The 54,188-nt window shown below is 59.5% G+C and carries 63 protein-coding genes, 2 tRNA genes, 1 pseudogene and 1 riboswitch (2 of these 67 only partly in view); of the genes and pseudogenes, 39 read left to right on the forward strand and 27 right to left on the reverse strand.

The genetic code is table 11. The annotated features are described in order from the left end of the window. Positions 1-10: the beginning of a KpsF/GutQ family sugar-phosphate isomerase gene (locus EO087_RS01490; protein WP_128897322.1), read on the reverse strand. It extends 1,001 nt beyond the left edge of the window; only the first 10 of its 1,011 coding nucleotides appear in the window; its start codon is at positions 8-10; its stop codon lies off the left edge, out of view. A gap of 167 nt (positions 11-177) precedes the next feature. Here EO087_RS01490 and EO087_RS01495 point away from each other — a divergent pair, with 167 nt between their 5' ends. Together EO087_RS01495 and murA are read left to right on the forward strand one after the other, a co-directional pair. Beyond that, positions 178-417, forward strand: coding sequence for a BolA/IbaG family iron-sulfur metabolism protein (locus EO087_RS01495; RefSeq protein WP_128897323.1), 240 nt, complete (start codon positions 178-180; stop codon positions 415-417). A gap of 48 nt (positions 418-465) precedes the next feature. Beyond that, complete coding sequence (gene murA, locus EO087_RS01500; protein ID WP_128897324.1) at positions 466-1,725, forward strand: UDP-N-acetylglucosamine 1-carboxyvinyltransferase; 1,260 nt, start codon at positions 466-468, stop codon at positions 1,723-1,725. Between the two features lie 75 nt (positions 1,726-1,800). On the opposite strand, the gene EO087_RS01505 is transcribed toward murA, so the two are convergent. The 3 genes from EO087_RS01505 to purM are packed head-to-tail and all read right to left on the reverse strand — an operon-like array spanning position 1,801 to position 4,291. After that, positions 1,801-2,508 (reverse strand): DUF3108 domain-containing protein, encoded by a 708-nt coding sequence (locus EO087_RS01505; RefSeq protein ID WP_128897325.1) that lies wholly within the window; start codon positions 2,506-2,508, stop codon positions 1,801-1,803. Positions 2,509-2,552: 44 nt separating this feature from the next. After that, positions 2,553-3,215, reverse strand: coding sequence for a phosphoribosylglycinamide formyltransferase (gene purN / locus EO087_RS01510; protein WP_205744411.1), 663 nt, complete (start codon positions 3,213-3,215; stop codon positions 2,553-2,555). Between the two features lie 47 nt (positions 3,216-3,262). Continuing rightward, entirely contained in the window at positions 3,263-4,291 is a 1,029-nt protein-coding gene (purM, locus tag EO087_RS01515; RefSeq protein WP_128897326.1) for a phosphoribosylformylglycinamidine cyclo-ligase, read from the reverse strand. 155 nt (positions 4,292-4,446) lie between these two features. Here purM and EO087_RS01520 point away from each other — a divergent pair, with 155 nt between their 5' ends. From EO087_RS01520 to EO087_RS01550, 7 genes are all read left to right on the forward strand, one after another. Then, entirely contained in the window at positions 4,447-5,439 is a 993-nt protein-coding gene (locus tag EO087_RS01520; protein WP_128897327.1) for a DUF2066 domain-containing protein, read from the forward strand. 71 nt (positions 5,440-5,510) lie between these two features. Continuing rightward, a complete protein-coding gene (locus EO087_RS01525; protein WP_164931729.1) occupies positions 5,511-6,026 on the forward strand; it encodes a CDP-alcohol phosphatidyltransferase family protein in 516 nt (171 codons plus the stop codon). A gap of 88 nt (positions 6,027-6,114) precedes the next feature. Then, the gene (locus EO087_RS01530) at positions 6,115-7,275 is read left to right on the forward strand and encodes an AI-2E family transporter (RefSeq protein ID WP_128897329.1); all 1,161 of its coding nucleotides are present in this window, start codon (positions 6,115-6,117) and stop codon (positions 7,273-7,275) included. After that, positions 7,272-7,982 (forward strand): DnaA regulatory inactivator Hda, encoded by a 711-nt coding sequence (gene hda, locus EO087_RS01535; RefSeq protein WP_128897330.1) that lies wholly within the window; start codon positions 7,272-7,274, stop codon positions 7,980-7,982. The genes EO087_RS01530 and hda overlap by 4 nt, the downstream gene beginning before the upstream one ends. A 334-nt stretch (positions 7,983-8,316) precedes the next feature. Beyond that, positions 8,317-10,308 carry a hypothetical protein gene (locus EO087_RS01540; protein WP_128897331.1) on the forward strand — a complete coding sequence of 664 codons (1,992 nt, stop codon included), beginning with the start codon at positions 8,317-8,319 and terminating at the stop codon, positions 10,306-10,308. Between the two features lie 180 nt (positions 10,309-10,488). Continuing rightward, positions 10,489-10,857: a hypothetical protein gene (locus EO087_RS01545; protein ID WP_128897332.1), complete on the forward strand. Its 369-nt coding sequence runs from the start codon at positions 10,489-10,491 to the stop codon at positions 10,855-10,857. Then, the gene (locus EO087_RS01550; RefSeq protein ID WP_128897333.1) at positions 10,854-11,045 is read left to right on the forward strand and encodes a hypothetical protein; all 192 of its coding nucleotides are present in this window, start codon (positions 10,854-10,856) and stop codon (positions 11,043-11,045) included. The genes EO087_RS01545 and EO087_RS01550 overlap by 4 nt, the downstream gene beginning before the upstream one ends. Positions 11,046-11,153: 108 nt before the next feature. Here EO087_RS01550 and gcvP read toward each other — a convergent pair whose 3' ends face one another. Continuing rightward, positions 11,154-14,054 carry an aminomethyl-transferring glycine dehydrogenase gene (gcvP, locus tag EO087_RS01555; RefSeq protein ID WP_128897334.1) on the reverse strand — a complete coding sequence of 967 codons (2,901 nt, stop codon included), beginning with the start codon at positions 14,052-14,054 and terminating at the stop codon, positions 11,154-11,156. Positions 14,055-14,093: 39 nt separating this feature from the next. Beyond that, positions 14,094-14,193, reverse strand: a riboswitch (glycine riboswitch). Positions 14,194-14,413: 220 nt separating this feature from the next. Here gcvP and EO087_RS01560 point away from each other — a divergent pair. From EO087_RS01560 to EO087_RS01570, 3 genes are all read left to right on the forward strand, one after another. After that, positions 14,414-14,833, forward strand: a complete 420-nt coding sequence (locus EO087_RS01560; RefSeq protein WP_128897335.1) for a VOC family protein — start codon at positions 14,414-14,416, stop codon at positions 14,831-14,833. 291 nt (positions 14,834-15,124) lie between these two features. Further along, positions 15,125-15,895, forward strand: coding sequence for an ATP-binding cassette domain-containing protein (locus EO087_RS01565; RefSeq protein WP_128897336.1), 771 nt, complete (start codon positions 15,125-15,127; stop codon positions 15,893-15,895). Then, on the forward strand, positions 15,892-17,373 hold the full coding sequence (locus tag EO087_RS01570) for a glycine betaine ABC transporter substrate-binding protein (RefSeq protein WP_128897337.1): 1,482 nt from the start codon (positions 15,892-15,894) through the stop codon (positions 17,371-17,373). The genes EO087_RS01565 and EO087_RS01570 overlap by 4 nt, the downstream gene beginning before the upstream one ends. An 18-nt stretch (positions 17,374-17,391) precedes the next feature. Here EO087_RS01570 and EO087_RS01575 read toward each other — a convergent pair whose 3' ends face one another. The 3 genes from EO087_RS01575 to EO087_RS01585 form a co-directional block, all read right to left on the reverse strand. Beyond that, entirely contained in the window at positions 17,392-17,592 is a 201-nt protein-coding gene (locus tag EO087_RS01575; RefSeq protein WP_128897338.1) for a hypothetical protein, read from the reverse strand. 532 nt (positions 17,593-18,124) lie between these two features. Beyond that, complete coding sequence (locus EO087_RS01580; RefSeq protein WP_128897339.1) at positions 18,125-18,367, reverse strand: hypothetical protein; 243 nt, start codon at positions 18,365-18,367, stop codon at positions 18,125-18,127. 227 nt (positions 18,368-18,594) lie between these two features. Continuing rightward, positions 18,595-18,669, reverse strand: a tRNA-Val gene (locus EO087_RS01585). Between the two features lie 130 nt (positions 18,670-18,799). Between EO087_RS01585 and EO087_RS01590 the strand changes: the two genes are divergently transcribed. After that, on the forward strand, positions 18,800-19,132 hold the full coding sequence (locus EO087_RS01590) for a lipid-A-disaccharide synthase N-terminal domain-containing protein (RefSeq protein WP_128897340.1): 333 nt from the start codon (positions 18,800-18,802) through the stop codon (positions 19,130-19,132). A 32-nt stretch (positions 19,133-19,164) separates the two neighbouring features. Here the strand turns inward: EO087_RS01590 and metH are convergent, their stop codons facing one another. The 3 genes from metH to EO087_RS01605 are packed head-to-tail and all read right to left on the reverse strand — an operon-like array spanning position 19,165 to position 23,875. After that, positions 19,165-21,855, reverse strand: coding sequence for a methionine synthase (gene metH, locus EO087_RS01595; protein ID WP_128897341.1), 2,691 nt, complete (start codon positions 21,853-21,855; stop codon positions 19,165-19,167). After that, positions 21,852-22,937, reverse strand: coding sequence for a homocysteine S-methyltransferase family protein (locus EO087_RS01600; protein ID WP_128897342.1), 1,086 nt, complete (start codon positions 22,935-22,937; stop codon positions 21,852-21,854). Before EO087_RS01600 ends, metH begins: the two co-directional genes overlap by 4 nt. An 11-nt stretch (positions 22,938-22,948) precedes the next feature. Next, positions 22,949-23,875, reverse strand: coding sequence for a metalloregulator ArsR/SmtB family transcription factor (locus EO087_RS01605; RefSeq protein WP_128897343.1), 927 nt, complete (start codon positions 23,873-23,875; stop codon positions 22,949-22,951). Between the two features lie 327 nt (positions 23,876-24,202). On the opposite strand from EO087_RS01605, the gene EO087_RS01615 reads away from it, so the two are divergent. Next, a complete protein-coding gene (locus tag EO087_RS01615) occupies positions 24,203-25,363 on the forward strand; it encodes an acyl-CoA dehydrogenase family protein (RefSeq protein ID WP_128897344.1) in 1,161 nt (386 codons plus the stop codon). Between the two features lie 228 nt (positions 25,364-25,591). Here the strand turns inward: EO087_RS01615 and phoR are convergent, their stop codons facing one another. The 3 genes from phoR to EO087_RS01630 all read right to left on the reverse strand — a co-directional run bounded on the left by phoR (position 25,592) and on the right by EO087_RS01630 (position 29,514). Beyond that, positions 25,592-26,653, reverse strand: a complete 1,062-nt coding sequence (gene phoR, locus EO087_RS01620) for a phosphate regulon sensor histidine kinase PhoR (RefSeq protein ID WP_240669166.1) — start codon at positions 26,651-26,653, stop codon at positions 25,592-25,594. Between the two features lie 358 nt (positions 26,654-27,011). Then, entirely contained in the window at positions 27,012-27,701 is a 690-nt protein-coding gene (gene phoB / locus EO087_RS01625) for a phosphate regulon transcriptional regulator PhoB (protein WP_128897346.1), read from the reverse strand. Between the two features lie 109 nt (positions 27,702-27,810). Then, complete coding sequence (locus EO087_RS01630) at positions 27,811-29,514, reverse strand: M48 family metalloprotease (RefSeq protein WP_128897347.1); 1,704 nt, start codon at positions 29,512-29,514, stop codon at positions 27,811-27,813. A gap of 116 nt (positions 29,515-29,630) precedes the next feature. On the opposite strand from EO087_RS01630, the gene grxC reads away from it, so the two are divergent. The 7 genes from grxC (at position 29,631) to EO087_RS01665 (ending at position 34,363) form a co-directional block, all read left to right on the forward strand. After that, positions 29,631-29,894: a glutaredoxin 3 gene (gene grxC, locus EO087_RS01635; RefSeq protein WP_128897348.1), complete on the forward strand. Its 264-nt coding sequence runs from the start codon at positions 29,631-29,633 to the stop codon at positions 29,892-29,894. After that, positions 29,891-30,283 (forward strand): carboxymuconolactone decarboxylase family protein, encoded by a 393-nt coding sequence (locus EO087_RS01640; RefSeq protein WP_128897349.1) that lies wholly within the window; start codon positions 29,891-29,893, stop codon positions 30,281-30,283. Before grxC ends, EO087_RS01640 begins: the two co-directional genes overlap by 4 nt. A gap of 225 nt (positions 30,284-30,508) precedes the next feature. Continuing rightward, positions 30,509-31,522, forward strand: a complete 1,014-nt coding sequence (locus EO087_RS01645) for an isocitrate dehydrogenase (protein WP_128897350.1) — start codon at positions 30,509-30,511, stop codon at positions 31,520-31,522. Between the two features lie 182 nt (positions 31,523-31,704). Next, positions 31,705-32,676: a biotin--[acetyl-CoA-carboxylase] ligase gene (locus EO087_RS01650; RefSeq protein ID WP_128897351.1), complete on the forward strand. Its 972-nt coding sequence runs from the start codon at positions 31,705-31,707 to the stop codon at positions 32,674-32,676. Beyond that, positions 32,673-33,431: a type III pantothenate kinase gene (locus EO087_RS01655; RefSeq protein WP_128897352.1), complete on the forward strand. Its 759-nt coding sequence runs from the start codon at positions 32,673-32,675 to the stop codon at positions 33,429-33,431. Before EO087_RS01650 ends, EO087_RS01655 begins: the two co-directional genes overlap by 4 nt. A gap of 30 nt (positions 33,432-33,461) precedes the next feature. Further along, entirely contained in the window at positions 33,462-34,154 is a 693-nt protein-coding gene (locus EO087_RS01660) for an SPOR domain-containing protein (protein ID WP_128897353.1), read from the forward strand. Positions 34,155-34,287: 133 nt separating this feature from the next. After that, positions 34,288-34,363, forward strand: a tRNA-Thr gene (locus tag EO087_RS01665). Between the two features lie 69 nt (positions 34,364-34,432). Here EO087_RS01665 and EO087_RS01670 read toward each other — a convergent pair. Beyond that, the gene (locus EO087_RS01670) at positions 34,433-35,569 is read right to left on the reverse strand and encodes an integrase (protein ID WP_128897354.1); all 1,137 of its coding nucleotides are present in this window, start codon (positions 35,567-35,569) and stop codon (positions 34,433-34,435) included. After that, on the reverse strand, positions 35,566-35,778 hold the full coding sequence (locus EO087_RS01675) for a hypothetical protein (protein ID WP_205744498.1): 213 nt from the start codon (positions 35,776-35,778) through the stop codon (positions 35,566-35,568). Before EO087_RS01675 ends, EO087_RS01670 begins: the two co-directional genes overlap by 4 nt. A gap of 395 nt (positions 35,779-36,173) precedes the next feature. On the opposite strand from EO087_RS01675, the gene EO087_RS01685 reads away from it, so the two are divergent. Next, positions 36,174-36,458, forward strand: a complete 285-nt coding sequence (locus EO087_RS01685; RefSeq protein ID WP_128897356.1) for a hypothetical protein — start codon at positions 36,174-36,176, stop codon at positions 36,456-36,458. 11 nt (positions 36,459-36,469) lie between these two features. Here EO087_RS01685 and EO087_RS01690 read toward each other — a convergent pair whose 3' ends face one another. From EO087_RS01690 to EO087_RS01730, 9 genes are all read right to left on the reverse strand, one after another. After that, positions 36,470-38,191 (reverse strand): DNA cytosine methyltransferase, encoded by a 1,722-nt coding sequence (locus EO087_RS01690; RefSeq protein ID WP_128897357.1) that lies wholly within the window; start codon positions 38,189-38,191, stop codon positions 36,470-36,472. A 220-nt stretch (positions 38,192-38,411) separates the two neighbouring features. Next, entirely contained in the window at positions 38,412-38,747 is a 336-nt protein-coding gene (locus EO087_RS01695) for a hypothetical protein (protein WP_128897358.1), read from the reverse strand. Between the two features lie 213 nt (positions 38,748-38,960). After that, positions 38,961-39,752 carry a DUF2303 family protein gene (locus EO087_RS01700; protein ID WP_128897359.1) on the reverse strand — a complete coding sequence of 264 codons (792 nt, stop codon included), beginning with the start codon at positions 39,750-39,752 and terminating at the stop codon, positions 38,961-38,963. Positions 39,753-39,766: 14 nt separating this feature from the next. Then, positions 39,767-40,129: a hypothetical protein gene (locus EO087_RS01705; RefSeq protein ID WP_240669098.1), complete on the reverse strand. Its 363-nt coding sequence runs from the start codon at positions 40,127-40,129 to the stop codon at positions 39,767-39,769. Then, the gene (locus tag EO087_RS01710; protein WP_128897361.1) at positions 40,122-40,352 is read right to left on the reverse strand and encodes a hypothetical protein; all 231 of its coding nucleotides are present in this window, start codon (positions 40,350-40,352) and stop codon (positions 40,122-40,124) included. Before EO087_RS01710 ends, EO087_RS01705 begins: the two co-directional genes overlap by 8 nt. Before the next feature lie 220 nt (positions 40,353-40,572). After that, positions 40,573-40,779, reverse strand: coding sequence for a hypothetical protein (locus EO087_RS01715; RefSeq protein WP_128897362.1), 207 nt, complete (start codon positions 40,777-40,779; stop codon positions 40,573-40,575). Continuing rightward, the gene (locus EO087_RS01720; protein ID WP_128897363.1) at positions 40,776-41,072 is read right to left on the reverse strand and encodes a hypothetical protein; all 297 of its coding nucleotides are present in this window, start codon (positions 41,070-41,072) and stop codon (positions 40,776-40,778) included. Before EO087_RS01720 ends, EO087_RS01715 begins: the two co-directional genes overlap by 4 nt. Continuing rightward, on the reverse strand, positions 41,069-41,470 hold the full coding sequence (locus EO087_RS01725; protein ID WP_304988488.1) for a VVA0879 family protein: 402 nt from the start codon (positions 41,468-41,470) through the stop codon (positions 41,069-41,071). The genes EO087_RS01720 and EO087_RS01725 overlap by 4 nt, the downstream gene beginning before the upstream one ends. Continuing rightward, positions 41,467-41,742, reverse strand: coding sequence for a hypothetical protein (locus tag EO087_RS01730; RefSeq protein ID WP_128897365.1), 276 nt, complete (start codon positions 41,740-41,742; stop codon positions 41,467-41,469). The genes EO087_RS01725 and EO087_RS01730 overlap by 4 nt, the downstream gene beginning before the upstream one ends. A 308-nt stretch (positions 41,743-42,050) precedes the next feature. Here EO087_RS01730 and EO087_RS01735 point away from each other — a divergent pair, with 308 nt between their 5' ends. Together EO087_RS01735 and EO087_RS01740 are read left to right on the forward strand one after the other, a co-directional pair. Continuing rightward, positions 42,051-43,178, forward strand: a complete 1,128-nt coding sequence (locus EO087_RS01735; protein ID WP_128897366.1) for a hypothetical protein — start codon at positions 42,051-42,053, stop codon at positions 43,176-43,178. A gap of 127 nt (positions 43,179-43,305) precedes the next feature. Then, entirely contained in the window at positions 43,306-43,740 is a 435-nt protein-coding gene (locus tag EO087_RS01740) for a hypothetical protein (RefSeq protein WP_128897367.1), read from the forward strand. On the opposite strand, the gene EO087_RS01745 is transcribed toward EO087_RS01740, so the two are convergent. Beyond that, positions 43,711-45,270 (reverse strand): MASE1 domain-containing protein, encoded by a 1,560-nt coding sequence (locus EO087_RS01745; RefSeq protein ID WP_128897368.1) that lies wholly within the window; start codon positions 45,268-45,270, stop codon positions 43,711-43,713. The two genes, EO087_RS01740 and EO087_RS01745, sit on opposite strands and share 30 nt — an antisense overlap. 33 nt (positions 45,271-45,303) lie before the next feature. Beyond that, on the reverse strand, positions 45,304-46,020 hold the full coding sequence (locus EO087_RS01750) for a hypothetical protein (RefSeq protein ID WP_128897369.1): 717 nt from the start codon (positions 46,018-46,020) through the stop codon (positions 45,304-45,306). Between the two features lie 92 nt (positions 46,021-46,112). Here EO087_RS01750 and EO087_RS01755 point away from each other — a divergent pair, with 92 nt between their 5' ends. The 15 genes and pseudogenes from EO087_RS01755 to EO087_RS01820 all read left to right on the forward strand — a co-directional run. After that, positions 46,113-46,394 carry a helix-turn-helix domain-containing protein gene (locus tag EO087_RS01755; RefSeq protein ID WP_128897370.1) on the forward strand — a complete coding sequence of 94 codons (282 nt, stop codon included), beginning with the start codon at positions 46,113-46,115 and terminating at the stop codon, positions 46,392-46,394. Positions 46,395-46,497: 103 nt separating this feature from the next. Continuing rightward, positions 46,498-46,698 carry a hypothetical protein gene (locus tag EO087_RS01760; protein ID WP_128897371.1) on the forward strand — a complete coding sequence of 67 codons (201 nt, stop codon included), beginning with the start codon at positions 46,498-46,500 and terminating at the stop codon, positions 46,696-46,698. Positions 46,699-46,956: 258 nt separating this feature from the next. Then, positions 46,957-47,043 (forward strand): annotated as a pseudogene (locus tag EO087_RS16550) (helix-turn-helix domain-containing protein); the annotation flags it as partial. Positions 47,044-47,358: 315 nt separating this feature from the next. Further along, positions 47,359-47,658, forward strand: coding sequence for a hypothetical protein (locus tag EO087_RS16555; protein ID WP_240669225.1), 300 nt, complete (start codon positions 47,359-47,361; stop codon positions 47,656-47,658). Further along, positions 47,655-49,076 (forward strand): replicative DNA helicase, encoded by a 1,422-nt coding sequence (locus EO087_RS01770; RefSeq protein ID WP_164931730.1) that lies wholly within the window; start codon positions 47,655-47,657, stop codon positions 49,074-49,076. The genes EO087_RS16555 and EO087_RS01770 overlap by 4 nt, the downstream gene beginning before the upstream one ends. Continuing rightward, the gene (locus EO087_RS01775; protein ID WP_128897374.1) at positions 49,073-49,285 is read left to right on the forward strand and encodes a hypothetical protein; all 213 of its coding nucleotides are present in this window, start codon (positions 49,073-49,075) and stop codon (positions 49,283-49,285) included. The genes EO087_RS01770 and EO087_RS01775 overlap by 4 nt, the downstream gene beginning before the upstream one ends. Before the next feature lie 223 nt (positions 49,286-49,508). Next, positions 49,509-49,811, forward strand: a complete 303-nt coding sequence (locus EO087_RS01780; protein ID WP_128897375.1) for a hypothetical protein — start codon at positions 49,509-49,511, stop codon at positions 49,809-49,811. Beyond that, on the forward strand, positions 49,811-50,203 hold the full coding sequence (locus tag EO087_RS01785) for a VRR-NUC domain-containing protein (protein WP_128897376.1): 393 nt from the start codon (positions 49,811-49,813) through the stop codon (positions 50,201-50,203). Before EO087_RS01780 ends, EO087_RS01785 begins: the two co-directional genes overlap by 1 nt. Positions 50,204-50,289: 86 nt before the next feature. Then, positions 50,290-50,727 (forward strand): hypothetical protein, encoded by a 438-nt coding sequence (locus EO087_RS01790; RefSeq protein WP_128897377.1) that lies wholly within the window; start codon positions 50,290-50,292, stop codon positions 50,725-50,727. A 39-nt stretch (positions 50,728-50,766) separates the two neighbouring features. Continuing rightward, entirely contained in the window at positions 50,767-51,213 is a 447-nt protein-coding gene (locus tag EO087_RS01795; protein ID WP_128897378.1) for a lysozyme, read from the forward strand. Next, positions 51,210-51,512: a holin gene (locus tag EO087_RS01800; protein ID WP_205744412.1), complete on the forward strand. Its 303-nt coding sequence runs from the start codon at positions 51,210-51,212 to the stop codon at positions 51,510-51,512. Before EO087_RS01795 ends, EO087_RS01800 begins: the two co-directional genes overlap by 4 nt. Further along, the gene (locus tag EO087_RS01805; RefSeq protein ID WP_128897380.1) at positions 51,509-51,871 is read left to right on the forward strand and encodes a hypothetical protein; all 363 of its coding nucleotides are present in this window, start codon (positions 51,509-51,511) and stop codon (positions 51,869-51,871) included. The genes EO087_RS01800 and EO087_RS01805 overlap by 4 nt, the downstream gene beginning before the upstream one ends. Further along, positions 51,847-52,128, forward strand: coding sequence for a hypothetical protein (locus tag EO087_RS01810; RefSeq protein ID WP_128897381.1), 282 nt, complete (start codon positions 51,847-51,849; stop codon positions 52,126-52,128). Before EO087_RS01805 ends, EO087_RS01810 begins: the two co-directional genes overlap by 25 nt. Positions 52,129-52,131: 3 nt before the next feature. Then, entirely contained in the window at positions 52,132-52,656 is a 525-nt protein-coding gene (locus EO087_RS01815; protein WP_128897382.1) for a terminase small subunit, read from the forward strand. Continuing rightward, on the forward strand, positions 52,634-54,188 hold the 5' portion of the coding sequence (locus EO087_RS01820) for a phage terminase large subunit family protein (RefSeq protein ID WP_128897383.1). It continues 431 nt past the right edge of the window; only the first 1,555 of its 1,986 coding nucleotides appear in the window; the start codon lies at positions 52,634-52,636; the stop codon falls past the right edge of the window. The genes EO087_RS01815 and EO087_RS01820 overlap by 23 nt, the downstream gene beginning before the upstream one ends.

Raw genomic sequence — 54,188 nt, forward strand, 5'->3', positions numbered from 1 at the left:
GTGCGTTCATGCATCCTCGGAGGCAATGTAGGTAGGGAGCCAGGCTTATGTCGTTTCTGCGGCAGCAGATTTCCATTAACATGGCATATTCGCATTCTATCTTGATGCCTGACGCCATAGCCTCGCTCTTCGATGTCCAGCGGGTGGTGTTCAGGATCCCAGTGATTTGGAAGATTAATGGACGCAGCCAGCATCCAGGCAATGATTGAAGCCGGCCTGCCCGGCGCACAAGCAAACGTGCAGGGGGACGACGGCGTGCACTTCGAGGCCGAAGTGGTTGCCGCGCAGTTCGCAGGAAAGCTGCCTTTGGCTCGTCACCGGTTGGTCTACGCCACACTGGGCGACCTGATGGGGGGCGCGATCCATGCGCTCGCGCTCAAGACCCTGACCCCGGAAGAAGCCGCTGCGCGCCGTTGACCGCCTGCTGCAGCCGCTCTCCGGGTTTCGCTTTCCCAAGGATTCCCGATGGCCAAAATCCTGATCAGCGGCGGTGAGCCGCTACGTGGCGAGGTTGGTATTTCCGGCGCCAAGAACGCCGTGCTGCCGATTCTCGCCTCTTGCTTGCTGGCTGACGAACCCGTCACCATCAGCAACGTCCCACATCTGCATGACGTGACCACCACGATGGAATTGCTCGGCCAGATGGGCGTGCAGTTGGTGTTGGATGACCGCATGAAGATCGAGGTGGACCCGCGTTCCACCGACCGCTACTTCGCGCCGTACGAGCTGGTGAAAACCATGCGCGCGTCGATCCTAGTGCTCGGTCCGCTGGTGGCGCGCTTCGGGCAGGCGGAAGTTTCGTTGCCTGGTGGCTGCCAGATCGGTTCGCGTCCGGTGGATCAGCACATCCGCGGGCTGCAGGCCCTGGGTGCGGATATCACTGTCGAAAACGGCTACATCCGTGCTCGTGCCAGTCGTCTGAAGGGCGCGCGCATCATCATGGACATGGTCACCGTTACCGGGACCGAGAACGTGATGATGGCGGCGGTGCTCGCTTCCGGCACCAGCATCATCGACAACGCAGCGCAGGAACCCGAAGTGGTCGACCTTGCCAACTGCCTCAACGCGATGGGTGCGCAGATCGAAGGCGCGGGCACGTCCACCATGGTGATCCATGGTGTGGAGCGGCTGCACGGTTGCTCATACGAAGTGCTGCCCGATCGCATCGAAACCGGTACTTTTCTGGTGGGCGCGGCGATGACCGGCGGCAAGGTGCGCGCCCGCAATGCGCGCGCCAATACGCTGGATGCCGTGCTCGCGAAGCTGGAAGAGGCCGGGGCGCATATCTCCACCGGTCCGGACTGGATCGAGTTGGATATGCAGGGCCGTCGCCCAAAGGCCGTGAACATCACCACCTCGCCGTATCCAGCCTTTCCCACCGATATGCAGGCGCAGTTCACCGCGCTCAACTGCGTGGCTGAAGGCGTTGGCATCATCACCGAAACCGTGTTCGAAAACCGCTTCATGCACGCGCATGAATTGCAGCGGCTGGGTGCGGATATTCGTCTGGAGGGCAACACTGCCATCATTCAGGGTGTGGACAAGATGAGCGGTGCGCCGATCATGGCGACCGACCTGCGCGCATCGGCATGTCTGGTACTGGCAGGATTGGTTGCCGAAGGCGATACCACCGTCGATCGCGTGTACCACATCGATCGCGGCTACGAGAACATCGAAGAAAAGCTCGGCACGCTCGGCGCGAAGATTCGTCGCCTGCCCACGTGATGTGCTCGTAGGGGCGGACCCCTGTAGCCGCCCAGGACAGGCATGGGGCGGCTCGATGGGGCTGCATCCAGGTGGTTACGGTGAACTGTAGTGAACTAACTGCAAAGTGAGGTCGCCACCATCACTCTGCGCTAACTTCACCGGCACCGCGAATTGCTTCGGCACATACCAAGCTTCATAGCGCTTGTCTGAATCGGCCCGCGACACGCGTTCGGCGTGGAAGCTGCCGGCAGGCACTTGCACGCTTTCCGTGCCTTGTACCTTGAATCGCTGCTGCTCTATCTGCTGCTTTACGCCAACCGGCATGGTCATGCTTTGGCTGCCATTGCGCAGCGACAGGCCAATGGCGAGTGGTAGGGTATTGCGGTCGACCATGCCCGGTTGTGCCGCGTACGTAGACGGATTTTTGCCATCGTCCACGCTTACTTGTTTGGTCGCCCAATTCACCCGCATCGCGCGTTGCTTCACCTTGAACGCTTTGACTTCGGATGTGTAGCTTTCGGTTTCCGGCGCGTTGTTGTTCCAGCGGAAGCGGGTGACGTCACTGGAGTTGGCACCCAGCGCGGCGGCCAGGCCAGAGGTGCCCTGAATCTGGTTGCTGTATTCGTACTCGCCATTGCCCAGCGACTTGAGCGTAATGGTGGCGTTGCCCATCGCTTCACCGTCGCGTGATACCTGATAGATAGCGGTAAAAGGCGTTGGCGGCGTAGCAAAGGAGGCAGTAGTGAAGACGGCCAGTGCGAAACCGGCGACGAGTGGGAGCGGACGTTTGAGTGTAAGCATGGATCGGCAGTGTACGCATCGATCCTGAACAACTCGTTGCGGTACTAACGCACGAGCGTTCCGCCCTGCATCCGCAAAGGCTTGTGAAGGAGGGCGTTGTCAAAGGTGACGCTGTTTTGGTCCAGGGTTAATCGGCCTGCGGTGATCAGGGTCACCACAGCGAGCAGCAGTTGATGCTCCAGCGGAAGCAGACGCTCGGCGAGGGTTTTCTCGTTATCGCCGGCTTTGATGCGTAATACGGTCTGGGCAATCACTGGGCCGCCATCGAGTTCGGCGGTGACGTAGTGGACACTGGCGCCGTGTTCGGCATCGCCCGCTTTGATCGCGCGGCGATGAGTGTGCAGGCCCCGATACTTGGGCAACAGGGATGGATGGATATTGATCATCCGACCCACCCATGGTTTCAGCGCATCGCCGTCGATAATGCGCATGAAGCCGGCAAGGACCAGCAGGTCGGGTTTGCTCGCGGCAACACGTTCGAACAGGGCGAAGTCGTAATCGCGGCGTTCGGCATAATCGCGAGGATCAAGCACGAGGGTTGGAATGCCTGCCATCTGTGCGAGCTGCACGGCACCTGCATCGGCCTTGTCACTGGCGACTAGTACAAACTCCACGGACAATTCACCGCGATCGCGTGCTGCCAATAACGTGGCGAAATTGCTGCCGCGACCGGAGGCTAGGACAGCGATGCGCAGTGGTGAGGGCATGATGTTCTTTTTGCTCCCTCTCCCGGAGGGGAGAGGGAGCAAAGCGCTTAGCCGATGTGCACGCGCTCTTCATCCCGTGTCTTAACTACTTCGCCAATCACTAAGCTGGTCAGGCCATGCTTGCTCAGTAAGGCAGAAGCAGCAGCAACCGCATCACGCGGCAACAAAATGGTAAAGCCCACACCACAGTTGAACGTGCGCCACATCTCCTCGCGTGCGACCTTGCCTTCGTGCATCAGCCAATCAAACACGGGTGGCAGCACGATTGCGGTGGCGTCGATCTTCAAACCAAGCCCTTCCGGCACCACGCGGATGATGTTTTCCTTGAGCCCGCCTCCTGTGATGTGCGCCATGCCGTGCACGGATACTGACTTGAGTAGTTCCAGCATTGGCTTCACGTAGATGGTGGTCGGCGCCATCAGCGCATCGGCAAGCTTCGCGCCGCCCACCTCCAGATCCAGCGGGCTGCCGGCGCGTTCGACGATCTTGCGGATCAGCGAGTAACCATTGGAGTGTGGGCCGGATGAGTTGACGCCAAGAACGACGTCGCCCACGACGATGTTGTCGCCACTCAGCAATGTGCTCTTTTCCACTGCGCCGACGGTAAAACCGGCTAGATCGTATTCACCTGGTGGGTACATGTCCGGCATTTCTGCTGTTTCGCCACCAATCAGCGCGCAGCCGGCCAGTTCGCAGCCCTTGGCGATGCCGCCGACCACGGCAACCGTGGTGTCCACGTCCAGCTTGCCGGTGGCGAAGTAATCGAGGAAAAACAGTGGTTCGGCGCCTTGCACCAACACATCGTTCACGCACATGCCCACCAGATCGATGCCGATGGTGTCGTGGCGGCGGAGCTGCTGGGCCAGCTTAAGCTTGGTGCCCACACCGTCCGTGCCGGAAACAAGCACCGGTTCTTTGAAGCGCGTGCCGAGGTTGAACAGGCCGCCGAAACCGCCCAGGCCACCCATCACTTCGGGGCGGAAAGTGCGTTTGACCAGTGGCTTGATGCGTTCGACCACGGCATTGCCGGCATCGATATCCACGCCGGCGGCGCGGTAGGTGAGGGCGTCGGACATGGCGGAGCTCAAGCCTTGGGAAAACGGAGGGAAGGCTCTAATCCATTTCTGTAGTTGGCGCCAACACAGAATGGATCAGAGCGTTCCTATGATAGACGTTAAGCGCTGGATTAGGCAGACTTCCGGTCAAATTCCCACCCGAATTCGGCCCGCCCATGCGTCTTTTCTGCCTACTGATTGCCACCTTGCTGCTCGGTCTTGTCGTCGGCCTGCCGCGGACGGCTGCCAGCCAGACAACGTCGCCCTACAACGTGGTGGTGCCGGTCACGGATGTCAGCGATGCGCAGCGTAGCCAGGCTTTCTCCACCGCGCTAGGGCAGGTGCTCGCACGGGTGTCAGGGGGGCAGGATTTGAGCGGCAAGGCCGGTTATGCCAATGCGATGCAGAACGCAGGTGGCATCGTCAAACAGTTCCAGTACCAGCGTGGCGAGGGCAATCCGCCCAGCCTTACTTTGTCGGTCACCTTCGACCAAGGCGCCGTGCAGCGTCTGGTTACCCAGATGGGTGCGACCACGGCGGGTGTGAAGCCGCCATTGTTGCTGGTGGTGAAGGGGGTGGATGGCAACATCCTCGGCAAGGAAGATCTCGGTGCGCTTGGTGATGCGGTGAATAAGCACGGCTATCAGGTCAGTTACGCCGACCCGTCCCAGTTGCCCGACCTGGGCAAGCTTGAATCGGCCGATCCTGCAGCTATGTCCGCGATTGCCCGGCTCTACCAAACCGGGTTGGTGCTGGTGGGGGAGCTGCACGCTAATGGCGCGGACTGGACGCTTATCAGCAGTGGCCAGGCCCAGCATTGGAACGCCCAGGGGAACAGCGAAGACAGTATGTTTGCCGATGCCGGTAAAGGTGCGACGGATCGCTTGAGCCAGGCGCTCAATGTGATCGGTGCCGGTACGGTGGACGGCAAGTTGTGGGTAAGCGGTCTGCATTCGGCCATGGATTACGCCGACCTGCTCGCGACCTTGCGCGCTGATCCGTCGGTGCAAAAGGTCAGCACGCTGGGTGGGCAGGATGATGGTGTGTTGCTAGCGATCAAGGCCGGTGCACCGCTCGATGGCGTGGCCGCCAACCTCGCGGCAGGTGGACGTCTGATGCAGGGCAGCTCGCACGATGGTGCCGATGTAAGCCTGCGCTGGCTCCACTGAAGTTTATGGTAGCCGTGATGCCTTCCACGTCGCCCCCGTCGCCTTGGCGACATCTGCCTAATGTTATCTCGATGCTGCGCGTTGTGCTCGTGGCGCCGATCTGCTGGCTGCTGATGCATAGACAATGGCCATCCGCGCTGGCGCTGGTTGCGGTGGCCGGCGTTTCCGATGGTGTCGATGGCTTTCTGGCGCGCCGTTACGGCTGGCAGAGTCGATGGGGCGGCATCCTCGACGCGACCGCGGACAAGCTGTTGCTGGTGTGCTGCTTCGTGATTCTGGCCTGGTTGAGTGAGATCCCAATGTGGCTTGCGGTGATCGTATGCGGGCGTGATGCCGTGATTACCCTTGGAGCCCTGCTGTGGCGTTTACTGATCGGCCGCATCGATCCTCATCCCAGCCTACTGTCGAAAGCCTGCACCCTGATGCAGATCGTGTATCTGCTGGCAGTGCTGCTGACTTTGATCCACTGGCCCATGCCCGCGATTAGCCTGTTTGTTTGGCCGGTGGCGGTGTTGTGCGTGCTCAGCGGGCTGGATTACGTTATTCGCTGGTCGCAACGCGCGTGGCGGTTTCGCCACACTGCATGATGCATTTCCGTCTCACCGTAAGACTTTGAACAACCGGCCACATCAGCCACACTTGCGTCCCACGCCCGTCCCAACCGATGAGCCTCTCGTGTCCATAAGCCAAGAGATATCCCACCGCTGGCAGATGCTGGCCATCACCGTTGTCATCGGTCTGCTGATCTGGCTGCTGGCACCTGTGTTGATGCCTTTCGCAGTTGCCGCCATGCTGGCGTATCTTGGCGATCCACTCGCCAACCGGCTGGAGAAGTTGGGACTTGGGCGTACGTTGGCGGTGAGCATTGTGTTCGTGGTGCTGATCCTGGCGATTGCTGCCGCGTTGCTGCTGCTCGTGCCGCTGATTGCGCGCCAGATCGAAAATCTGGCGGAGAATTTCCCCCGCTATGTCGAATGGGGCAGGGACACGGCACTGCCCTGGCTGCAAGCAAAGCTGCATCTAGATCCCAAGGCTTTCGATACGGATCGCCTGGTGGCGGAGTTCAAGGAACATCTCGGCTCGATTGGCACTGTGCTGGGCAAAATCTCGCGTTCTGGCTTAGGCGTGGTGATGTGGCTCACCAACCTGGTGCTGATCCCGGTGGTGTGGTTCTACCTGCTGCGTGACTGGGATCGCTTGGTTGCATGGATTGATCGCATATTGCCGCGCTCGATCGAGCCTACCATTGCGCATTTGGCACGCGAATCCGATGCGGTGTTGGGCGCCTTCGTGCGTGGACAGTTGCTAGTGATGCTGGCGCTGGCGATTTACTACGGTGTGGCACTTACGTTGGTCGGGATTTCAGTTGGCCCACTGATCGGCATGGTTGCCGGCCTGCTCAGCTTCGTGCCCTATCTGGGGTTCATCACTGGCTTTGGTGCGGCCATCATCGCTTCACTGGTGCTGCATGGCGACTGGACGCATCTGTTGCTGGTGATCGGCGTATTCGTGATTGGCCAGTTGCTGGAAGGCTACGTGCTGGTGCCGCGGTTGGTCGGCGAGAAGATCGGGCTGCATCCGGTGGCAGTGATCTTCGCGGTACTGGCTGGCGGCTATCTGTTCGGTTTTCTCGGCGTGCTGCTCGCGTTGCCGGCTGCATCGGTCATCCTGGTGCTGCTGCGCTATTTGGCCGAACGCTACAGGATGAGCGATTTGTATACCGAACAGAGGCAGCCCGATTCCTTGATCACTGAAGTTATTGTCAAGGAAACTTCGGATGGCCATCTGCACGCCGAAACGCATGCTGTTCAAGGCGACGAACTGCACAAATCATGATCACGCAGTTGCCTTTGAGTCTCCGTTGGCCGCGTCGCCAACGCTTTGAACATTTTTTTGTGAGTGCCAATGCGGCCGCGATGGCTGCCGTACAGGAGCTTGCTCAGCAACCGGGTGCCCCGTGGCTGTACCTGAGCGGAACCTCTGGCAGCGGTAAGAGTCATTTGTTGCTTGCGGCCTGCCAGGCAGCTCATGAAGCCGGGCGCACCGTGCAATATCTGCCATTGAAAGTATTGCGCGATCATGCCGGCGCGATTCGCGGCGTGGCTGGCAGCCAGTTCATTGCGCTGGATAACCTCAATATGTTCGCGGGAGACCGCGAAGCCGAACACGCTTTGTTCGACCTCTACAACCTTGCCCGGGCGGAAGGTACGGCACTTATTTTTGCGGCTGAAACCGTTCCTGCGCAGTTGCCGCTGACACTGCCTGATCTACGCTCGCGGCTTGGGGCCTGCACCCAATTTACTCTGAAGTCACTGGATGACCTTGAGCGTCGCGAGGTTTTGAAAAAACAGGCAGCGGCGCGCGGTATCGAACTGGATGATGTTGTGCTCGATTGGCTGTTTGCGCGTTATGCACGAGATCTCGGTACCTTGCTCGATCTGCTTGATCGGCTGGATCAGGCATCGCTTGCCGCCCAGAGGCGCGTCACTGTTCCGTTCTTGCGTACCTTTTTGCGCGAGGTAAATCAGACATCTGACTCTTGATAGACGGAATGGGTGTCATCGTTATAAGGGCTACTATCTGCTGGACCTGATGAAGAAAATCCTGCCGCTCGACCCAACGATAGATTTCGCTTTCAGATCAGCCGCTTAAAGCGGTTTTTCTAAAAATTAACGAATTACGATCAACCCTCTTTTTCATACGATCGCCCTGGCATCAACTACAACAGGAAAAAAACCTAATTTTTGCCTAACTCACCTTTCAGAAAATGCTTATACTTGTTGCAAAATGGGGTCGTCGCTTAAGCAACGGAGATAATTTATCTTACTAAAATCCTTGCTCTCCAGCTGCTCCGCGGCGTTCTTTTCGATCGTCTGCGTGACATCCTTAGCCTACGCCGCCCCGCCACGAGCACTGTCTTTTGACATCGGAAACGCCAATGCGCTTTCCAGGTCGTTGTCAGACAACGTAATCGCCCCAGCCACTGCGAATATTGCCGCGAGTTTAATACAGCACTTAGCCACTCTCGGTGGCAATTTTGCCACGCCAATCAAGGTGGGCAGCTATCTCTACGTGCCAAGTGGGGCGATTGTAACAGCATGGAACTATGACACACCAAAGCAGCCGCAAGAGAGCGGTGATACTCGCACACAACCTGCCAATGGTGTGATTACCAATATCGTTGCCTATAAGTCATATCTTTATGCTGGTTGGAACAATGGGGTCTCTAGTGGCATTGCTGTTTACTCCTTAGCCAATCCGGCGCAGCCGGGGCTAGTCAAACAGCTTGCGAATACCGGTGGCGCAAATTTTAGTACCGTTACAGGCGTTGGAGCTGCGGGTGGCTATCTCTACGTGTTCGATGATAGCGGGATGTCTGTCAACGCACTAAATGACCCAGTCAATCCGCGATATGTGGGCATGAGTATGGGTGAAAATAGCATCGGCAGCGTGGTGAGTACAGCGGCCAATCACATGATGACCTCTGGTCTTACTTTCAGCATGTCGAATCTTCTGTCCGTGTATGACGTTAGTCATATGGACACGCCAACGGAGATAACGCATGAGTCGCTGGATGGGCTTGCTAACTATCTCGTTCAGTTTGCATGGCCTCGCGCGGTCGGATTCGGCCAGGACGGTAGCGTTAACTCCTATCGACTGTCCGCCACCGGTGGGCCGGTCGTTGCTGACGGCACTGGGCATTCGTCGAATATCATGCGCAGCGGCTTTGTGACAAACGTCACTGCCTATCAGGTTGGCGATAAAGGCGTTGACGTATGGGACTTGGGTCCCCCTGTTCAACAGGCCGGTCATGTTGAGTTTGATAATGGGTGGGCCGCTTTGACAAGCTACGCGCAGGGCCAGATCGCATGGGTGGTTGGTTCTGACGACCATATTTCAGCCTTGACATTGGAGAGCCCCAATGCCCCCAGGCTGATGAGCAGCGCGAATATCACGGGTGGTTACGCTCCGGCCGATGCCGCGATTTTCGGCAATTCGCTTCTGCTTCTGCAGCAAAACTATGGCGTTGGGGTCGCGCGAACCGATAACTTCCTCCCCCTGGCGCGTTTTGATGCGGATCTTCCGAAGGCCGGGGCTGAACGTGATTTCGAAGAGATGTCCGTCAAGGGGCATCGCGCCTATCTCGACGCGTGGGGATACGGCCTCATCATTGTGGACTTCTCTGATCCGATCCATCCACGCGAGCTTGGCCGCTTTTCCGCGCCTTTTTTCGGCCGCCTCACAGTGCAAGGACGCTATGCGTATCTCGGTAGAAACACAAACGGTGGAGCAATTCTGTCGGTGGATGTTAGCAACCCGGCGAAACCGCTCCAACTCGACTCAATTCCCGTAGACGCGGGTGTCTTGCGCCTGCAATCGCAAGGAACACGACTCTTTGTCGCGACTGCGAGGCAGTCCGGTGCATCTGGCGGTGGACTACTCGTGTTTGATGTCAGCAATCCGGCAAAGCTTATCCAGCTCGGGGCATACAGTGAAAACTGTAATAACGCTACCGATTTGGCTCTCAGTGACGATGGAAACATCGCTTACCTGCGATGCAATACGGGTTTGCACATTATTGACGTTAGCCACCCGGACAAACCGGTTCTCGTCGGTTTCTACCCTTCAAAAGCCTCGGCTATCACAGCGAGCATTGCGTTGTCAGCGGGGCGCGTGTACATGAGTGGGGATGCGCAACTTGAAGAGATCGATGTGCGCAATCAACGCGTTCCGGTCCTCATATCCACTCGTCGCTTACCTTCCAATGCGTCTCGCTTAAGGGTAACTGCTGACGGTCGCCTATATGCCTTTGTGGGGTTCGGAGGCATGCAGGTATTCACATTAAAGCCGCATTTTCGTGAACATTAGCCGTGCGGAATCCGGCCCTGCGCGAAAATGGGGCGCAAGGCCGCCGGCGGCCGCGAGCTGACAGCTTGGCTCGGTGATTTTGAACGGTGTTTGGCGTGAGCCTCACGGCATCCCGACTTCCAGGGTGCGTGACGGCACGATTCGCTGGTTTTATGATCCTATATCGTATACGATCACGGCATGAACACGAATGCCATCAACGCGAAATTGACGGTCCTGGTCAAGCCGGATGTGAAACGCCGGCTGGAAGCTGAGGCTCTGGCTAAGAAAACCACCGTTGGCGACCTGGTGCGCCGCCGGCTCGACGACGATTTGAACGGCGAGGAACGACTGTTTTTGGATGCACTGGTCGATCTTGGTCAGCGGGCTAAGTCGGTGATCGCTGAGTTGGACACTACCCGTGCCGAACTGGAGCGCGACGGTATAAAGTGGGCCGAGCGCGAAGTCGAGATACGTAAGGCCACGCTCGCCGGACTCACTGAGCGAGACCGCGCGGCGTTAACGGCCATGCTTCCCCATGCCGGCATGGCACAAGGACAGGTGAAATGAGCCTCATCAAGGAAGCATGGGAGTCGCTGCGCATCGTTGCTACGCTGATCGACAAGATGGAAGGGTATAACGACGAACTGAAAGCGTTGCGAACCGACGTGCGCGACGTGCGGGAACGTCTCGTGGCAGTGGAAACGATCATCGCCTTTGCGCGCGGTACGACGCCGAAGCTGCCGTCAGGGGCTTGATCACACGGCGGACCTTGCTGCCAGGGGAGAGTTGCCTTCAAAGGCACCACCCGCTCTCCGGTGAATTTCGCAAGAGCCTCTTGTTTTTTCAAATGATACGGTGCCGGCTTACACCTCAGCCTCTTCCTTATACGCATCCACTGGAATACACGCGCACATCACGTTCTTGTCGCCGTAGACATTGTCCACGCGCGCTACTGGCGACCAGTACTTCTGCAGGTGCAGGCTGGGCAGCGGGAATGCAGCAAGTTCGCGCGGATAAGCATGTTTCCACTCCGTGCCGGTCACCATGGTGGCGGTGTGTGGTGCGTTCTTGAGCGGGTTGTCTTCGCGATCCAGGCGACCGTCTTCGATGGCGCGGATTTCGTCGCGGATCTGAATCATCGCGTCGATAAAGCGATCCAGTTCGTGCATCGATTCGCTTTCGGTCGGTTCGACCATCAGCGTGCCGGCGACCGGGAAGCTGAGCGTCGGCGCGTGAAAGCCGAAGTCGATCAGTCGCTTGGCCACGTCTTCGGCGCTGATGCCGGTGCTGTCTTTGAGCGGACGCAGGTCAAGAATGCACTCATGTGCCACCAGATCGTTGCGGCCAGTGTAGAGCGTCTTGAAGTGCGGGGCGAGGCGTCTGGCGATGTAGTTGGCATTGAGCAGCGCAACTTGCGTGGCCTTGCGCAGGCCCTGCTGACCCATCAGCGTGATGTACATCCAACTGATCGGCAGGATGCTGGCACTACCGAATGGCGCGGCAGACACCATGCCTCCAACGGTACGGCCGTCCTTGGTCGCTTCGTCGGCGCGGATGCCGACATAAGTTTTGGGAAGGAATGGAGCTAAGTGCGACTTCACCGCGCACGGGCCCACACCTGGGCCACCACCGCCGTGTGGAATGCAGAAGGTCTTGTGCAGGTTGAGGTGCGAGACGTCCGAGCCCCACTTGCCCGGCTTGGCCAGGCCGATCAGCGCATTCATGTTGGCACCATCGGTATACACCTGGCCGCCGTGCTGGTGCACGATTTCGCAGATGCGCACGATGTCTTCTTCGAACACGCCGTGCGTGGACGGGTAGGTGATCATCAGCGCGGCGAGGCGGTTGGAATACTTCTCGGCCTTGGCGCGGATGTCTTCCACATCGACGTTGCCGTTGTTGTCGCACTTCGTGACGACCACGGTCATGCCGCACATCTGCGCGGATGCGGGGTTGGTGCCGTGTGCGGATTCGGGAATCAGGCAAATGTCGCGCTGGCCTTCGCCGCGCGAGCGGTGATAGGCACGAATCGCGAGCAGGCCGGCGTATTCGCCTTGCGCGCCGGAGTTCGGCTGCAGGCTTACGGCGTCATAGCCAGTGCATTCCACCAGCATCGCTTCTAGTTCGTCGATGAGCTGCTTGTAGCCCTGGATCTGATCGGCCGGCGCCAGCGGATGGATCTGGCCAAACTCCGGCCACGTCACTGGAATCATCTCGGCCGTGGCATTGAGTTTCATGGTGCAACTGCCCAGCGGGATCATGGTGCGATCCATCGCCAAGTCCTTGTCGGCCAGCGAGCGCATGTAGCGCAGCAGTTCGTGTTCGCTGTGATGAGTATTGAATACCGGATGCTGCAGGAAGGGCGTCTTGCGCAGCAAGGTGGCGGGCAGTTCGTCCGGCGTGTTCGCATTCGCTTCGTCGATGTCGCCGATCTCGGCGCCGAACAGCTTGGCGAGCGCGAGCACATCCGCGCGCGTGGTGGTTTCGTCCAGACTGATGCCGATGCTCTGGCCGTGGATCTGGCGCAGGTTGATGCCCTGGCTGACGGCCCTTGTGTGGATCGCGTCGGCATCGACGTTGGTGATGTGCAACGTGTCGAAGAATTCACCGTCCACCGTCATGCCGGCGCGGCGCAGCGCGGCGGCGAGAATGGCGGCAAGGCGATGCGTGCGGCGCGCGATGCGCTGCAGTCCCTCGGGGCCGTGATACACCACGTACATGCTTGCCATCACGGCCAGTAGTACTTGCGCGGTGCAGATGTTGGAGGTCGCCTTTTCGCGGCGGATATGCTGCTCGCGCGTCTGCAGGGTAAGGCGATAAGCCGGCTTGCCCTCCGTATCCACCGACACGCCGATCAGGCGGCCCGGCATCGAGCGCTTGTAGGCATCGCGGCAGGCGAGATAGGCGGCGTGCGGACCACCGAAGCCGAACGGCACGCCGAAGCGTTGGCTGTTGCCGATCACGATATCCGCACCCCACGAACCGGGCGAGGCGATCAGGGTGAGTGCGAGCAGGTCGGTGGCGACGGCGACGATGCCGCCACGCGCATGCACCGCGTCGGCCACGGCAGCGTAGTCCTGGATCTGGCCATAGGTGTTGGGGTATTGCAGCAGCACGCCGAAGCTGTCCACGTGGGAAGCTTCAGCAGCGTTGCCAATGTGCAGCTCGATGCCCACGCCACCCGCGCGGGTATGCAGCACTTCCAACGTCTGCGGATGCACGTCGTTGGCGACGAAGAACACGTTGGATTTCGACTTGGCCGAACGTTTGGCCAGCGTCATTGCTTCACCAGCGGCGGTGGCTTCGTCCAGCAGCGAGGCATTGGAGATATCCATGCCAGTGAGATCGACCACCATGGTCTGGAAGTTGATCAGCGCTTCCATGCGGCCTTGCGAGATTTCCGCTTGATAAGGCGTGTACGCGGTATACCAGGCAGGATTTTCCAGGATGTTGCGCAGGATGACGTTCGGCGTGAGTGTGCCGTGGTAACCCTGGCCGACGAAGTTTTTGAACACTTTGTTCTTGCGCGCGATGCCGCGGATCTTCGCTAGCGCTTCTTCCTCGGTGATGCTGGGCGGCAGCGCCAGCGGCTGCTGCGACTTGATCTGGCCTGGCACGATGGCATCGGTCATCGTTTCCAGCGAATCGTGGCCGATCACCTGCAGCATCTGCGAGATTTCGGCATCGTTGGGGCCGATGTGGCGCTCGATAAAAGCGTGGTGGTGTTCGAGTTCGCGCAGCGAGGGGGTGTTGTTCTGACTCATGGGCAAGGGCGTCCAAAAATCGCGTGCAGGCCACACGCGGGGCGCCCCTCTGTCCTTTTGCCTGAGAGTTTGGAGGCGGGAAATTCCGCTTCGTGCCCCTTCGGCGCCGGATTCAACCGGTCTCTCCAGAGTCTTGGGTAGATGGCGGTATGGGGCCTGAGCGATTACGGGCGTTGCGCCTTCGGCAGCGGGTTAGGGCCGCTTCTCCCACCATGTACGTCAAGCTGCAAATTATACCCTGCACGACCGTTTGTGGTGCCTTCTTCCTTTGGGGGCGTGGGGGTGACTGGCCATCTTGCCTTGAAATTCTTACGGAGAGCACAACAGTTAGCGGCAACCGCCGACTAGGGCTGAATATCATGAACAAGCCACCTTTCCGCATTGAACAACTCGACCATCTGGTGCTGCGCGTCTACGACGCCCCCAACATGCTGGCGTTCTACTGCGATGTATTGGGCTGCAGCGTCGAGCGCCGCCAGGACGATATTGGCCTGGTGCAACTGCGTGCCGGCAATTCCCTGATCGACCTAGTCAGCATCGACAGCAAGTTGGGCCGTCATGGTGGGGCCGGACCCGGAACGGAAGGGCACAACATGGACCACCTGTGCTTGAGCGTGGACGGGTATGACGAGGCGGCGATCATCGCCCACCTGAAAGCGCATGGTGTGCATGTAGGCGATGTTGGCAATCGCTATGGCGCCAAGGGCGAAGGTCCGTCGATTTATCTGTTTGATCCGCAAGGCAACATGGTGGAGCTTAAAGGGCCGCCAGCGCATTGAGGATGTTCCATGCCTCTCGCGCCAGATTTGTTCGATGTTGCAGTTGATCAGTTGCGCTGCTTCAGGCGTACGAAGAGCAGCGGTCTGCATCCGTTCGATAAAGCGTACGCTGACACGATGCTCGCGCGGGTAGTCCAATCATGCAGGCGGGTGTTGCGGGAAAATATGGTGCAAGCATGCGATACCGCGACGCACAATGCTGCTTGTTTTTCCTTCTCGAAGGGGCAAAGGGCGGACACGCCACACCGTATCAGCTAGATTCAATGCTCTCTCGTCACCGCGCATCCCCACATGTCCACGACCGGCAACGCCTCGCCCGAAGCGTTCGAACTGCACGGCGTCAGCAAGCGCTATGGCAGCGTTGTGTCGCTGGATCAGGTAAGCCTCCGTTTTCCGGCAGGCAGCACCACGGCCTTGATCGGCAGCAGCGGTTCCGGCAAATCGACGCTGCTGCGGCTGTTGCTTGGCCTGGAGTGGCCTGATCAGGGTTGGGTGCAGGTGGATGGTCATAAGCTTGAGCCCGCGCATGTGCTGGAGCTGCGTCGCAGGGTGGGCTACGTCATCCAAGAAGGCGGCCTGTTTCCGCATCTCACGGTGTTGGGCAATCTGGCCTTGCTGCCGGATCACCTGGGATGGAGCAAGGCGCGGATTCGCGCGCGTGCCGAAGAACTGGCGGCGCTGGCGCATCTGCCGCACAGCGCACTCGAACGGTATCCCGCGGAGTTGTCGGGCGGACAACGTCAGCGTGTGGCGCTGATGCGCGGCCTGATGCTCAATCCCGGTGCTCTGCTGCTGGACGAACCGTTGGGGGCGCTCGATCCGATCGTCCGGCACGAATTGCAGGATGAGCTCAAGCACATCTTCGATCAGCTCGGCAAAACCGTGATCGTGGTGACGCACGATATCACCGAAGCCGCATGGTTTGCGGATCGCATGGTGCTGATGCGGCAGGGTAAGGTGGTGCAGGATGGTCGATGGGAGGATCTGCGCTTGCGGCCGGCCGATTCGTTCGTGACGCGTTTTGTCGAGGCGCAACGCATTTTGCGGGAGCCCACGGCATGATGCGCTGGCTGATCATTCTCTTGGCATCGATGGCGATGACGCCGACGCTGTCGGCAACACCGATTCGCATTGGCTCCAAGCAATTCACCGAGTCGGTGATCCTGGGCGAGGTGGCCCGGTTGTCAGCCCGCCAAGCTGGCTTGGAGGTAGCGCATCTGCATGAACTGGGCGGCACCAGCATTCTCTGGCGCGCTTTGCAGCATGGCGATATCGATGCTTATCCCGAATACACGGGTACCCTGACGCAGGAATTGTTGAAGAACGTAGCCCCTGATGCCGATATCGCTACCTTGCGTGCGGCGCTTAAACCGCTGGGCTTCGGTATGACTGATGCCTTGGGGTTCGACGACACCTACGCCATCGGCATGCGCGAAGATCGAGCGGCGCAACTGGGTATTGCGCGTATTTCCGATCTGGTGGTTCATCCCGAGTTGCGCTTCGGTTTCTCGAGCGAGTTCATGGATCGTGCGGATGGCTGGCCGGGCCTGCGTCAGCGGTATGGATTGCCGCAAACCCAGGTGCGCGGCCTCGATCACGTGCTGTCGTATCGTGCCGTGTCCAGCCAGGCCGTGGACGCCATCGATCTCTACAGCACGGATGCGGAGATTCCTTACTACCACCTGCGCGTACTCGATGATGACAGGCATTACTTCCCGCGTTACCAGGCGGTGTTTCTGTATCGACTTTCGTTGCAGCAGAGCGCCCCGGCTTTTGTCGACGTATTGCAGAAACTGGCCGGACGGATCCATGAGGATGCCATGCGGCGGATGAATGCGATGGTGAAGCTGCAAGACAAAAAAGAAACCGCCGTTGCGGCCGGCTTTCTTGGCGTGCAACCCAATATGGATGGCATGGGTTTCTGGTCGCGCTTGCTGCAGCGGACGGCGGAGCATTTGCGGCTGGTGCTGATATCGCTGACGGCGTCGGTGTTGTTGGCGGTTCCACTGGGTGTTTTCTCGGCGCGCTCCAAGCGGCTTGGTCATCTGATCATGGCAGCCAGTGGTGTGTTGCAGACCATTCCATCGTTGGCGATGTTTGTCTTCATGATTCCGTTTTTCGGCATCGGCACCTGGCCCGCGATCGCGGCATTGTTCCTCTATAGCCTGCTGCCCATCGTGCGCAATACCTATGCGGGCCTGGCGGATATTCCGCCGGATCTGCGCGAATCGGCCGCCGCCCTGGGTTTACCGCGTGGTGTGCGACTGCGCCGAGTGGAGCTGCCGATGGCGATTCGCTCCATCCTCGCCGGTGTGAAAACAGCCGCAGTGATCAATGTGGGAACGGCGACACTGGGAGCACTGATTGGCGCGGGAGGCTACGGCCAGCCGATCGTCACCGGTATTCGGCTCGATGACACCAGGCTCATTCTTGAGGGCGCCATTCCCGCAGCCTTGATGGCACTGATGGTGCAGGGCCTGTTTGAAGGGGTAGAGCGTTGGCTTACGCCGCGCGGCATGCGCATCGAAGCGCGGCAGTAAGCGCTTTTGCCCCGGATCTCAGGCGTGGAAGACGGCAGGCATGGATTCGGGTGAACCCACTAGCGTTGGGTCATTCTTGATCAGATCAGCCCATCGGACTTCCATCCCGTTGCGATGGGCCTTTTTGGTGATCTTGATGCCGGTGGGATCCAGCGTCACGGTGAAGGGTTGTCCTTCTACGTCGATCTGGCGCTTCAGTGGCTTGTCCAGTGGTGTCATGTAAATCTCCTGGGAAACATAAGCAACGCATCGCGGCTGCGTTTGTCTATGTGTTCATTATGAGAGGCTGGTGTGGCGTTGCAGTGGGAGCGTTCGGGCAGACTCTGCACGAAACGCGCAACAACTCCCTGCGCAATCCACAGCGTGACCATGCAACGACGTTCGTCAAGAACAAGGCAAGAAGTTGTGAGCGTTATGCGTACAAGGTGTTCGTTTGCATGTAATGATTCATGTTGGCCACGCATTCTGCGGCCGGCGCTCCCGCCACATCTGGACTTCGACACGGCATGAAAACCACGTTTCGCCAGGTTGTGTCGCCCGTTTATGAATCTGCCCTGAGCAAAAGCAGTGCCGCTGCTGACGGGTGTTTGACTTTGAAGGGTGCGTTTACACTTAATACACAAACGCTTGCATACAAGGGGCTGCGTGAGGCTGCCACCGTTAGGCAAACCTGCCTGGCAGGAATGGTAAAGTAGGCATGCAGCTTGATAGCGGTTACAGTCCACACGGCACGACGCAAAAAATCATGTCGTCACTTCAGGAGAAATTTCATGAATCGCATGGTATTTGGCATTGCAGTCGCCTGTATCGGATTGGCCATCGGCGGATGCAACAACCCCAACGGTAACAGCGGTGCGGCCCCTTCCGCCGGTGGAGAAGGGAATTCCCAGCCGTCAACACCGCCGCCAGCGGCACCCGTAGCCCCGGCGACGGTTAACGCACCAGCGACATCGCATAGTGCCATGATGCCGCCGGCCAGCAGTGGTACTGCCAAGGAGATGCCGGCTTCACCGTCGACTTCTTCAGGCCATTAAATCGGAGGGAGCTAGTTTGTCGTCGGCCGTCACGCTGACGACAAACTAGCAGTAGTCGTATTCACGACTGCTGAAACTTTTTGATCTGATATTCACGCTATCGGGTGCTATCGGGTGCTATCGGGCCCAGTGTCCGATCACCTAACGAAAAGGCCACCTGAGGGGTGGCCTAAGTCTTTGACTAAGTTGGTGGGCGGTACAAGGATCGAACTTGTGACACCTGCCGTGTGAAGGCAGTGCTCTACCGCTGAGCTAACCGCCCGCCGTAAACGCGAAACTATACGGATTACGACAAGTCGGGTCAATCGTCGGGATGCTTTTGGCGTTCCAGGGCCAGTCCTAAGCATTGGGTAGCTAAAATATCCCGTTACCCTTGCCAAGCAGCCCGCACCATGCATGTTGATCTTTCGCATATCCTGCAATCCCTAGAGAACTTCCACCTGACTCCGTGGAAAGTAGTGGGATACCTGGGTACCTTGATGTTCACCGGTCGCTGGTTCGTGCAGCTTTACTACACCCGCAAACATAAGCGGGTGATGATGCCGCTTTCGTTCTGGTGGATGTCGGTAACGGGCAGTGCCTTATTGCTGGCTTATTTTGTGTTCGGCAAGAACGACTCGGTGGGCATTCTTTCCAACTTCTTTCCGGTGTTTGTGTCGGTCTACAATCTAGTTGTGCATCTGCGGCACCAGAAGAACAACGTTACCGGTGACGACACAGTCTGAGTCGTGTGGTGTGATGACGTGATGGTATCGATTTATTCGGGGTCGTAATCGAGATTGGGTGCAAGCCAGCGTTCGGTTTCTTCGCGTGTCCAACCTTTGCGCTTGGCGTAATCGTTAACCTGTTCGCGGGTGATGCGCCCCACCACAAAGTACTGGCTGTCGGGATGCGAGAAATACCAGCCCGACACGGCCGCCGTCGGATACATCGCGAAACTGTCGGTCAGCTCGATGCCTGTGTTGTGAGGTGCGTTGAGCAACTTGAATAGGGTGGCTTTTTCCGTGTGGTCCGGGCAGGCCGGATAGCCAGGGGCTGGGCGAATGCCACGGTATTTTTCGTCGATCAGCGCTTCGTTATCGAGCGTTTCGTTCGGCTGATATCCCCAGAATTCACGGCGCACGCGCTCATGCATGCGCTCGGCAAATGCTTCAGCCAGTCGATCGGCCAGCGCTTTGAGCAGAATGGCGGAGTAATCATCGTGAGCTGCTTCAAAGCGTGCAACGTGTTGTTCGATACCGATGCCTGCGGTGACGGCAAAGCCGCCGAGCCAATCCTGTTTGTTTGCTTCTTTGGGGGCGATGAAGTCGGACAGACAGAAGTCGGGGCGTTCGACGGGTTTTTCGGCTTGTTGGCGAAGGTGATGCAGGTCATGCGTTTTCTTGCCATCGTGTGAGGACAAGACGATGTCATCACCAACACGGTGTGCCGGCCAGAAGCCGATCACGGCACGTGCGGTTAGCCAGCGCTCGGCGATGATCTTGTCGAGCATGGCTTGTGCATCGGCAAACAGTTCGATGGCCTGCGTGCCAACCATCGCGTCGCCGAGAATTGCCGGATAGCGGCCAGCCAGTTCCCACGTTTGGAAGAAGGGGGTCCAGTCGATGTATTCGCGCAGTTCGGCAAGGTCGTAGTGGTCGAAAGCGGTCAGGCCGGGCTTGTTGGGCTGTGGCGGCGTGTAGTTGGCCCAGTCGCCCTGGAAGCGTTGGTTGCGCGCATGTTCCAGCGGCACCAAGGTCTTGGCTGTGCCACGATGCTTGTGGCGTTCGCGAATGTCGGCGTACTCGGCGCGGATCTTCGTCATGAAGTTGTCGAGCAGATCCTGGCTCACCAGCGATTGCGCCACGCCCACGGCGCGTGATGCGTCCTTCACCCATACCGTGGGCGCCTTGTAGTGGGGCTCAATTTTCAGCGCGGTATGCGCGCGCGAGGTGGTGGCGCCGCCAATCAACAAGGGAATCTTGAAGTCTTGGCGCTGCATCTCGCGCGCGACCTGGCTCATTTCTTCCAGCGACGGCGTGATCAGACCAGACAAGCCGATGATGTCTGCGTTGTGTTCACGCGCTGTGTCCAGGATTTTTTGCGCTGGTACCATCACGCCAAGATCGATCACCTCGAAGTTGTTGCAGCGGAGTACCACCCCGACAATGTTCTTGCCGATGTCGTGCACATCGCCCTTCACGGTGGCCATCACGATGGTGCCGTTGTTCTTGCCAGCGTCGCCGGTGCGCAGTTTTTCCTCTTCGATATATGGCAGCAGGTAGGCCACGGCCTTTTTCATCACGCGGGCGGATTTCACCACCTGCGGCAGGAACATCTTGCCGGCGCCAAACAGATCGCCCACGATGTTCATGCCGTCCATGAGTGGGCCTTCGATCACATCCAGCGGACGGCTGGCCTGCTGGCGTGCTTCTTCGGCGTCTTCATCGACGAACTGGTCGATGCCGTGCACGAGTGCATGCGCAAGCCGGTTCTGTACCGACTTTTCGCGCCAGGCTAGGTTCTCGACAACGACTTCGCCTTTCTTGGCTTTGTACTGATCGGCAATGTCCAGCAAGCGTTCGGTAGCATCGGAACGTCGATTGAGCACCACGTCTTCGACGTGTTCGCGCAATTGTGCGGGTACGTCGTCGTAGATCATCAAGGCGCCGGCGTTGACGATGCCCATGTCCATGCCCGCCTTGATGGCGTGGTACAGGAACACGGAGTGGATCGCCTCGCGCACCGTGTTGTTGCCGCGAAACGAGAATGAGACGTTGGATACACCGCCGGAGATGTGACTAAGCGGGAAGCGTTTCTTCAACTCGCGGGTAGCTTCGATGAAATCCACAGCGTAGTTGTTGTGTTCCTCGATGCCGGTGGCGATGGCGAAGATGTTGGGGTCGAAGATAATGTCTTCCGGTGGGAAATCGAGCTTTTCAGTCAACAGTTGGTAGGCGCGGGAACAGATCTCCACCTTGCGCGCGCAGGTATCGGCCTGGCCCTGTTCGTCGAACGCCATCACGACGACGGCGGCGCCGTATTCCAGCACCTTGCGAGCGTGCTCCAGGAAGATGTCCTCGCCTTCCTTCATCGAGATCGAATTGACCACGCCTTTGCCTTGCAGGCAGCGCAGGCCTGCTTCGATCACCGTCCATTTGGACGAGTCGACCATCACTGGCACGCGTGCGATATCGGGTTCGGCGGCGATCAGATTGAGGAAGCGCGTCATTGCCGCCTCGGAATCGATCAGGCCTTCGTCCATGTTCACGTCGATGATTTGGGCGCCATTGGCAACCTGCTGGCGCGCGACGTCGATCGCTTCTTCGTAGCGCTCTTCTTTGATCAGCTTCTTGAATTGGGCTGAGCCGGTGACGTTGGTGCGCTCGCCGACGTTGACAAACAGCAGGTCGGGGGTGATGACCAGTGGTTCCAGGCCGGAGAGGCAGGTGTGGCGTGAGGTGTTCATACCGCATCTTTCTCTTTGGACGGCATGGCGCGAGGCGCGTATGGGCGCACCGCTTCCGCAATAGCTTTGATATGCGCGGGCGTCGTACCGCAACAGCCGCCCACCATATTGAGCAGCCCATCGCGCGCAAAACCGCCGATCACCGAGGCCATTTGCGCTGGTGTTTCATCGTATTCGCCAAAGGCATTGGGTAAACCGGCGTTCGGATGTGTGCTGACAAAGCACTCAGCCACATTGGCCAGTGTCTGCAGATGTGGGCGCAGGTCGGCCGCGCCCAGCGCGCAATTCAAGCCCACCGACAACGGACGGATATGTTTGATGGAGTAGTAGAACGCTTCGGCCGTCTGGCCAGACAGTGTGCGGCCGGAGCGATCGGTGATGGTGCCGGAGATCATCACTGGCAGGCGGCGACCGCGTGCACGGAACAGTTCGCTCAGTGCGAACAGGGCCGCTTTGGCATTGAGCGTGTCGAAGATGGTCTCGACCATGATCATGTCGGCGCCACCATCGACCAGTCCGCAGGCCGCCTCGTTGTAGTTGCTGACCAACTCTTCGAAGGTGACGTTACGAAAGCCTGGATCATTGACGTCCGGTGAAAGTGAAGCGGTGCGGCTGGTGGGGCCGAGGATGCCAATGACGAAGCGCGGCTTGGCCGGTGTTTTGGCGGTAAAGGCATCGCAGGCTGCGCGCGCCAGCTTTGCACCTTCGCGATTTAATTCGTAGGCGAGATGTTCCAGGTGGTAATCCGCTTGACTGATACGCGTAGAGTTGAAGGTGTTGGTTTCGACCAGGTCCGCGCCGGCTTCCAGATATGCCTCGTGCACATCGCGGATGATGTCCGGCTGGGTCAGCGTCAGCAGATCGTTGTTGCCTTTCAGGTCGCAAGCACCGGGATGATCGTGATGGTGCATGTGGTCGCTGTCGCGTCCATCCACGAAACGCGCACCGCGAAAACCATCTTCGTCCAAGCGATGGCCTTGCAGCATAGTGCCCATGCCGCCGTCGAGGATCAGGATACGTTCGCGCAAAACGGCTTCGAGCGATGCAACACGGTCAGGATGGAGCCAGGAGAGGGTGCTCATGAGGAAACTCCTTACGGCTTGCGCGCAAGCAGGCTGATCACTTCAAAATGCGGCGCCTTGCGTTCGCGGCTGAGTCGATTGCAATGGATGACATCAAGCTTGGCCTGGGTGGCAAGCTTGGTCAGATCCTGCTGGGTAAAGCCCAGGTTGCGATGATCGAACGGCGCCACGACGGCGGGGTGATCATGCTTGCCGAGCGTCACGGCCAGCAACCTTCCACCGGGGCGCAGCACGCGTGCAGCTTCGGTGAGTGCCTTGCTGGGATGCTCGGAATAGGTGAGTGCGTGCAGCATCAGCACGAGGTCGAAGTGATGGGTTTCCAGTGACAGTGCATGCATGTCGCCGTGTCGGACTTCGACGTTGTCGAAATGGGCGAGCCGCTTGGATGCCGCCTCCACCACGCGTTCGCTCGCGTCCACGCAGACAATGGAACGTGCATGCGGTGCGAGCAATTCCGCCGTGATGCCGTCGCCGGATGCGATGTCCAGCACATCGCCGGTTTCGAGCAGTTGCAGCAGCGAGCGGGTCAGGGTTTCCCAGGTGCGGCCGGGCGAGTAATGGCGTTCCATGTCACCAGCGACAGTGTCGGCCCAGCCCTCTTCACGTGCACGTTGGACCAGCACGATGGGCAGGCGTGCGGCGTCTTCGCGCAACAGGGCATCGTCGATGCTTTCGCGCAGCGAGCGGATCAGCGCATGCTGGTGCTCATCGCTTTCACTATTGGCGCGGTAATAAGCCGAAACGCCTGCCCGGCGATCACGCACCAACTCGGCTTCCTTGAGCTTGGCAAGATGGGTCGATACGCGTGGCTGTGCAAGGTGCAGGACCGCGGCCAGTTCCGCCACGGTCAATTCCTCGCGTTCCAGCAGGGCCAGCAGCCTTACGCGAGTGGGGTCGGCCAGCAGGCGCAACACGCTGGAGGCAGTCGCCAGATCCATCGTGCATCCTTATATCGCGATATAGAGATGAGAAAGGGTAGGCGGGGACGCGAGGGGAGTCAAGGAAGAGTAAGGAGGGCAGTTACACATATCCGTTTTCGGGGCTGTTGCATTTACTGTGAATGAAGATGCCATGATCTCCGCTGCAGCAATCATTCATAAGCTGACAGTCGTTACACGCAACACGCGGGATTTCGAGCGTTTTCAAGTTCCCTTGTGCATGTCTTTCAGGACTACCGCCACAGTTTCTGCTGCCCCGCAACAAGGCTTGGTTATCCCTCACGCTAAAATAAGGGGCTTTCCCCGTCTTGTTCCCCGGAGCCGCTCATGGATTTCCGTTTCACCGAAGACCAGCTTTCCATCCAGGCCATTGCCCGCGATTTTGCGCAGAAGCGCATCGTGCCGGTGGCGGCGGAGTTCGATGCCAAGGGCGAGTTTCCGCTGGACAACATCCGGGAGATGGGTCAGCTCGGCCTGATGGGCATTGAAGTGCCGCATGGGTATGGTGGTGCTGGCATGGATCCGATCAGCTATGTGCTGGCAATGATCGAGATTGCCGCGGCCGATGCGGCCACTTCCACTGTCATGTCGGTCAACAACTCGCTGTTCTGCAACGGCATCCTCAAGCATGGGACGGAAGAACAGAAGCAGAGATACGTGCGTGCGATCGCGCAGGGCGAGGCGATCGGTGCGTATGCGTTGACGGAATCGCAATCGGGTTCGGATGCCTCGGCTATGCACACACGCGCGTCGAAGAATGCCGATGGTAACTGGGTAATCAACGGCAAGAAGAGCTGGATCACTTCCGGTCCGGTCGCACGCTACATGGTGTTGTTTGCCATCACCACGCCAGGCATCGGCGCCAAAGGTGTGTCGGCCTTCATTATCGATACGCAGAAGCCGGGCTTTCATGCCGGCAAGATTGAGCCCAAGCTCGGTATTCGCGCATCGGCTACCTGCGAAATCGAGTTCAGCGAATACGTCTGCTCGAAAGACGACCTGTTGGGTGCCCAGGGCAAGGGTTTCTCCATCGCCATGGGGGTACTCGACGCCGGCCGCATCGGTATTGCGTCGCAGGCCGTGGGTATTGCGCGCGCCGCATACGAAGCCACGCTGCAGTGGTCGCGCGACCGCAAAGCCTTCGGCCATCCGATCGGCACCTTCCAGATGACGCAGACAAAGATCGCCGATATGAAGTGCAAGCTCGATGCGGCCACCTTGCTGACCTTGCGCGCCGCCTGGGCCAAGGACGAGGCGGAAAAGAACGGTGGTCGTTTTGGTACCGAGGCGTCGGTGGCCAAGCTGGTGGCGTCGGAAGCCGCGATGTGGATCGCGCACCAGGCGGTGCAAATTCATGGCGGCATGGGTTATTCCAAGGAAATGCCGTTGGAGCGCTACTTCCGCGACGCGAAGATCACCGAAATCTACGAAGGTACCAGCGAGATCCAGCGCATGGTGATTGCGCGTGCCGAGACCGGTCTGCGTTGATGGCTCGCAGGTTCTGCGGCCATAGGGCCGCAGAACCTCAGATCCTAGTTTGGACGTTTTAGGTAGTCACCCATCTACCCAAGTTAACACATAGCCAAATAAGCCGACTACGAGCTCTTCGCCTTCTTGGCACTCTTGCTCAGAAGATCGTAAGCACGTCTGCTTCGCCCAATGATTGAAGATAACGAAAAGATTGCAAACAGGTTCTTAGCCCCGGTTCTCTACGCCTCAAGCGCTTTCCAGCGACTTGTTTTCGTGCACTTCAGGCGTCAGCAGCCGTTCACGGCCAAAGCAACAGGTGAAGGTGGAGCCTTGGCCCGGGGTGCTGCGGATGTCCAGGCGCGCCTGATGCAGACCCAGCACATGCTTGACAATGGACAGGCCCAGGCCCGTGCCGCCGCTGTCGCGCGAACGGCTGGACGAGACACGGTAGAAGCGTTCGGTGAGCCGTGACAGATGATCGGCGGGAATGCCATAACCGGTATCGATCACCGAGTAATTGGCGCCTTCCGCGGTGCGTTCCCAGCGGATGGTAATGCGGCCACCGGTGGGCGTATAGCGCACGGCGTTGCTGACCAGGTTGGATAGCGCGCTGTGCAGGTCTTTCTGCGAACCCAGCAGATCGAGCTCGGCGGTGGATTCGACAGTGATGCTATGACGGCCCTGACTCAACGCTTCGGCCTCCTTGCGCAGGGTGGCCAGCAGCGGCGTTATCGGCACGCGTTCTTCGGCGACGTGATCCTGGGTTTCCAGGCGCGACAAGGTCAGCAGATCTTCCACAATCTGACCCATGCGCTTGGATTGCGCGCGCATTTCGCTGAGCACCGGCGCCAGGTGCGGTACGTCTTCCGGATCGAGCAGTTCGAGATAACCGTGAATGACGGTAAGCGGTGTGCGCAATTCGTGCGACACGTTCGCCACGAAGTCACGGCGGATCTGCTCCAGGCGGGACATATGGCTGATATCGCGTGCTAGCAGCAGATGCTGGCGCTGACCAAACGGCAGCAAAGTCACGTTGATGTGGCGACTGGGTTGGCCTGGTGCGCTGACATCGTTCAACGGTTCCGGTGAGGGTTCCTGCAGCCAGCCAGCCAGTTCGGAGTTGTACATCCTGTCTTTTAGCAGCACGCCGCGATCTTGCGGACGGCGCAGGCCAAGCAGGCTTTCCGCAGCATGGTTGAACCAGTGTACGCGCTGGTCTTGGTCGAGCAGCACGATGGCATCCGGCAGGTTGCCAGCGGCGCGGCGCAGATCATGCAGATTGGCGGCTAGGCGTTGGGAGCGCATCATGAATCGGTCATGCCGGGATGGGTCGGAGTTTGCTGGTGAAGCGGGGGAGGGTGAACTCATCATGGGCTTAGCAATGTGACGCAAGTGCGTCAGTAGCAAGACAATCTCTGCTACAGCGGCAAGCGCCACGCTGGTTGCTACGTAGCCGCCGGCAAGCCAACCGGCGAGGCCGCCCACGAACAAGCCGCCGAACAGGGCAAGCGGGAGTTTCCAGGTGCGTGACGCTGCTGGCATGGCTTGGTCAGGAGTGAGCAGGGAGGAGTGAGCAGGGAGGATCGATCAACGAGAGAGAGGCCGAGCGCAGCGCGTTCTTGCCTCTCTCATATTTTTCACTTCTCTCCCTCACTCCTCAGCTCTTTCAGTGGCTGGTAGAGAATCGATAGCCAGCGCCCCGGACCGTCTGCACCATGTCCTCGAGCTTCCACGGCTCGAGCGTCTTGCGCAGGCGACGAATGTGCACATCCACCGTGCGCTCTTCCACGTACACGCTGCCGCCCCACACGTGGTCAAGCAACTGCGCGCGTGAGTAGACGCGTTCCGGATGGGTCATGAAGAAGTACAGCAGACGGTATTCGGTCGGGCCGATCGGTACCGGTCCGTCGCCCGCGAACACGCGGTGCGCTGGACCATCGATGCGCAGCCGGCCCAGCTCAACCATACCCGAGCCATCATCGCCCTGGCTGCGGCGCAGCACGGCCTTGATGCGGGCGATCAGCTCGCGGGTGGAGAAGGGCTTGACCACATAGTCATCGACACCCGCTTCCAGGCCGTTGACGCGGTCCATTTCCTCGCCGCGCGCGGTCAGCATGATGATGGGGACTTCGCGGCTCAGTTCTTCCTTGCGCAGCCGGCGGGCAAGGTCTAGGCCGCTGGTGCCGGGCAGCATCCAGTCGAGCAGGATCAGGTCTGGAACCTGTTCGGCAATGGACATCTGGGCCGTGCGTGCGTCCGCGGCTTGCGCGGTATCCATACCGGCTTTGCGCAGGGCGAAGGCGACCATGTCGCGGATGGAAGCTTCGTCTTCAACAATAAGGATGCGTTTGTGCACGCTAAGTCCGATGAGGTTGGCCTGTGACGCAAATATTGCAGCGGTGAAATGTTACGTGACAATGACACTGCGTGAAAATCCCGTCCTGATCAGGGGGAAGGCCCCTACGTCAAGGCGAACCGTTCCCCAGACCGAAACAAGGGTGCCCGCTACATGCGCCATGGGAACCGAACTGCTGCTGGGTCTGGTTGTTGCCATCCGGATTGTCATCCGTGGCCACTCGACGCTTGCGCAGTTCCATCACCAGCGGGGTGAGTTCGGTGATATGGGCCTGGATGCGAGCCCGGGCGTAATAATCCAGATCGGAGCGCTTGAGCAAGGTCTTGAGCTGTTCCATGGCGTCGAACGGCCGGCCCGACAGGTAGCTGGCCTGGGCATAGGCTTCGCCGGCCCGCACGCTGTCGCCGGCCTTTTCGCTGGCGCGGGCATAGGCCGTGAAGAGGTCTGGCTCATCGGTATCCTCCAGCATCGGGCGCAGCATATCGGCGGCCTGGCTGGCCTGGGCCTTGGTGCCGCCGACGGTCAGCGCATTGGCATAGGCGACGCCGATCGCCTTGTTGCGCGGCGACTGGGCGTTGAGCGCGGCGTAGATATCCAGCGCGGCGGCCCGCTGGCCGGCCTGGAAGCGGGCGTCGGCCATGGCCAGACGCAACACCAGGTTGTCCGGGTATTTGTCGAGCAGGGGCTGCAACGGCGGAATCGCCTTGGCGCCTTGGCCGCTGTGGGTAAGGGCCAGCGCATAGCCGTAATAGTTCTCAAGGGTCTTGAAACTGCCGTCCTTGCGGCCTAGCAGTTCGCTGTAATAGCTGGCCATGCGGTATGGGTCGCCAGACAACACGCGCACACGTTCGCGCATCAGCAGGTAGTTGTTGGGGCTGGGCTGGCCATTGCTGGCGGTGAGCAGGGTGGTGGGATCCTTCACGTAGGCGATCGGCGCGGTCTGCTTGGCCCAACTGGATTTATCGAGCAGATTGCCGGTGGGTAGCGATTTCTGTTCGGTGATCAGCGCGCTGGCGCGTGCCTTGGCATCGGCGATGCGCTGGGCGGTGACCGGGTGATCCTGCAGTAGCGAAGGCACATTGATGCCGCCAGAGTCGGCGCTCATGACATCTTCCATGCGCCCGAAAAAGCCCGCCATGGCATTGGGATCGAAGCCTGCCTTGGACAGCGTCATGATGCCAGTGCGATCCGCCTCGGCTTCATCCTTGCGGGTGAAGTTGATTTCCTTCTGCATGATGGCACCCTGCCCACCCAGCAAGGCCGCTGCTGCGGCCTGGCCTCCAGCAGCACCGCCGGCGGCGATCGCACCAAGCGCTACCAGCGCCATGAGTGGGGTGTCTTTTTTGACCGATTCATACGCGCGCTGCAGATGGTTTTGTGTGATGTGGCCAATTTCGTGCGCCATCACCGCGGCGAGTTCGTCCTCGCTGCGGGTGATGATGATCAAGCCAGCATTGACGCCGATATAGCCGCCAGGTGCGGAGAACGCGTTGATCACCGGATCCTTGACGATGAAGAAAGCGAAGTGATCCTTTGGCTTGGCGGAGTTCGATGCCAGCCGGAAGCCGAGATTGTTGATGTAGTCGTCCAACAGCGGATCGTTCACGACCATGTCCAGCGCACGCATCTGCTGCTGCAGCATAGCGCCGTAATCCTGGGCTTCCTGCGGCGAAATCAGTGCATTGGCCGAGCTGCCAAGGTCGGGCAGCCGGACATTGTCAGGCTTGTCCTGGGCGCCGACCACAAAGGTCAGCCCAGCCAGCGCGAGCGCGGTCAGCAGGCGTTTACGGAGATGTCGTAGTGCCATGGTCATAGGTCAATGACAGTACCATTTAAGACCTTTCCGTCGTGTTGCAGTTCAGTATCAAGCGACTTGTTTTCAAAGGTTGTCGCCGCCATTTACGGCGCAAGTAATTTCGGAGTCCTGCAATGCCCAAGATCGAAGTCTATTCCACCGCAGTATGCCCCTATTGCGTGGTGACCAAGAACCTGCTGAAGGCTAAGGGTCTGAGCTGGGAGGAGGTACGCGTGGATACCGATCTGGCGCAGCGTGACATCATGCTTGCGCGCAGCGGTGGTCGCCGCAGTGTGCCGCAGATCTTCATCAACAATCAGCACGTTGGCGGGTACGACGATTTGGTCGCCGCCGATCGCAGTGGCAAGCTGGCGCAATGGCTGGGTGAAGTGGCATGAGTACGGAAAAGGATCGCGTCGCCGAATTCACCTCATTCCGCCAGCGCATGAACGAGCGCATCCTGGCCGAAGACCACCAGGTGGTGCGTCGCTTCTTCGCGCTTGATACGCAGACGTACAAGGCTGGTGTGCTGGACGTGAAGACCAAGGAGATGCTTGGCTTGGTCGCCTCGATGGTGCTGCGTTGCGACGATTGCATCAGCTATCACGTGGCGCAGTGCAAGGAGGTGGGCGTAAGTCGCGAGGAATTCTTCGAAGTATTTAGCGTGGGGCTGGTGGTGGGTGGTTCAATCGTCATTCCGCATCTGCGCCGGGCCGTGGATTTTCTGGATCGACTGGAGTTGGGTGATATGACGGGACAGGGTATTGGGTGCGGCGACCACGCGTAGGGTGCAAAACCCAACATAACTCTCATCCGTGCCATGTTGGGGTTTGCACCCCAAGCTACGATCGTTCGATTTAAGGCGATGCTCCATACGAGCATTTGCAACGTTTCCAAGTGCCTTCGGGCTGTTCGCCGACAGGCGTATCAGGGATAATTGAGCGGATTTCAACCAGGCGCCTCTCTCCCTTGTGCGCCGGTTTCCCAGCTTCATTCCAAGGAGTTCCCTCTCATGAGCAAGACCATTGCGGTGATCCCGGGCGATGGCATCGGCCCGGAGATCATGACCGCCACGCTGCGCGTGCTCGATGCGATGGAGTGCGGCCTGAGCTACGACACGGTCGAAGCCGGCATGATCGCGCTGGAAAAGCATGGCGACCTGCTGCCCAAGGCTACGCTCGATACGATCACCAAGCACCAGGTGGCATTGAAGGGTCCGTTGACCACGCCAGTCGGCGGTGGCTTTACTTCGATCAATGTCACGTTACGTCGTCATTTTGACCTGTACGCAAACGTGCGTCCGGCCATCAGCTTCCCGGGCACCAAGGCGCGCTATGAGCATGTCGATCTGATCACCGTGCGCGAGAATACCGAAGGTGCTTATCTGGCCGAAGGTCAGACGCTGTCGGACGACGGTGAAGTGGCCATTTCGATGATCCGCAACACACGTAAGGGCAGTGCGCGCATCGTGCGCTATGCGTTCGAGATAGCGGTGAAGAGGGGCCGCAAGAAAGTCACGGCCGTGCACAAGGCCAACATCATCAAGACCGCTTCGGGCCTGTTCCTCAACGTGGCGCGTGACATTGCCAAGGAATACCCGCAGATCGAGTTCAACGAGATGATCGTGGACAACGCCTGCATGCAATTGGTGATGCGTCCAGAACAGTTCGACGTGATCGTCACCACCAACCTGTTCGGTGACATTCTTTCCGACCTGTGTGCAGGTCTGGTCGGCGGCCTCGGTCTTGCGCCGGGCGACAACATCGGCGAGCACGCGGCCATTTTCGAAGCCGTACACGGCTCCGCGCCGGACATTGCCGGCAAGGGCATCGCCAATCCGTGCGCGCTGCTGCTCGCCGCGGCCGATATGCTCGATCACCTGGGCATGGTGGACAAAGGCAGAAAACTGCGCGATGCGATCCGCGACACGATGGCGAACGATCGTGAGCATGTCACGCCGGATTTGGGCGGCAAAGGCACCACGCAGAGTTTTGGCGAAGCGATTGCGAAACGACTCAAACACTAAATCGAGATGACCGTGTCATCCATGATGAAAGTGGCTACAACCTCCGAAGAGCGTAGTGCGGGAAAACCGCACGCTACGTTCTGTGGTCGCAGGAGGCGGGCGACCGCCTCCGGCGACCCGGTCGTGGCGGGGCAACCCTCCGCGCTACTCGGCAGAAGTGCCGCTCCTGGAATATTGAGACTATGCAACCGCAACAAATTCTGGCCATCCTGGCTACCGGCGAGGCTCTTTCGGGTTCTCGCCTGGCCGCCGAAGCGGGTTTGACCCGGGCCGCCATCTGGAAACAAATCGAAGCTTTGCGCCATCGCGGTGTACCTATCGAGTCGGTAGGCTCAGCGGGTTACCAGTTGCCGTGGCCGATCCAGATGCTGGATGAGTCGAGCATCCGTGCCGAATTGCCGGTCGTGATAGCACGCCGGATCGGTGCGCTGGATCTTTACTGGGAGATCGACTCCACCTCCAGTGAATTGCAGCGCCGCGGCAGCGCCGCTCCAGATTTCAGCATCGTGATGGCTGAGACGCAGACAGCAGGACGTGGCAGGCGAGGGCGAAGCTGGCTCTCGCCGCCTGGCTTGAATCTGTATGTGTCGTGCCTCAAGCGTTTCGACGCGGGCTTTGCTTCGCTTTCGGGTTTATCGCTGGCGACTGGCGTAATCGTGTTGCGCGCAGTGCACGCACTGGGCATTGTCGGTCCGCGCCTAAAGTGGCCCAACGATGTGCTTGCCGAGGGAGGCAAATTGGCGGGCATCCTGGTGGAACTGAGTGGCGAATATCAGGGACCGTGCGCAGCGATTGTCGGGATTGGCCTCAATCTGCGCCTGACTGAGGCGCTGCGTGAGCAGGCAAGGCAGCCCGTGAGCGATCTCGCCATGCTCACTCATGGTGTGCCACCCGATCGCAATCGCATGGCGGCAACCCTGATTGCCAGCCTGGTTGAAGGTTTGGATCAATTCGAGCGCGCTGGTTTTGCGGCCTTTGTCGACGATTACGCCGAACACGATGCCTTGCATGGTGTCCCGCTACGCATCAGTAGTGCGGCTGGTGAATTCGATGGCGTGGGGGCTGGCATTGATGTGCGCGGCGCATTGCAGGTCAGAACGGCAGCCGGCATGCAGCGCATCGACAGTGCTGACGTAACGGTGCGCCGCGCATGAAACTCCTGCTCGATCTTGGCAATACCCGCTTGAAATGGGCCATGGCAAAGGGCGATGGCTGGTCCGCACACGGCGCTGTGGGATGGAATGAAGGTGTTACCGCAGTGCTCATTCCAGCTTGGAAGTCCCTGGCATCACCACGATGTGTATTGGGCGCATCGGTGGTGGATACAGCACGCGAAGCACAGCTTGAAGCCATCGTCAAAGATATTTTTGCGCGCGACATCGCATGGGTGCAGACACCCACCGAAGCATGCGGCGTGCACAACGCGTATGCCGAACCTCAGAACCTTGGCGTGGATCGCTTCCTGGCGATGGTTGCGGCTTATGCGTCGGGGCACGCACCTTGTATCATGGCAGGCATCGGTACAGCACTTACACTTGATGCGCTGACCGCAGACGGCCAGCATTTGGGCGGCTTGATTGCGCCGGGTCCATGGTTGATGCAGCAATCCCTGCTCGGCGCGACTGCACGGGTACGCCCCGAACATCCCGGCGCGATACGCTATGTGGCGAATAACACCGCTGATGCCGTGATGTCGGGTTGTTGGCACGCCGCGGCCGCGCTGATCGAACGCTTCGCGAGAAATATCGCCAGCCAGTATCCGCACGGCGCACTGCGCCTGCTGCTGGATGGTGGGGGTGCCGATGCACTGCTGCCCTTGCTGGATATGCCCGCTGAGGTTGCCGTCGATAGCGTGTTGCGTGGCCTGCTTGTGTGGGTCGAATCACACCCGGTTCCCGGCTCGCCCTAAAATCGATCGCCCCAAGACGGTGGATGGCCGATGTTCTTTCGCCTGTTGTTCGTGGTGCTGATTGCCCTCAATATTGCCGTCGGCGCATGGCTGCTGCTGGGCCAGAACGAAACGCATGCCCATTTCGCCACCGATCCAGGCGTGCCGAAACTGCGACTCCTGTCCGAATTGCCAGCGCCCGCGGTGACGTCGGCGCACACAGCTTTCGTCGTGGCATCCGCATCAGCGGCCACGAATACGTCAAGCTCGGCGTCCCCGAATGCGCTCAGTTACGCCTGCATGGCCTTGGGGCCGTTCGCAACCCAAGAAGACCTGCGCATCGCCCGCAACGCGCTAGGTTCGCAAGTGCAGCGCATGCGCACACGGCAGGAACAGGCCACCCAGACCAAGGGTTGGTGGGTCCATCTGCCGCCCAGCCCGAATCATGCGATGGCACTGGCCCGGGCGCGTCAGCTCGGCGCGCACAACATCCAAGATTACTTCGTGGTGGGCTCCGGCGATAACCAGAACACTGTGTCATTGGGCTTGTTCAAGGATCCTGCTAACGCACGCAAGCGGCGCGATGACATCGACGCAGCCGGTTTTCAAGTTCAGATGAGCGAGCGCACCGAAACCGTGCTGGAATACTGGCTGGACCTGATCCCGGTCGACAGCAACCACTTCGACTGGCGCAGCCAGATTCACGATCCGGGCATCGGTTTGCACAGTACTGGCTGTTTTTGAGGCGAGCTGCTGCCCTCGATATCTTTGCATACTTACAAACCAGGTGTGACGGAGGACATGCGCTAGTTTCGCCCTGGCCGTCGAGGATGACGGGCGGACAGATGCCATAAGATCGCATAAACTGTTGGGCCGTGCCGGCATAGCTCAGTTGGTAGAGCAACCGCCTTGTAAGCGGTAGGTCGTCTGTTCGAGTCAGACTGTCGGCACCAGTTTTTTCAGTGGGTTAGGGTTGGCGCAGGTTCAAGAAACCGTCTCAACCGTAAAATTACCCGTAAAATTCAATCCGGTACCGATGGGTCTACGACGGGCAAACTCAGGTCGTACACGTCGAGCATGGATTGGTCCCGGTGGCCGCTGGCAAGCTGCTTATCGGCGCGTGTGCCAGGCGTGTCGGTGATGCCTTTGCGCTTTAGGTCATGGAGGGAGAAGCGCTGCTCGGCAGTGAGGATGCCTTCGCGCATGGCTGTGATCATGAGCCGTTGCCAGGCGGTGTCCAAGCTTGATTTGCGTAGCGGCGTACCCTTCTGCGAGACCAGCAAGAAATGATCTCTGGGCAATAGCGGCGTCGGGCGCGCGTGTTTCGTCACCGCCTGTTTTCTATATGCCACGGCCGCATCCCATACGCTGCGCAGTCGCGGTGACCACCGCACTACGTTATCGCGACTGCCTTTGCGCCGGTTGGTGGTGACACCTTCCTGGGATGCGTTGGCGTCGGTCAACGTAATAACCTCAATGCCCCGCAGCCTCAACAGGTACGCCAGCTCCATGGCGATCCACAGGTAGGGCGCCACGCTACCCTCAGAGTGCGCAGCGCGCTCCCCGCGCGCCTGCGCAAATTGCAGCACGCGCGCATAGACCTCGGCGGCTGGCAGACGACGCTGTTGGCGCTCTTTGGCCTGTTCGACCCCCTGTGCAGGGTTGTGATTGCAGTGGCCGCGGTTGACACCCCAGCGAAACACGCGGCGCACGTAACGCAGGATCTGGTTAGCTTGGGTCGGGGTGTCGTTGGCGATGCGATCAACCAGGCGCTGCCAAAATTCGGGGGTCATGCGGGCGACGTCGAGCGTGCCAAGCGGCCCGATTGCGGTCGTGGTGGCCTTCGTGATGCGAGCGAGATAGGTGTAATTGGCCTGCGTGCGCGCTGCAAGCTCTTTGAACTGTCGGCTTCCGTGAAATTGCTCCAGCAGCCAAGCAAGGCTCTTTTTGTTGACGCCTGAAAGCTCTTCGCTGATTTTGTGCAACTCGGAAAGAAGCGCATTTGGCCCGGTGACACGTTGACGACGCGCCTTCGGGGTGTGTTGAATGGTGTACCAAACCTTGTCGCGTCGATCCCAATAGATTCCCTTCGGGATCTTCTTTTGATCGATGTGCCCCGGAATGGTGGGCTCGTGCTTTCGCTTTCTGCCACGGGTCATAGGATGTCGGGGCTGTAGGCCTGGTCGTTGCTTGCTTCTTTCACGCCAAGGGCTGCATTTAGCGCCTCGATTGTCGTCCATGGGCCTTCTGCCCCATCGAGCACGCGAATGCCTTGCTGGCTCGCCCAGCGCTTTATCGCGGTTGCCGTGCTCTTACCAGAAAGCTCGCGCAGTTGCTTTGCTGGGACGATGTGATGATTGGGGCTCATAACGTAAGTCTTATGACTTATTGGCTTCCACTATCTGTAGGCGGGTTGCAAATAGCCATTGCGGTGTCGATTACGCCGTCAACAGCGCACTCAGTCAAAGCGCGGCATGGGTGAGCGTGGGGGTGGCAGTGGTTGGTGTGGCTGTCGCAATTGTTCCGCTGTTCCATCATTAAGCTCATGCCAATTACTCCGGATAAGCGTTGTGTTTGACGCCATCGAGGAGGCGGTCGGCGGCGTGCTCGGCACAGCAATGCGTGCATCCCTCCGAAAATCGCGAGCAGCCGCGCAATGAGTTCCAAGTGACATCGGTCCATTCAATTTTGCTCTGATCAGCCATTGAATCCTCGCAAGGTGGAGTTCATTGTTGGCAGCACAATCTGAGCGAGGATAGGTATATGTTTGCGCGCATAATTGTCGACGAATGGCACTTCAAGGTTTTCGAGTTCCCAGATGGCAAGCAGGTGCTTGTGACCGTTAACGAAATAGCAGTGACTCCTAGTCATCAACACGTTTTTAGTGCGAAATGGAAGCTGTATGAAGGCGCAGCTGATGCCTCGCGCACGCCGCTTCACCAAGGAGTTACTGATGATAGAAGTTCTGCCGAAACGGCCATCGGCAACGCAATGGGTGCCGTTCACGAGTGGTTGAGGCGGAACGGAATGGATCCCTGCGACATCTAGCGATAGCGAATTCATGCGTCCTCCATCAGCGCACGAAACAGCGCGGCCGCGGTGCGGCATGGCACGGCGTTACCGATTTGCTTGGTGATTTCGGTGTTGTTGCCGGCGAAGTCGTACACTTCATCGCCATCATCGAATGACATCGCGCGTGCGAGCTCTCGGTAGTTGAGCATCCGGTAGAGGATGTCGATGCGGTACGTGTCGGCAGCAGGCCGGGCGATAGCCAACTCGCCACGGTTGGCGCCTGTAACTGTGCGGAGAGGATCGTCTACGCTGTAGACGCGGCATTCGCCGTGATGCGTGAGGGGAAATACGAACGGCTGGGCCACGCCGGCGTTCTGCTTGCTCACAACCGTGTGCACGGGGTCGTTGGCGCTACGTACGGCATTCGGTCCGCTGCCGGTCTGGTCGGTGCGGATCATCACAGGCTCGGCCATGCCGAACCGTCCCTTGGTGGTGATGGCTGGCACAGGTTGTTGCACGGATTGCGCAGTGAGGCCGCTGCCGCTGCTGTAGTAAGGCGCCAGGATGGAAGTGGTCATGTAGCCGGCGCCGCGTGTGGTGGCTGCTGGTACAGGCTGCTCCGTGCTCTGGGCTCCGCGAATCTGGAAGCCATTGGGCGGCGACACCAGTAGCGGCTCAATGAAATGCGGTGATGCGCCGTTCCCACCTGTGGTGATCGTGGGCACTGGTTCTGAAAGCTCCCGCGCAGTGCCGCCGGAGCCGAACGCCATGACCAGACCGACATGCTCGCCGCCGGCCGTGAGTGTGGGTATCGGCTGACTGATGTCCTTCGCCGATCGCTGCAACTGCTCGGGGCGCGTACCGCGTAAGTGCAACAGGATCGGGTCTACCGCTTCGCCCGGTACGTCCAATACGGGCTCGTGACCATCCAGCAGTGCTTGCAGTGCTTCGATGTATGGCTCAGGCCACTGGTATCGCTTCGCACCTGCGAGAATGCGGCGCAGCGTGTTGGGTGCCAGGGGCTTCTTGCGCCTGAATATGGATTTGCCCGGCGTCGACCAGTCGATGATTTCGACGGCACCGCGCCATTGCTGGCGGGAGCCGAGTAGATCGGCGGTGGCGCTTCGGGCGTGCGTGGGCTCAGGCCAGCGCAGCGGTTTAGCGTCGCTGCACCCGATCAGAAAGAACCGTTCGCGTGTCGTGGCGTCGCCGTAATTGGCGCAGCAGATAACGCGATAGTCGAGGCGAAAGCCGATCGCGCGCAGTGCGTCACACCAAGCGCGGAAGTATTCGCCTTCACGGGAAGGAATCGGCCGCCCGGTGACCAGGCTGCACGGACCCCATTTCATGAATTCGGGCACGTTCTCAACCATGATCCGCTTCACCCGCAGTTCGGTACACCAGCGCACGACGTGCCACGGGTCCATGCGCTGCTGATCGTTCACGGGCTTGCCGCCACGTGCACGGCTGTGGAACGTGCATGCGGGTGAAGCGATCAATGCATCCAGGTAGCCTTCCGGGACCAGTTCCAAAGGCCGGGCGTTTTCAAGATCGGCGCAGTGATGGCGGCAGCCAGGATAGTTGCGTGCATGCGTCTCGATAGCCGTGGGCCAATGGTTGACCGACACGACTTCCAATTGCATGCCCATCTGCTTTGCCGCGCGCACGGCGCCGGTGATGGTGCCACCCGCGCCGCACCACAGGTCGGCGATCAGCGTCTTGCGCACCTTTGTCTTTGTGCGAGCGGTGGTGATATTGCCGTCTGCCATGGGTCCGTTCTGTTCAGTATCAGGGGCCGGTTACTCTCGTCCGGCGCTGGCGTTCTCTTGTCCAGCAGGTGAGCGCACTCTGCGCACTGTCACCGGCTATCTGCTCCGGTCGCGATCCAGCCTTGTGCCGCTGGCGGCTGCCACCACATGCCGCGCTCGGGTCCCGGGTGGCGGGGATTCCTCTGCGCCGCCCTCGCGGGCGCTTCGGGATTGCCTCCTGTTATCCGCCCTGTAAGCAGCGGATTGCAGTGTCATCCGGTACATCGATTTCCAGCGCAAACTCAAAGGGACGCGTAGGGTTTGGCTTGATGCGGATAGGCCACGCCGGTACCGGCAAGTCATCCCCGGCTTGGTCACGCGGCGCCACACCTACAAGCCAACCGGTTGCATGAGAGGGCGTGTATTGGCCGAACACGATCAGACTGCTGCATTCGCTGACGGACTCCACCAGCCATTCAATGGGGTCGCCGCTGGCGCAGTTGTCGTAGTCGTCGCCACCTGGTGTCAGTTCGCCGAAGGTGTCATCGCCATATCCGCCGAAGATGAGTGTTTTCATGGAGAAACCCTTACTGGGATTGGAGAGGGTGCCGGTCTCTCCCGGCTGTCACGTCTAGGTTTTGGGGCCTGCTGAGTGGACCGACGTTCCGCACCCTTCTCCCCGTGGCCCTTGGGGGGCTGTGCTATCCGGTTTGCATCAGCCAGAAAACGAGGGTCGAAGCCCTGCCGGATTTTCAGAAGTGGCCGGATATGCCGCCGGCCTCGGCGCCGCCTACGGTTGAAATGTGCCGATAGTCAGCACAGCGGCATCGCCAAGTTGCTCTGCCAGCACCGACTTGAACTCCTTCGCGATCTTTTCGATCGTTGCTTCACGCTGCTGCCAGCGCATGGCGAACACGGGTTTGTCGTCTTTGGTGATGACGGAAAAAACCAGGCGGAACGTACGCGGGGTGAGACCGAGATACGGTTCGCATACGAAGTTGAAGCCGGCCGGTAAGCCGTTGTCGGACTTCGCTTCGATTTCTTCCATGGTCGAGCGCGCCGACGAGACATTGGTCACGGTGGTGCTGTTTTCGGTGATGGATTTGACGGTGACCTTGCGCACGGCGGTAATGGCGCGGGCCAGCGTTGCGTCACCTTCCGCATACTCGGCGGTCAGAAATTCGTGCCAGTCTTCGAGCCATTCGGCCAGGTCTTTCTGCGTCAGCTTTTGGCCGTCGATCCGGTTGAGTGCGGAAAAGGCAGCGGTGGGCGGCAATTTGAGGGTTGCGGTGTAGTCGCCGTGGCCGGACATGTCGGATGTGCCCAGATTGAAAAAAGCGGTGGCCGCCATGTGGTCGATATCCACAAACGCATCGGCAGGCGCGTGCGCTTTGACATAAGACACGAAGTCGGCAAGGGTGCTTGTGACGAGTTTGCCGCGGTAGCGCGAGCGACCCACCATCAAATGTTCGAGGCTCTTTACCTCGCAGCCCTGGGGAAGGATCACGGCGCGATCTTCGCCAGCCAGGCGGTTGGCGCGGGCCGCATCCACGGCGGTCTGTTGAATCAGTTGGATATCCATCAATGGGGTTCCTTTCAATGGGCCGCGTCGCTAGCGGACGGTGAGCCATGACCTTGCCGGTCGAATAATTCGGGCTGCGATTCCGGGAACAGTGAAAGCTTGCCGCGCACACCTACGTGCATGGGTGTTTCGGTGGTGTTTTCTTCCCGCGACTTGCCGTTTTTGGTGGGCTTGAGGAATTCCAGCTTGTGCTTGACCGCCACCTGATTACTGCTGGCAATCCGCTTGAATTCGAACGAGATGGTGACCTTGCCGCTCTTGCTGGTGTCGATGACGCCTTGTGCCACGTCGAACATGGCGCGTTCCATTTTTTGCGCGAACACGCCTGCGTCAAGGTCGTTGATGATGTCCACAAGGTTATTTGCTGTATTAGACATGATGGGTTTCCGCATTGGCTTTTGGTGTGGGCTGGTCGTCCAGTGCTATCAGCACCAAGCGACCATCGATGACGCGGGCGCGCGGTGGCGCCACGCTCTGGTTCTCGCGCTGCCGGATCTCGGCGGCATAACGTCCGCTGTAGCGGGCCATACGTTCGGCGGGTGTCGGTGGCGTGCAGCCGTCCATGCGCCGGTGATGAGTGTGGAAAATGGGTAGGGCCATCACGTTGCTTGCTCCAGAAGAGGGCCAGCCGCAGAGGCATACACTTCAGGAGTAAGCGCATGGTGGAGAGAGGGGAGGGAGCCCTCTGCGACTAGCGTAACCAGTGAATGGATGACATCCCACTCGCGCACGGCATCACGCATGCGTAGAATGCATTCGCGCTGCAATAGTTTTATCCGTTCGCCGGGTGGGTAGTCGTAAAGGTCACTGTAGACACTCATTACGCAGCATCTCCGCGTGAGCGCTCGCGCACTGTGCGCCGGATGTAGGCCGTGCCGGCCGTGATGGACTCCGCGCGGCTGCGGCCATGCTCCAGGCAATCCATCGCGATGCGTTCGCCACGGCGTATCGTGTCGCGGCTGGCGCCATTCGTGGCGCGACGCACAGAGCGCCGCATAATGAATAGGTCGTAGGGATAAACGCTCATGATCCACTCCGAATGCGTGTAATGGCCGCCTTGCGTACCACATTGGCGGCGTGGATGCGTGCCTGGCTGAGGGCCGCGTGGCCGTTGCTGAAGGCGTAGTCGTTACCTCTCAAAAGCTGCGTGTGCGCTTCTTGGGCAGCAACGAGAACCTTGTCTGCGAAGATCAGTTCGGCGATGGCTTCGCGGGCATTTTTGAATGTGCATTCATCGGTGATGGATGCCCTTTCACCGGCGAGGCGGCGGAAATGATCCATCACCGCCAGCACATCTATCGTCTGCGACTGTGTGGTCATGCAAAGTCCTTTTCAGCGATAGAGCATGCCGCGTGCATTTGCGCCTGTTCCGGCGTGGCAGGTTCAAAGCAGGGATGCACGACACCATCATCGGTTACCACTTCCAACCGATGCAGCGAGAACAATCCACCCAGCGTCCAATCACACGGGTTGCCATCTGGCACGTTGCGCGGTCCTGGTGCGCCAGTAAAGCGGCCGACACAGGAAAACCCAAAATAGCGTGCGACTGCTGCAGGTGTTGCCCCGGCCCCGGCGGTAATCAGGTCACGTGCGGATTGCACGCATTCGCACCTTGGACAGATAAGGGCGATGTCTTCTTCAGCGACACCCTGGCCGTCCAGCAAGGAATGAAACTCGTCAAGAGAGAGGCGCTTAAGAGTGCGGGCTGGCTTAGTCATACAAACCCCCGCGCATCAATCAGCGCCATACGCAACGCATGCACATCCGACATGCGTACCACGCGTGCGTGTTCGGTGATGGGATCGTTGATGGTGTTCGCGTGTTTACCGAACAGGTCGGCGAAGGGCTCGGCAGCTTTCAGTACGGCTTGGACGGTTTGGCGGGCGCCGTTGGCGAGTGCTTCGTCTGTTTCACCCCACCAGCTTGCGGTACCGGTTTTGGCGTTGGTGTGCAGGTGGTCGAAAACGGTAATGACTTCAGGTGTGTTCATGAGCGTTCCTACTGTTGGCCACGGGGTCGCTAAGTCATCTCCAGCGCGACCGCGAGCAAAAGTTACCTGTGAGGTATATTTGTGTCAATACCTAAAAGGTAAATTTATCTCGCCAAGTTGACCTGGCCATCAGCCCAACGGCTCGCCTACACGAACATGGTGTTGGCCTACACGAAGCTTGTATTGGCTCCGACATTTTGCGGTCGGTTCACATGCTAGAAACGCAATGACTTCGAGTGATCGCGAAGCATCGCAGCAGTTTTTGCGCGAAACAGTCACAACGGGGCCACCTTAAACAAGGAAGCACTATGCGCGACGTACTAGCCTTCGTATGTATCTTGAGTGCCGTGGGCAGTATTGCTGCCGCACTGATAGGAGTTATCCGCCCTTCTGTTTTCGCCAAGAAGGGGGCGCCACCACCCGGACGCTTGCGGTTGCTCGGCGCTGGTGTCTCAGCGTTCGTCGGCTTTTCCATACTCGGCGGCTTTTTTATCGAAACAACCGAGAAGGCTCAATCTGCTGGACCGCTACCTTCGCAGACGCCTACAAGTCAAAGCCTGCAGGCACAGGGGGCGTCCCATGCGTCGGACACTTCAACGCAAAAGCCGGCCGTACCCGCATACCGGCCCAATGCTGAGGCCTTGGCATTCTTGCAAGACGTCATCCGGCAAGACATCAATCAGTATGTCGCTGGCAAGAAGTCGCGCATCGACTGGAGTGAATTGTCGTCCATCCGCGCGTTCACTAGCGCTGGCGACCTGCTGGCGGAATACCATACGAATGAGGTCGCCGCCGATAACAACTACATGGGGCAACGTATCGCTATCGCCGGGCGCATTGCTACGGTGAGCAAATCCGTGAGTGGAACGCCTTTTGTGGCAATGATTGCCGGTAATGGTGCTGTCGGTAACGGTGTTATTCGCGCCGATTTGTCTCCGATTACCGCCGCTCAAGCCGAGATGTTGAAGCGTGGTGGCACGGCAACCCTGGCTTGCATCGTTGCCGGTATGAATAAGGAAATGCTGGGAAACGAGTTGCCTGAATACCTGCATGTAGGCGAATGCCAATCGATGGACTGGATCGCGTCCGGGGTGCAGGAAAAGGCCGATAAGGCCATTGAGAGATGGTTCAAGTGGGGCGGCCACCTCGGCATCGACTACTACCCCACATCATTTCTTGGCAGGTCTGATGTGAACGATGCGGCATTGATGCGAGATGCTTACGTTATTCCAGCCGTGCTCGGAGTACCTGGCAGCTGCAGTGATGGGGCTACCCCGTCTTGCCTTAGTGCTTGGCTGCAACAGGTGAAGCTGGTCGCAAAAGTCTCTGCCGAGAAGAAGGATCAGCTGCGCAGTGAAGCTAAGGTGGTCGCCGATTGGCTTCAACTCCCAGAGCTACCGGATGCCATGGACGCAGTGCTCGCAGGTCAATCATGATTTTTCACGGGATGCCTGTCTGGTCTGCTTAGTTGCGGTTCGCTGATGCGTGAATTGACAAAGTTACTATTAAAGCGCTCTGCGCAACATATGAGAATCGAACTGTTCTTTAGACGGATCACGTGTCATGTTTGTTCGCATAAGTAGCGTGCACCTATGGGGACTCGCACTAGCCATTGTCTCCTATGTGAGTCCCGTCTGCGCCGATGCTCAGCAAGGCTTGGGGTCGGGCGTGCCTGGTGCCCCTGACGTAAGCGTGAACCCTAATTATCACGTCTACCGTTGGGTAAAGGATGGAATCTCTTACCTTCAGCTCAACGATCTCAAAGGGGGTGTGTTGATGGCGGTGGAGGTGGTGCAGGATCAGCTGATTGTGCTGCCGATGGGAAGTCTCCGTGCCGTGCCAAAGAATGGTCGCGCGGTGGATCAATTGGAAGAAGGCGAGCTTGTTTACGGTAACAGCGATGCGACCATTAGCGTAAAGGGCGATACTTTTGAAGTGACCGTGGCTTGCGGAAATCCCGCAGATTGTTCAACTGCAATGATGCAGCCAAGTCCGTAAAATAATGCTAATGGAGCGCCGTGGTCCAGCTCTATCGTCATGTATGCGCCCGTGGAACGTTCGGACGATTGCGTCTACTTCCTCATCATCGAGGTATGTGTCTGGAAGCTCGCGTCGTTTCTCATGCCAACGCGCTGGGCGGGCACGAATGGCGAGAATCGCCGAGGCGCTATGCCTGGGCACTGACAGCCTGACAGCGATGCGTGCGGCGTTGTGGTCGCGCGCTAGGCTCACAGTAAATGAGTAGCATAGCCGGTAGATGACAAGTTGCAGGTCGCGCGGTAGAGAAGCGGCGTTTGACGACAGCCTTGCGGCGAATGAGATATTCTCTTCAAAAAGAAGCTTTGCGAGCGGCCCGTACGTGAGTGCGCTTATGATGCCGCGCGATTCGATCATGCTCAAGTCCATCGCATCAATGGTTCGCTGAACCTCGGTTCTCTTGGTGGTTCGAAACCATCGTGCTGCCGCCGCCGCAGTTGCATGCGAAGCGCTGGACGAGTCGAATAGACATGAAGGGTCACCGACACGGTTGTTCATACCATGTCTGTGCTGCATGTCCTTTGCAAGACGATGTGCGCGCATGTCGGCTTGAAGCAAGTTTCTGCGGGCAAGTTGCAAATAAGACCCGCTCTGCACTTGATGCAGCGTTGCTACTGTGCGAAGCCGCGTAATGATGGCGCCGAAGACGAGTAGCATTGAGCTGCAGAGGGCGAGAAGCACCTGCGACTCCAGGAGATTGAGGTCGCTTACCTGAATCAAAGTAAGGCGTAGTGCAATGTTTCCGAGCACCGTCAAGGCAACGGCGCCCACCCATCCATATCTACAGGTCATCCACACGGCAGGGACGAGCATCAGCAATCGGGCAATGTCCTGATTTTGCGCTGATTCAAGCGAGTAGTATGCGTAAATAAGCCCCGCCAGTAAGGTGATGCTGGCGGCGATCTCATGGCCGAAGCCGGCATTGATATTGCCAATGAGCTGTCTTGCGCGCCTCCTTCGTGCAAGCAGCAGCAGAAGCCCAGCAGGGGCAATGACGAGCGCGCCCATGAGGTTGCCGAGCATGAAAATGCCGTAATAGTAAATAGGGCCTTCTGGCATTCGAACGGTACTGGCCGAATAATGGACTAGCTCCATTGCACCCACGCTGACGGCTGCATTCAAAGCCGCGGCGGCTGCCATGGCATTGAGCAATCTCAGCGTCAGCTTGGGAAGCTGCAAGTCACCCGCGAGCCAGCGAATTTTGCGTAAGGCGATAACCGGTATGAGAGTCGCTATGGGAGGCAGCGCCACCGCTGTGAAAAGCCATGCAAAGCCATACTCGTCCAGGCGGTAGCTGCGATAGTACAGGGAACCGATGAGGTCGCCAGCAATAACGAAAGGCCACATGCGTGCCGGGAGGAAAAGCATAGCGGTGAACCGCAGGCCAGCTGACAATACCCAGTGCGTAACCGATGCTTCCCGCGCGGCGATATATAAGGCGGTATAGCCGAGTATGACAAGCACGCCCCGCAAAAATGTGATCCCTTGCATAGCCACTCACTGTACGGGGCGGCACGGGATGCTTTAAAACTTCCTGTAGCCTAGACGACCAATCACGCGTCCGCCGATGTGCAAATCGTTAAGGCTCTCCCCAGAGAGCACGAAATTTTCTTCGTAGGATCGGGTTCCCACAAAGCGCAGCTGTCCACCTCCCATATCCTGGATGCGCCTGATGTGAGGAATGTCGCCAAGCTTGTACGCGTAAATGCCATCCCGTTCGAACTTGCGAACTGCCGCATTGACGAACACTAGGTCGTACTGCTCGATTTCCCCGGCCATGTTGTCTTCAGGGTTTATAAGAGCGCGAATGTCCCGAGACATCAAAGTGGGGTCGTGCTGCAAAAGTTGTAAGGGAATAGTGATGCTCCCTGTGCGTTGGGAATCGTAACCTTCGAGATAAGGTATCTGTACGTGCTGCGGAAGCGTGGTTGGCTGTTTCGTTGCAACGTACTCGGAGCTTGAGCGATCCGCTGCGGCGATGTACTCGGACTCCTGCCAATGCGGAGTATCTAGCCAGCCGGGTGGGTGGCCGAAGGCGCTATCGACTTCTCGGGCAATCTTGCTGCCGATGCGCTTTATGGGTCTTGCGCCGGCAAAGTGAGTTACCTGGGCCGGCTGCTTTTGCAGGCGGTCGGCAAACATGGCCATGCCACCGGAACGCTTGCCGGTGCCACCGGCTTCTTTATCCAGCGCCTGCACAAGAAGCCGCACATTTCGATGTCGAATGTCAAAGATATCCATAAGGCAATTGTCCCCAGCTTTACCTAAATGGTAAACGTCCGTTCAGGTAAATTACCCTTGCGATAAATATACCTCTCAGGTAAATTTTCGACATGGATGCCAAAACCTACTTTCTCCAAGCCGATGGGAAGCTCTCGCGAAAGTGCGGGGAGCTGCGTCGGGTGGCCGGCCTGTGCAAGGTCACCCCGTATTACCTGTACATGGTGATCAGTGGCCACAAAACCGCGAGCCCCGAACTCGCGGCCAACCTCGAACATGCAACCAAGGGGCAGGTGGACCGTCGTATCACCCTCCCTGACTTTCCGTGGGACCCACCTGAACATCAAAAGGCAGGCCATGACGCTCCTGGTTCTACGTGTCAGCGGGCTGCCTAAAGCCCCCTTAGCAATGAAGGCCAAGCTCGATTGCTTGACCTGATGTGAGCGCGCCTCGCGCGCGTACCTTTTGTGAAGCATAGAAACACCCTGGTACATCGTCATGGCCTATAAAAATCGTCTTTTTCTACGTCAGCCCGAAAAGCTCTACCTCAACGAACTCGAACGCGAGGATGGCGAGCGTGCGGCGTCGCTGGTGGGCAAGGAGTGGGGCGAACTCAAGCGTGAGCTGATCAACGATGGCGTTCGTCGCCTGCTTCGCCAGCTTGGTGAACAGATTACGGCCGCACCGTATGAGGTCTGAAGAGCCCGAATCCGACCTGATTGAGGGGCCTGTTACAGCCGATTCAGTCGGTGGCGTCGCGAATTTTGGGCGACTCGTCGGGTGCGCGGCGCTCAGTGGCTTGTCGGTACGCCAGGCCGCGGAGAAAGCGGCCGTCACCGAGTTGGCGGCGCGGGCGGGTGTGTCGTATGCGCAAGCTGAAACCCTTTTAAGGGGCCTGAAAAAGGAGCGAAACAAGACATGAGCACGGTCATCATGTCCCAATGCTGGCCGCTTCAGATGCCGCCCACTCCTAAGGCTGTGTTGATTTCGCTTGCGGACAACGCGAACGACCACGGCGAATGCTGGCCGTCGATACCCAAGATATGCGAGCGCACCTGCTTTAGCGAACGTGCGGTGCACGGTGCCATCAAATGGCTGGAATCGGTGCAGTTGTTGAAGGCCGATCGGTCGAACGGCCGGCACACGCGATACAGCATCACGCCGACTTCATTCGAACCCCCGCAGGAGCTGCACCCCCGCAGCTCCTGCGCCACCGCAGCAGATGCAGAGGAACCCCCGCAGCAGATGCAGTCACCCCCGCAGCAGGTGCAGTCACCCCCGCAGGAGATGCGGTCTAACCGTCAAGAACCATCAAGAACCGTCAAGAGCAACCGTCAGCGCGCACGTGCGGATGGGTCGATGACCTTTCGAGGATGGATGGAGAGCTTGCCGCCAGAAGTGCTGGCGATTCCCGAAGACGATCCCGTGTTCGCCTACGCCAAGCGGGTTGGGTTGCCGATCGAATTCGTTGCGCTCGAATGGGGTTGGTTCAAGGCGAAATACGGCCAGTCATCGAAACGCTATACCCGTTGGCCGCAGACGTTTCGCAACGCCGTCGAGGGAGCATGGGGCAATCTTTGGCGCATTGGCGCGGATGGGAGCTACCAGCTCACCACGCAAGGCATGCAGTTGCAGCGCTCGCTGGAGGTGGCCGAATGAACACCGCTTTCGCACCCGAACGCGTCCCTCCTGACGTGGGCGCTCTACGCATGCCACCACAGGCGATCGATGCCGAGCAAGCCGTGCTTGGCGGGTTGATGCTCGATGCTTCCGCGCTGACGAAAATCAGCGATTGGCTTGGCGAGGGTGATTTCTATCGTCGCGATCATCAGTTGATTTATCGAGCGATCTGCGCGCTGGTCGAACGTGGTGCGCCGGTGGACGCGGTGACGTTGGGTTATTGGTTCGAAGCGGCCGGGCTGGATGCATTGGCCGGTGGCCCGGGTTACCTGATTGAGGTGGCCGACGCCACGCCCAGCGCAGCGAACATCGTGGCCTATGCGGAAATCGTTGTGGAGAAGGCACGCCTTCGCCAGGCGATCGGCGTGGGTCAAGCCATCGCAGCCAAGGCGTTCGAGTTCAGCGCGGATTCGCAGCAGATTGTGGCCGAAGCGCAGCACGCGCTGGCGCAGATGCAGGTGAGCAAGCTGCGCGGCGCGTTGGAGCCGGTGAAAGACGCCATGCGCGAGATGTATGCGGATCTGCTGGCGCGCTATCAGCAAGGGCAGGGCATCGGCGGTATCCCTACGCCATGGGATGCCTTCAATGATTGGACGGACGGCCTGCAGCGACAGACGCTATACCTGATGGGCGCAAGGCCAAGCATGGGGAAGAGTGCTTTCGCCATTCAACTGGCGTTGCATGCCGCCGGGCTGGGTTTCCATACCGCCGTATTTACTGTGGAAATGAGCGCTAAGCAGTGCATGGCACGTGCTGTGTCGTGCCAGGGGCGCATTCCCTTCGGATGGGTGCTCAAGCCCAACGACAGCGACCCGGATGCGGCGCTGTACTGGTCGCGCCTGGAACAAGCAACCGCCGCCATTTTGGGTATGCCGCTGCTCTTTGACGCGACACCGGCCCTTACGCGGGCACAGCTGGAAGCCCGCTGCCGACGTGCGCACCTGCATCGCAAGCTGGATTTGATTGTGGTGGATCACATCCACGATATGTACATCGATCCGGAGCGTGCGCGCTTCGAATACGAGGCCATCGCGCAGACGGGCAAAACGCTGGCGAAAGAGCTGGATTGCGCCGTACTGATGTTCTGCCAGCTTAGTCGCAAGCTGGAATTGCGTGCGGACAAGCGGCCGATGATGTCGGATCTGCGCGAATCGGGCGGTCTGGAGCAGAAGGGCGACGTGATCGCGTTTCTGTACCGCGATGAGGTGTATCACCCCGATTCACCGCTGAAAGGCAGCACGGAAATTATCCGCGGCAAAGGTCGTGATCGCGGTACCGGCGCACCGCTGGTGCTGCAAACCGCCCTGGACATGATGCGCCTGGAAAACTGGATCGGCCCACTGCCGGTGGACGACCGCCAAACACACACACGCCCCTCGCATGGAGGTTTTCGATGACCACACCCCGCACCGGTGCCCATCAACGCATCTTGGCTGCCCTGGGTTCGCAGTGGCTTACCGCCGGGCAGCTTCGCGCGTGCACGGGTATGTCGAATATTGGCATCAAGTCCACCTTGCTGGGCATGCAGCGGAGGGGCGAACTGCGCCGGCGCAAGCTCAATGATGGTTGCGTGGTGTATGCCGTCGCCAAAGGGAACAAAGCATGAACGCGTCCGGTGCAAAGTCGATGCCGCTTCGCTTCGAGTCGCGCGCTGATGGTGAATACCGTCGCTGTACCCGGTGCACGCACCTGGGCTACGGCGCGGACGCCTGGCATCCGGCGACGCGCGAGTTTTGGCCAGTGGTGAAAAGGCGCATTTGGTTTGGGCGCTGTTCGGCGTGCTGTAGCGAACTGGCGGCACGGCGGCATGGTGTGGTGACGGAGGCAGCATGAGTACCGAAAATCAAACCTACCGCGGCGCGCATCAGCGCCAAGTTGGCGGTAGCCATTACCTGGACTGCACCATCCAGCCGGTGCAGTACATCGAGGCGAACGCACTGGGTTTTCTGGAGGGGTGTGTGGTGAAGCGCGTGACGCGTCACGCCAAGCCTACGGGCAAAGGCCGGCAGGACCTGGAGAAGGCGATCCACGAGTTGCAGTTGCTGATTGAGCATCGTTATGGCGATGCGCCGTTGTCGGCCGAAGTGATCGATGCGGACGAGTTGGCCGCCGCGCTGCGGGGTGGTCGGTGATGCGCACGTCGTTGGCACGTCGCCGCAACGTCACGCCGATCGAGCACGATGAGCAGGTGATGCTTATCCGGTGGACGCGCCTTGCGACGGTGGCGCACCCGGAACTGGATTTGCTGTACGCCATCCCCAACGGTGGTGAACGCAACAAAATCATTGCGGCCAAGCTCAAGGCTGAAGGGGTGCGCAAGGGTGTGCCGGATCTGCACCTGCCGGTACCGCGCGCTGGCTACTGCGGCTTGTACGTGGAAATGAAACGGCGCAAGGGTGGTGTGGTGAGTGAAGAGCAGCGGGTGTGGATCGCGCGGCTGGCCGAGCAGGGGCATCGCGTGGAGGTGTGCAAGGGATGGGAGCAGGCGCGGGATGTGATCGTGTCGTATCTGGCGGCAGCTTGACCGCGATGCAAGCCATGGCGCGCACCCTTCGACCACACCGACGTTTTTACCCGGCGCGGTCCTGCCTGGATCACGCCGAGCGTGCCATGCAGCTGGCGTTGCCGTGGCACGTGCTCGATGACGATCCGAATGACGTGTCACTGCCGCGCAGTGTGCAGCAGGTGGCCGACGTTATCGGGCGTGATAAGGCGCTGTATCTGGTTAGCCAGTTGCCGCGAACCTATTCGCGCAACCATCCCAATGGGCAGGTGTGGCTGTATGTGCCGTGCGTGCTTGACGCGGACCACCGGCTGGCGCGGTGGCTGGGGCTGGCGGAAGCGGCGGCGTTGGTGGCGGCCTTTCGCGGTGAAATTCTGGAGCTGGCGCGGTGCGCACAGTTGTCACGCGCGGTGCGCAATCAAGGCGTGCTGCGATTGCTGCTGCAAGGGTATGCCGTGGATAGGGTCGCAAGCGTGTTCGGCTTGTCGTCGCGGATGGTGCGGAACATCTGGAAATCACGCCAGAGGAAGGCGCCGACAGGCTAGGGGAAGCTCGCGTCTACTTTGCTACGTAGGGCGCTTCCCATGTCCACCCTGACCACCAGCGCAAACGGCATGGCGCTGATCAAGAAATTCGAGGGGTGTCGCCTGACCGCGTACCGTTGCCCCGTTGGCATCTGGACCGTTGGCTATGGCCATACCGGCCCAGACGTGCACGAAGGCACGGTGATCACGCAGGCGGATGCGGATCGGTTGCTGAGCGAGCGGCTTCGCAAAGAATTCGAGCCGGGCGTTTCGGCGGCCGTTACGGTACCGCTGGAGCCAGACCAGTTCGATGCATTGGTAAGTCTGGCTTACAACATCGGGCTGGGAAATCTGCGCAGCTCCACGCTGCTGCGCAAGCTCAATGCTGGCGACTATGCCGGCGCCGCCGCGCAGTTCGATGTATGGAACAAGGCCGGTGGCAGCGTGCTGCCCGGGCTGGTGAACCGTCGCAGTGTCGAGCGTCAATTGTTCGAGTTGTCGCTGTGAATCGCGCGGAAGACTGGCTCGACGCGATCGGCCTGCTGGTGATCGGCGCCTTCGTCACGCTGGGCAAAGAACTTTCCGCCGCGGAGAAACCCTCGCTGCGCGTGTGCATTGGCCGCGTGATTATCGGATCGTCCACCTCGCTGGTCGCGGGGCTTGTGCTGATGCAGTTCCCGAACCTCAATTTTCTGGCGGTGCTGGGACTGGGGTCGGCATTCGGCATTGCCGGTTCGCAGGTGATCGAAATGGCGGTGCGCGGTGTGACCAAGCGTGCGGCCGGATCGTCGGGAGAATCGACATGAAGTCGGCACTGCTGGGTTTGGTGAGCGGTGCGGTCGCCGCTGGCTTCATCCTGATGTACCGGTTTGGTGTGAGCACGCAGAGCGATCGCGATGCGGTGGTGATCCATCGCTTGACCATCGAGCGCGACACCGCTTGGACCACCCTTCAAACGTTACAGGAGGCCGCCGAACGTGACGCGGAGGAAGCGACGCAACGGCAAGCCAACGCCGACTGGCTGGTGGCAAACCTGGCCCAAGAGCGCCAGAAAGCCCAAGAGCAGGCGGTCGAATGGGGTCGCCGTTTCGAGCAAGCCGCCAAGCGCCCCGATTGTGCGGCCGTGTTGGAGCAGACGATATGTCCCGCCGTCTTCAAGGATTGATCGCCTTCGTGTTGCTCGCCACCGGTTGCACGCGCAACGTGCAGCTGCCGACGCCGGCCGTGGTGCCGAAGGTGGTCACGCGCAACGTCACGCAATTCGTGCCGGTACCGGCCGCGCTCACGGCGCCTTGCCATAAAACCCCGCGCCGCAGTAACAGCGTGCTGGATGTGGTGGACGCTTACAACGCGCGCGGGGATGACATCGACGAGTGCAATGCGCGCATGCAAGCCATCCGCGACCTGGGCGCCTTGCCGTAAGCGATGGCCAAGCGCGCCGGCAAGCAGGTCAACCGCAGCGAATTGGCCGACACCTTCGGTGTGTCGCTGCCCACGATTGATGACTGGGTACGCAATGGCTGTCCGTGGGTGCAGCGTGGCGGCCGTGGTGTGGAGTGGGTGTTCGACACGGCCGCGGTGGCGCGCTGGTTGCGCGACAAGGCAGCCGAGGCAGCCGTGGGCGATATCTCCGGCGATGCCGAGGAATGGAAGCGGCGCAAGATCGCGGCCGAGGCGCAACGCGAGGAATTGAAGCTGGCCGCCGATCGCAAGCTGGTGGCGCCGGTGGAGCAGATGGAACGGCAACTGGCGCGCGTGTTCGCGGAGATCCGGGCGAAGCTGCGCAACATCCCCGGCCGCACCGTCACCACGTTGATCGGCATGACGGACGAACGCAAGTTCAAGCAGATTTTGCTGGCGGAAATCGATGACACGCTGACCAGCCTGGCCGAGCTGGATTTGTCTGCCGGCGAAGACAGTGACGACGATGAGCCTGACGCCGACGAGTGACGCGGAGCGGTTCCGCAATACGGCCGGCGTTCGCTACGCGTTGCACAGCGCCTTGCAGCAGTTGCGGCCACCGCCGAAGTTCGCGCCATCGGAGTGGGCCGAGAAACACGTCTACGTGCCGGAAGGCAACAAGATTCCCGGCTTGCTGCGCCTGGATAACGCGCCGTACCAGCGCGAACCGATGGACATGCTGGTGAATCCGGATTGCTACCGCGTCACCCTGGAATGGGGAGCGCAGGTGGGCAAGACCATGCTGGCGCTGTGCGTGCAGGGCTATTGCATCGACGTGATGCCGCGCTCGCAAATGATGATGCAGCCCTCGCAGGGTGATCTGCAGATGTGGCTGGAAACCAAGTTCACGCCACTGGTGGAAGCGAACGACCGCTTGCAGCGCTTGATTGCCAAGCCGCGCGGGCGCGAGGGCGTGAACAATCAAAAAATGAAGTCGTACCCCGGCGGCTTCATCATGTTTTCGTGGGCGGGCAGCCCACGCACGATGCGCGGGCGCAGCGCGCCGGTGATCGTATGCGATGAAGTGGACGGCTACGAGCGCACCAGCGAAGGCGGCCCGGTCAGCCTGCTATGGCAGCGCGCCGCTACCTTCGACGACGACCGCTTTTTGCTGGAAATCAGTACGCCCACCATCGAGGGGCAGAGCTACATCGACAAGAGCTTTCAGGCCGGCGATCAGCGCCGGTTCCATGTGCCTTGTCATGCCTGCGGTACCGAACAGGTATTGCGCTGGGAAAACGTGTCATGGGTGGGCCGCGGCGAGACGCATGAAGACACGCTGATGGCGATCGATGACCAGCAGCCGGAAACAGCGCTGTACGTGTGCGAGTGCTGCGGCGTGACGTGGAACGATGGCCAGCGCATTGCCGCCATTCGTGCCGGTCGCTGGATGGCAACCAAACCGTTCCGTGGGCATGCGTCGTATCACTTGAGCGAGTTCTATTCGACCTTCCGCCGTTTGAGCAGCATCGTGCTCGATTACCTGGACCGCCTGAAGAACGACGACCTGCAAACGTTCGTCAACGTGACGCAGGCCGAGGTGTGGACCGAAAGCGGCGAGCAGGTCGATGCCAACGCGATCGAGCAGCGGGCAGAAACCTATGCGGCAGAAGTGCCGGCCGGCGGCGTGTACCTGACCCTTGGCGGAGATATGCAGATCGACCGCCTGGAAGCTGAGGTGGTGGCACATGGACCGGGGGAGGAATCGTGGTCCATCGGTTATTACGTGCTGTGGGGTGATCCCCTACAAAGGGAGGTGTGGGACGAACTGGACGATTTGCTGGCCACCACCTTCACCCACGAGAGCGGCGCCACGCTGCGCATCGAATCGGCTTGCATCGACACCGGCGGCACCAAGGGCTATACGCAGGCCGCCTACGACTACCTGCGCGGGAAGACCGGCCGCCGGCTGTTCGGTGTGAAAGGCGTGGGCGGGTGGAATCGGCCGATCGTGGAGAAATCCGAGCGCAAGCAAAGCGGCAAGAACGCGCGCAAGGTGGATCTGTTCCGCGTGGGTGTGG

Source organism: Dyella sp. M7H15-1, assembly GCF_004114615.1.
Lineage (GTDB): Bacteria > Pseudomonadota > Gammaproteobacteria > Xanthomonadales > Rhodanobacteraceae > Dyella_B.

What these genes read in the sequence shown, in the direction of transcription:
- EO087_RS01495 (WP_128897323.1), top strand. Translation starts at nt 178, where the DNA reads ATGGACGCAGCCAGCATCCAGGCAATGATTGAAGCCGGCCTGCCCGGC.
- murA (WP_128897324.1), top strand. Translation starts at nt 466, where the DNA reads ATGGCCAAAATCCTGATCAGCGGCGGTGAGCCGCTACGTGGCGAGGTT.
- EO087_RS01505 (WP_128897325.1), bottom strand. Translation starts at nt 2,508, where the DNA reads ATGCTTACACTCAAACGTCCGCTCCCACTCGTCGCCGGTTTCGCACTG.
- purN (WP_205744411.1), bottom strand. Translation starts at nt 3,215, where the DNA reads ATGCCCTCACCACTGCGCATCGCTGTCCTAGCCTCCGGTCGCGGCAGC.
- purM (WP_128897326.1), bottom strand. Translation starts at nt 4,291, where the DNA reads ATGTCCGACGCCCTCACCTACCGCGCCGCCGGCGTGGATATCGATGCC.
- EO087_RS01520 (WP_128897327.1), top strand. Translation starts at nt 4,447, where the DNA reads ATGCGTCTTTTCTGCCTACTGATTGCCACCTTGCTGCTCGGTCTTGTC.
- EO087_RS01525 (WP_164931729.1), top strand. Translation starts at nt 5,511, where the DNA reads ATGCTGCGCGTTGTGCTCGTGGCGCCGATCTGCTGGCTGCTGATGCAT.
- hda (WP_128897330.1), top strand. Translation starts at nt 7,272, where the DNA reads ATGATCACGCAGTTGCCTTTGAGTCTCCGTTGGCCGCGTCGCCAACGC.
- EO087_RS01545 (WP_128897332.1), top strand. Translation starts at nt 10,489, where the DNA reads ATGAACACGAATGCCATCAACGCGAAATTGACGGTCCTGGTCAAGCCG.
- EO087_RS01550 (WP_128897333.1), top strand. Translation starts at nt 10,854, where the DNA reads ATGAGCCTCATCAAGGAAGCATGGGAGTCGCTGCGCATCGTTGCTACG.
- gcvP (WP_128897334.1), bottom strand. Translation starts at nt 14,054, where the DNA reads ATGAGTCAGAACAACACCCCCTCGCTGCGCGAACTCGAACACCACCAC.
- EO087_RS01560 (WP_128897335.1), top strand. Translation starts at nt 14,414, where the DNA reads ATGAACAAGCCACCTTTCCGCATTGAACAACTCGACCATCTGGTGCTG.
- EO087_RS01565 (WP_128897336.1), top strand. Translation starts at nt 15,125, where the DNA reads ATGTCCACGACCGGCAACGCCTCGCCCGAAGCGTTCGAACTGCACGGC.
- EO087_RS01570 (WP_128897337.1), top strand. Translation starts at nt 15,892, where the DNA reads ATGATGCGCTGGCTGATCATTCTCTTGGCATCGATGGCGATGACGCCG.
- EO087_RS01575 (WP_128897338.1), bottom strand. Translation starts at nt 17,592, where the DNA reads ATGACACCACTGGACAAGCCACTGAAGCGCCAGATCGACGTAGAAGGA.
- EO087_RS01590 (WP_128897340.1), top strand. Translation starts at nt 18,800, where the DNA reads ATGCATGTTGATCTTTCGCATATCCTGCAATCCCTAGAGAACTTCCAC.
- metH (WP_128897341.1), bottom strand. Translation starts at nt 21,855, where the DNA reads ATGAACACCTCACGCCACACCTGCCTCTCCGGCCTGGAACCACTGGTC.
- EO087_RS01600 (WP_128897342.1), bottom strand. Translation starts at nt 22,937, where the DNA reads ATGAGCACCCTCTCCTGGCTCCATCCTGACCGTGTTGCATCGCTCGAA.
- EO087_RS01605 (WP_128897343.1), bottom strand. Translation starts at nt 23,875, where the DNA reads ATGGATCTGGCGACTGCCTCCAGCGTGTTGCGCCTGCTGGCCGACCCC.
- EO087_RS01615 (WP_128897344.1), top strand. Translation starts at nt 24,203, where the DNA reads ATGGATTTCCGTTTCACCGAAGACCAGCTTTCCATCCAGGCCATTGCC.
- phoR (WP_240669166.1), bottom strand. Translation starts at nt 26,653, where the DNA reads ATGATGCGCTCCCAACGCCTAGCCGCCAATCTGCATGATCTGCGCCGC.
- EO087_RS01630 (WP_128897347.1), bottom strand. Translation starts at nt 29,514, where the DNA reads ATGACCATGGCACTACGACATCTCCGTAAACGCCTGCTGACCGCGCTC.
- grxC (WP_128897348.1), top strand. Translation starts at nt 29,631, where the DNA reads ATGCCCAAGATCGAAGTCTATTCCACCGCAGTATGCCCCTATTGCGTG.
- EO087_RS01640 (WP_128897349.1), top strand. Translation starts at nt 29,891, where the DNA reads ATGAGTACGGAAAAGGATCGCGTCGCCGAATTCACCTCATTCCGCCAG.
- EO087_RS01645 (WP_128897350.1), top strand. Translation starts at nt 30,509, where the DNA reads ATGAGCAAGACCATTGCGGTGATCCCGGGCGATGGCATCGGCCCGGAG.
- EO087_RS01650 (WP_128897351.1), top strand. Translation starts at nt 31,705, where the DNA reads ATGCAACCGCAACAAATTCTGGCCATCCTGGCTACCGGCGAGGCTCTT.
- EO087_RS01655 (WP_128897352.1), top strand. Translation starts at nt 32,673, where the DNA reads ATGAAACTCCTGCTCGATCTTGGCAATACCCGCTTGAAATGGGCCATG.
- EO087_RS01660 (WP_128897353.1), top strand. Translation starts at nt 33,462, where the DNA reads ATGTTCTTTCGCCTGTTGTTCGTGGTGCTGATTGCCCTCAATATTGCC.
- EO087_RS01670 (WP_128897354.1), bottom strand. Translation starts at nt 35,569, where the DNA reads ATGACCCGTGGCAGAAAGCGAAAGCACGAGCCCACCATTCCGGGGCAC.
- EO087_RS01675 (WP_205744498.1), bottom strand. Translation starts at nt 35,778, where the DNA reads ATGAGCCCCAATCATCACATCGTCCCAGCAAAGCAACTGCGCGAGCTT.
- EO087_RS01685 (WP_128897356.1), top strand. Translation starts at nt 36,174, where the DNA reads ATGTTTGCGCGCATAATTGTCGACGAATGGCACTTCAAGGTTTTCGAG.
- EO087_RS01690 (WP_128897357.1), bottom strand. Translation starts at nt 38,191, where the DNA reads ATGGCAGACGGCAATATCACCACCGCTCGCACAAAGACAAAGGTGCGC.
- EO087_RS01695 (WP_128897358.1), bottom strand. Translation starts at nt 38,747, where the DNA reads ATGAAAACACTCATCTTCGGCGGATATGGCGATGACACCTTCGGCGAA.
- EO087_RS01700 (WP_128897359.1), bottom strand. Translation starts at nt 39,752, where the DNA reads ATGGATATCCAACTGATTCAACAGACCGCCGTGGATGCGGCCCGCGCC.
- EO087_RS01705 (WP_240669098.1), bottom strand. Translation starts at nt 40,129, where the DNA reads ATGTCTAATACAGCAAATAACCTTGTGGACATCATCAACGACCTTGAC.
- EO087_RS01710 (WP_128897361.1), bottom strand. Translation starts at nt 40,352, where the DNA reads ATGGCCCTACCCATTTTCCACACTCATCACCGGCGCATGGACGGCTGC.
- EO087_RS01715 (WP_128897362.1), bottom strand. Translation starts at nt 40,779, where the DNA reads ATGAGCGTTTATCCCTACGACCTATTCATTATGCGGCGCTCTGTGCGT.
- EO087_RS01720 (WP_128897363.1), bottom strand. Translation starts at nt 41,072, where the DNA reads ATGACCACACAGTCGCAGACGATAGATGTGCTGGCGGTGATGGATCAT.
- EO087_RS01725 (WP_304988488.1), bottom strand. Translation starts at nt 41,470, where the DNA reads ATGACTAAGCCAGCCCGCACTCTTAAGCGCCTCTCTCTTGACGAGTTT.
- EO087_RS01730 (WP_128897365.1), bottom strand. Translation starts at nt 41,742, where the DNA reads ATGAACACACCTGAAGTCATTACCGTTTTCGACCACCTGCACACCAAC.
- EO087_RS01735 (WP_128897366.1), top strand. Translation starts at nt 42,051, where the DNA reads ATGCGCGACGTACTAGCCTTCGTATGTATCTTGAGTGCCGTGGGCAGT.
- EO087_RS01740 (WP_128897367.1), top strand. Translation starts at nt 43,306, where the DNA reads ATGTTTGTTCGCATAAGTAGCGTGCACCTATGGGGACTCGCACTAGCC.
- EO087_RS01745 (WP_128897368.1), bottom strand. Translation starts at nt 45,270, where the DNA reads ATGCAAGGGATCACATTTTTGCGGGGCGTGCTTGTCATACTCGGCTAT.
- EO087_RS01750 (WP_128897369.1), bottom strand. Translation starts at nt 46,020, where the DNA reads ATGGATATCTTTGACATTCGACATCGAAATGTGCGGCTTCTTGTGCAG.
- EO087_RS01755 (WP_128897370.1), top strand. Translation starts at nt 46,113, where the DNA reads ATGGATGCCAAAACCTACTTTCTCCAAGCCGATGGGAAGCTCTCGCGA.
- EO087_RS01760 (WP_128897371.1), top strand. Translation starts at nt 46,498, where the DNA reads ATGGCCTATAAAAATCGTCTTTTTCTACGTCAGCCCGAAAAGCTCTAC.
- EO087_RS16555 (WP_240669225.1), top strand. Translation starts at nt 47,359, where the DNA reads ATGACCTTTCGAGGATGGATGGAGAGCTTGCCGCCAGAAGTGCTGGCG.
- EO087_RS01770 (WP_164931730.1), top strand. Translation starts at nt 47,655, where the DNA reads ATGAACACCGCTTTCGCACCCGAACGCGTCCCTCCTGACGTGGGCGCT.
- EO087_RS01775 (WP_128897374.1), top strand. Translation starts at nt 49,073, where the DNA reads ATGACCACACCCCGCACCGGTGCCCATCAACGCATCTTGGCTGCCCTG.
- EO087_RS01780 (WP_128897375.1), top strand. Translation starts at nt 49,509, where the DNA reads ATGAGTACCGAAAATCAAACCTACCGCGGCGCGCATCAGCGCCAAGTT.
- EO087_RS01785 (WP_128897376.1), top strand. Translation starts at nt 49,811, where the DNA reads ATGCGCACGTCGTTGGCACGTCGCCGCAACGTCACGCCGATCGAGCAC.
- EO087_RS01790 (WP_128897377.1), top strand. Translation starts at nt 50,290, where the DNA reads ATGCAGCTGGCGTTGCCGTGGCACGTGCTCGATGACGATCCGAATGAC.
- EO087_RS01795 (WP_128897378.1), top strand. Translation starts at nt 50,767, where the DNA reads ATGTCCACCCTGACCACCAGCGCAAACGGCATGGCGCTGATCAAGAAA.
- EO087_RS01805 (WP_128897380.1), top strand. Translation starts at nt 51,509, where the DNA reads ATGAAGTCGGCACTGCTGGGTTTGGTGAGCGGTGCGGTCGCCGCTGGC.
- EO087_RS01810 (WP_128897381.1), top strand. Translation starts at nt 51,847, where the DNA reads ATGTCCCGCCGTCTTCAAGGATTGATCGCCTTCGTGTTGCTCGCCACC.
- EO087_RS01815 (WP_128897382.1), top strand. Translation starts at nt 52,132, where the DNA reads ATGGCCAAGCGCGCCGGCAAGCAGGTCAACCGCAGCGAATTGGCCGAC.